The following is a 44,154-nucleotide window of genomic DNA, read 5'->3' as shown; positions in this document are numbered from 1 at the left end:
CCGGGCGGGTTACCGCGGCCTGCCTTCAAAGGGGGTCTGGGAGCCCGAGCGCAACGCGGGCGCAACGCCGGCCAAGGAAGCCGCCTCCAGCCCTTACACCGCATTGACCCAGACCACCGCTGGCGGCAGCGATCTCTTTTACCGCTATGCGAAGAAGGCCAACGGCATTCTGAACGTGAGCAACATCGTCTCAGGCAACGAGCAATTCGGCGTCAAGTTGGAAGACGAGACGCTCTCCATTGCGCTGGGCCTGCTAGCCAACGGCGCTCACAACTGGCAGCCCATCACCGATCCGAACGTCGTCAGGATCACGAATTTCGCAGCCAACATCGTGACGCAGCAGATTCCTCTTGACGATCTCTGCGATCCGTCCTGCACGTCGGCGGGAACCTGCCCGACCCAGTCCTTGAGAACCGTCAATTTCACGATCCGGGCGGTCGCCAGGGCCGATCCCAGCGTCGTCCGTACGCTGACGGTCAGCGAAAAGATTCGCGCCGACGACATCAGTGGGGAATGCCCAGCATGAAGCAAGAACCTTTCATGCATTTCGCACGGCCCCAGCGCGGTGCCGCCACGCTGGTCGTGGTCATGGTGCTTTTCCTGGTCATGGCCCTGCTGGCCGCCTATGCCAACCGCAACCTGATGTTCGAGCAGCGCATCTCCGGCAGCTATTACCGCGCCAGCATGGCTCAGGAAATGGCCGAAGCAGGCGTGGAGTGGTCCGTGGCCATGCTCAATGGCACGGGCATCGACGACAACTGCGCCGCGGTCGCCACGGGCGGTACGCGCTTTGTCGACAAATACCTCAATGTCTCGGCCGCCGATCGTGCCGTCACGAGCAAGCTCCCGACCCCTTCCAACCTCAACCTTGTCGTCGATTGCTCCTCGACCGACACGGGTCTGGTCTGCCGCTGCCCGGCACCCGCTAGCCGCACGGCCCAACCCAGCACGGCCCTCGCAGGCGCCCTGATCCCAAGCTTCGGCATCGCCTTGGGCACGGACGCCGCCACCCATTACGGCAGCTTCCTGTTGTCAGCCTATGGGTGCACCGACAGCAGCGTCGACAACTGCGTCAGTGCCAACACCGAGGCCCGCAGCCAGCGGGCGGCGGCCACGGTGCTGCAGAACACCGCCATCGCCTTCATTGCAGCGGTGCCTTCCTCGCCGGCCGCACCGTTGACGGTCAAGGGCAACCTGACGACCGCAGGCAGCGGCGGCCTGGGCCTGCACAACACCGACCCGCGCTCGGGCGGCCTGCTCGTCGTCTCCGGTGGCCTGGCGCCGACGCTGAATGACGATCGCATGGACAGCGTACCGGGTACGCCGCCGGATCAGGCGCGGGTCTTCGGCGACACCTCTCTACAGAACCTGGGTAACACCACCGAAGGCAACATCAAGTTCTTCCGCAACTTCATGGGCATGGCGCCGAGCCGATATCTCAACCACCCTGCCGCACGCGCCGTGACCTGCGCGGTCGATTGCGGCACGGCGCTCGTCGACGCCGTCAACGCCGGCAAGCGCATCCTGACTGTCAGCGGCGCCATGGCCATCAGCTCCGATGTCACCATCGGCACGGCGGCTGCACCGGTCGTGCTCGTCGTGTACGGCGACGTGGCCCTCACTGGCCCCATGCAACTGAACGGCATGCTGGTCGTCCTCGGGGACCTGACCTGGACGAACAACACCGCAGGGGCCTCGCAGGTCACGGGCATGGTGGTGGTCCAGGGTCAAATGACCGCAACGGGCCAGATGGACATCATCTACCAGCAGTCCATTGCGAACGAGCTGCGCAACCGCCTGGGCAGCTACGCCCGCGTTTCAGGTGGCTGGATCGACGGGACCTACGGAATTTGACGATGCTCAAGTCCTTGCACTCCCAAACTTCCCGCCGCGCCTCGCGCCGCCAGCGCGGCGTCACGTTGATCGAGGCCCTGGTGGCCTTGCTCGTGATGTCCTTCGGCATGCTCGCCCTCGTCGGACTGATGAGCAATCTGCGCCGGGGCGCCGACCTGGCCAAGCAACGCAGCGAGGCCATGCGCATCGCCCGCGCCGAGATGGCCACGTTGAAAACCTTCACGACGGTGACGCGGACCGCGGCGACGCCAGCCGCGACACCGGCCTATAGCGATATCAGCGCCCAGGCGGCAACGCCGCTCACGCCGGCGGACTCGAACACCACCTACAGCATTGAGCGCCTAGTCACGCAGTTGGCTGGCGCCAGGCATGTCCGCGTCAGCGTGGCCTGGACCGACCGCGCTGGCGACCCGCAGTTCGTCAACCTGGACACGGTCGTCGCCGCTGTGGATCCGCTCTTCAGTGCGGCCGTGGGCTTCACACCGCCGGCAGGGCCTGTCACGCTGCCCTCTGCCCGGCACCCCGCCATCCCGGTTGGAGCCAAGCAACTGGATGGCAAGAACAGCGCCTTCATYCCGAGCAGTTCGACCGGAGTGGCCTGGGTCTTCAATAACGTGACGGGCGTCATCACCGGCAAATGCAGCATCACGCCGGGCACGGCCGTCTCCGCGCTCACCGCCGCCGGCGTTGAATCCTGCAAGAACAACACGGTCGGCTACCTGCTCAGCGGCGTGATCCGGTTCTCCAACAGCAACCCGCCCAACCCGAGCGCCCCCGGTGGCACAGCCATCGACCTGGGGCTGGCTATCACTGGCGGCAGCTATTCATTGCCACAACTCGTCAACGGCGCGCCGGTAATGAGCGGTGGCAGCATGGTGCTGGACACGTTCACCGCCTCGGCGCCGACACCGGCGCCAGACTGCTTCGACGATGCCCCCACCACGTCGCCAAGCGCCCAGCCCTTCGTCACCTACAACTGCATCGTCTACCCCGATACCACCACCAAACTCTGGTCTGGCAAGCTTGAACTGACGGGCATCACCATCGGCACCACCGCATCCGAATACCGCGTCTGCCGCTACAGCGCCGACTACAACGGCAACGGCAGCAGGTTCACGACCGACTTGAAGGCGTTGGAGAACGAAGAGCATCCCGAGGTCTATGGCAAGGTGACGGGATCCCTGGCACGCCAGAACTTCCTGGTCATCCGCGGCGACCTTGACTGCCCGACTGCGCCAGCGGTGAATCCAAGTGCCGGCGTCTTCGCCGACTACTCGACCATCCAGCTGCAGCCTGCCCCTGGACCTTAGCCGCCGCGTTGGCGGGCCCTAGACTGCTCGCATGAATTCGCCCGCAATCACGGCGGCGCTGCTGCGAGCGCTTTCCCTGGCCGAGCAGGCCATCGGCCTGACCGACCCCAACCCCCGCGTCGGCTGCGTCATCCTGGCTCCCGACGGCCGGGAACTCGGCGCGGGCCACACCCAGCCGGCTGGCCAGGCCCATGCCGAAGTGATGGCGTTGCGCGATGCAGCCGCGCGCGGCCACGATGTGCGCGGCGCGACCGCCGTTGTCACCCTCGAGCCCTGCTCCCACCATGGCCGAACGCCTCCCTGCTGCGATGCGCTGATTGCCGCCGGCATCGCGCGCGTCGTGGCTGCGGTCAAGGACCCCAACCCACAAGTCGCCGGCCAGGGCCTCGCGCGCCTGAAGGCTGCCGGCCYGCAGGTTGAACTGGCGGACCCGGCCATCGCCGAGGCGGCCAGCGAACTCAACATCGGCTTCTTCTCGCGCATGCAGCGCGGCAGGCCCTTCGTGCGCCTGAAGTCGRCCATCTCGCTCGACGGCCACACCGCCCTGCCCGATGGCCGCAGCCAATGGATCACCGGCGAGGCCGCCCGCACCGACGGCCATGCCTGGCGCAAGCGCGCAGGCGCCGTGCTGACCGGCATCGGCACCGTGCTGGCTGACGACCCGCGCCTCGATGTGCGCCTGGTGCCGACTGCTCGTCAGCCGCTGCGCATCGTGCTGGACCCGCAAGGCCGCATGCCAGGCGGCGCCCGCATCCTGCAGCCCCCCGGTGAGGCCCGCGTCATCGGTCCCGGGCGGGCCAATCTGGCCGCGCTGCTGACCGAACTCGGCGCCCAAGGCATCAATGAACTGCATGTCGAAGCCGGTCCGACGCTTTCCGGGGCTTTCCTCGATGCCGGCCTGGTCGACGAGCTGCTGATCTACCAGGCGCCCATGCTGATCGGCGAAGGCCGCCCGCTCGCGGCGCTGAGCCCGCTGGCCGAACTCGGCGACGCGCGTCGCTGGCGCCTCATCGAAGCCACACCCATCGGCCCGGATCTGCGCCTGCGGCTGCGTCCCAAGTAACGCCCCACGCGGCACCAGCCGCTAGGGTCGCCACCTACAATCGCCGGCTATGCCCATCTCCCCCATTCCCGAGCTGGTGGCCGAGCTGGCTGCCGGCCGCATGGTCATCCTCGTCGACGAGGAAGACCGTGAGAACGAAGGCGATCTCGTGCTGGCGGCCGACCTCGTCACGCCCGAGGCCATCAACTTCATGGCCCGCTACGGCCGCGGCCTGATCTGCCTGACACTGCCCCGCGAGCATTGCGAGCGCCTGCAGCTGCCGCCGATGACGCGGCGCAACGGCACCCAGCATGGCACCGCCTTCACGGTGTCCATCGAGGCCGCCACCGGCGTCACGACCGGCATCTCCGCCGCCGACCGTGCCCGCACCGTGCAGGCGGCCGTCGCGGCGGACGCCAAGGCCAGCGACCTCGTGCAACCCGGCCACATCTTCCCGTTGCAGGCCCACGACGGCGGCGTGCTGATGCGCGCCGGCCATACCGAGGCCGGCTGCGACCTGGCGCGCATGGCCGGCCTGTCGTCCACCTCGGTGATCTGCGAGATCATGAAGGACGATGGCACCATGGCTCGCCTGCCCGACCTTGAGATTTTTGCTGCCGAGCATGGCCTGAAGATCGGCACCATCGCCGACCTCATCGAACACCGCAGCCGCCACGAGAGCCTGATCCAGCGCGTTGCCGAGCGCCGCCTGAACACGGCCCAGGGCGAGTTCGACTGCCAGGTCTTCACCGACCGCACCGGCGGCACCCACCTGGCGCTCAGCCAAGGCCAGTGGACGCCCGACACCGAAGTCCTCGTGCGCGTGCACGAACCGCTGTCGGTCATGGACCTGCTGGAAGCCGGCCCCTGCGGCCACTCCTGGGGCCTGCCCGCCGCGCTGGCCGCCGTCAAGGCCAGCCCGGGCGGCGTGGTCGTGCTGCTGAATTGCGGCGAGGACGCCGCCGGCGTGCTGGCCCGCGTGCAGGCCTGCGAGCCGGCCCCCGCCACCAAGGGCGCGATGGACCTGCGCACCTATGGCGTCGGCGCCCAGATCCTGAAGGCCCTGGGCGTACACCGCATGCGCCTGCTGGGCAGCCCGCGCCGCATGCCCAGCATGACCGGCTATGGCCTCGAAGTGACCGGCTTTACTGCGCCTCCCAACTGTTGAACCCGAAAGGCCCGCGATGCAAGATTCCGAACCAGGCCTGCCCAGCTTCGAGGGCGCTCTCGATGGCAGCGAGCTGACCATCGCCATCGTCCAGGCGCGCTTCAATGACGCCATCACCTCGACCCTGGCCAGCGCCTGCCTGGCCGAGCTGTCGGTGCTCGGCGTGCCGACCGAAGCCATCCGCCACGTCACCGTGCCGGGTGCGCTGGAAGTGCCACTGGCCCTGCAGGCCCTGGCCGAGAGCAATGACTTCGACGCGCTGATCGCCCTGGGCTGCATCATCCGCGGCGAGACCTACCACTTCGAGCTGGTGGCCAACGAGAGCGGCGCGGCCGTCACCCGCGTCGGCCTGGACCATGGCGTGCCCATCGCCAACGCCATCCTGACCGTCGAGAACGAAGCCCAGGCCTGGGCCCGCGCCGAACCCAAGGGCCGCGACGCTGCCCGCGTCGCCGTCGAAATGGCCAATCTGCTGAAAGAGATCGAGTGAACGCCTCCACCCCCAAGACCGCCACGAAGACGGCCAACAAACCTGGCGTCAAGCGCGCTCCCGCCAAGTCCGCCCGCCGCCGCTCACGCGAGGCCGCCGTGCAGGGCCTCTACCAATGGCTGCTGACTGGCGAGGACATCGGCGCCATCACCGCCCTGGGCCGTGAGCAGGAAGGCTATGCCAAGCTCGACGTGAAGCACTACGACGCGCTGCTGGCTGGCTGCGTCAACGAAGCGGCTGATCTCGACGCCATCCTATCGCGCCACGTCGACCGCAAGACCACCGAGCTCTCGCCCATTGAGCACGCGATCCTGATGATCGGCGCCTACGAGCTCAAGCACTGCGTCGACATCCCCTACCGCGTTGCTATCAACGAAGCGGTCGAGCTGGCCAAGTCCTTCGGCGGCACCGATGGGCACAAATATGTGAACGGCGTGCTGGACCGCGCGGCGGGCGACTTGCGCCCCGTCGAGGTCGCAGCCAAGCGTTGACGAAGCGCTGATGAAACTGGCCGCGCGGCTCGACCGCATCGAGCCCTTCTATGTGATGGAGCTGGCCAAGGCCGCGGCCCGGGTCGCGGCCGGGCCACTGTGCGATCCGGCGCTGGGCGGCCGGCACATGATCCGCCTCAATGTCGGCGAGCCCGATWTCGGCGCTGCGCCTGCCGTCCGTGAGGCGGTCGCCCGCGTGGCCCAGGGCCCGACGCCCTACACCGACGCCCTCGGTTTGCCCGCATTGCGCGAGGCCATCTCGCGCTGGTACGGCCAGCGCTTTGGCCTCGCCATCGCACCCGAACGCATTGCCATCACGGCCGGCGCGTCGGCCGGCCTGCAACTCGCCTGCCTCGCCCTCTTCGAGCGCGGCGACGAGGTGCTGATGCCCGACCCCTGCTACCCCTGCAACCGCCACTTCGTGACGGCTGCGGACGCCACGCCGCGGCTGCTGCCGACCGGCGCCGCGGAGCGCTTCCAGCTCGGAGCGCAGCAGGTCCGCGACGCGTGGACACCGGCGACCCGTGGCGTGCTGCTGGCCTCGCCGAGCAACCCGACCGGCACGTCCATTGCGCCCGAGGTGCTGGCCGACATCGCCGGCTTCGTGCGTGAGCGCGGTGGCGTCACGGTGGTTGACGAGATCTACCTGCCGCTCAGCTACGAGGAGCACTTCGGCCACAGCGCGCTTGCACTGGGCGAGGACATCATCTCGGTCAACAGCTTCTCCAAGTACTTCGGCATGACGGGCTGGCGCCTGGGCTGGCTGGTACTACCGCCCGCCCTCGTGCCGGCGATCGAACGGCTGGCCCAGAACCTCTACATCTGCCCATCCACGCTGTCGCAGATGGCGGCGCTGGCGGCCTTCGAGCCCGCCTCCATCGCCGAGTTCGAGCGCCGCCGTGCGGTACTGCGCGAGCGCCGCGACTACATCGTGCCCGCGCTCAACGCGCTGGGCTTGACTGTGCCGGTGCCGCCCGACGGCGCCTTCTACGCCTGGATGGACATCAGCCGCCATCACGCCGACAGCTGGACCTTCGCCCACGAACTGCTGCAAAGCGCCCAGGTCGCGTTGACACCGGGCCGCGACTTCGGCCTGACCGATCCGCAGCGTTGGATGCGCCTGTCTTTCGCCTCGTCGATGGAAGACCTCGAAGAAGCCATCGCCCGCCTGCGCCAGGTGCTGTCATGAATTTCCAATTCCCGATCCGCGTCTACTGGGAAGACACCGACGCCGGCGGCATCGTCTTCTACGCCAACTACCTGAAGTTCTTCGAGCGCGCTCGCACCGAGTGGCTGCGTGCGGCGGGCGTCGAGCAGCACCAGCTGCGCGAGGACACCGGCCTCATCTTCGTCGTCGCCGCCACCAGCCTGCGCTACGCCGCGCCGGCCAAGCTGGATGATCTGCTGACCATCACTGTCGAACCTGAGCCCGCGGGCCGCGCCAGCCTCGTGGTTCGCCAGCGCGCGCTGCGCGCTAACACGCTGCTGTGCGAAGGCGAGATCCGCATCGGCTGCGTGCGCGCCAGCGACCTGAAACCCCAACGCCTGCCCGACACCGTCGTGGCAGCGATCACCGCATGAACCAAGACCTGTCCATCGTCTCCCTGATCCTGCACGCCAGCTTCGCGGTGCAGCTCGTCATCGCGGGCCTGCTGCTCGTGTCGCTGGCGAGCTGGAGCGTCATCTTCGGCAAGCTGATCGGCCTGGGCCAGATCAAGCGCCGCAACGATGCCTTCGAGGCCGAGTTCTGGAGCGGCAAGAACCTCAACGACCTCTACCAGTCGGTAGGCAACCGTGCGGACGCCGCGCCTCTGGAGCGCATCTTCGCCTCCGGCATGCGCGAGTTCCTGAAGTTGCGTGAAAAGCGCGTGACCGATGCCGGCGCCCTGCTCGACGCAGCCCGCCGCGCGATGCGCGCGAGCTTCCATCGCGAGCTGGACGCGATGGAGCACAACCTGTCCTTCCTCGCGTCGGTCGGCTCGGTGTCGCCTTACGTGGGCCTGTTCGGCACCATCTGGGGAATCATGCACGCCTTCGTCGGCTTGTCGAATCTGACGCAGGTGACGCTGGCCACGGTCGCGCCGGGCATTGCCGAAGCGCTGGTCGCCACGGCCATCGGCTTGTTCGCCGCCATTCCCGCCGTGCTGGCCTACAACCGCTTCGCGCGCCAGATCGACCGCAGCGCAATCACGCTGGAGACCTTCATCGAGGAGTTCTCCAACATCCTGCAGCGCAATTCCACCGCCCACAGCTGATGGCCTCCATCTCCTCCCGTGGCGGCCGTCGGCGGCGCACGATGAACGAGATCAACATGGTCCCGTTCATCGACGTGATGCTGGTGCTGCTCATCATCTTCATGGTCAGCGCGCCGCTGATCACGACTGGCCTGGTGGACCTACCCAGCGTGGGCAAGAGCCGCCAGCAGCCCGAGCATGTCATCCAGATCATCGTTGGCACGGACGAGAAGCTGAAGATCAAGGTCGACCAGCTCGAGCCCGAATCGATTCCCGCGAACCGCCTGGCCGAGCGCGTCAAGAAGGCGCAGGGCAAGGATGCGACCAGCCCCGTAGTCATCTCCGCCGACAAGAACGTCAAGTACGAGGCCGTCGTGCAGGTCATGGACGCGCTGCAGCGCGCCGGCATCCAGCGCGTGGGCCTGGCTGTGAAGAGCGGCGCCTCCTCCTCCAAGTGAGATGACGAGCGCGACCTTACGCCCCCCCGAGGCTGCGGGCCTCGGCCGCGGCATGACCCTGGCGCTGATCGCCCATGGCCTGCTGATCCTCGCGCTCAGCTATGGCCTGAACTGGCACAGCGATTCATCGCCCGCCTTCGAGGCCGAGCTGTGGTCGGCGGTGCCCCAGGTGGCCGCGCCGCGCGAGGAAGCGCCGCCCGAGCCCGAACCCGAAGCGCCCAAGCCCGACACCCGCGCCCAGCAGCGAGCAGCCGAAGAGGCCGCCGCCGAGCAGCGTGAGGCCGAGATCGCCATCGCCAAGGAGAAGAAGCGCAAGGAGGAAAAGGCCCGCGACGAGGCTGCCAAGGTCGAGCGCGACAAAGCCGCCCAGGAGAAGCTGGCCAAGGACAAGCTCGCCAAAGAGAAAGCGGACAAGGAAGAGCAGGACCGCAAGAAGGCCAAGGACACCAAGGCGGCCAAGGACGCGAAAGAGGCGAAAGACACCAAGGAGGCCGATGCCCGGCGCGAAGCGCTGCGTCAGGAAAACCTGCGCCGCATCCAGGGCATGGCCGGTGGCACGCCCGGCTCCACCGGCGCCGCGGCCCAGAACTCGGCGCCGTCCGCGGGATATGCCGGCCGCATCAAGGGCAAGATCCGTCCCCTCATCATCTACCCGGACGATGGCGTCGCGAACCCGACCGCCGAGGTGCAGGTGACGCTGGGCCCCGACGGCCGCATTCTTGGCAGCAAGGTGCTCAAGGCCAGTCCCGACCCCGACTGGGATCGTGCCGTGCTGCGCGCCATCGAGAAGGCCGAGACCCTGCCGCGCGACATCGACGGCCGCGTGCCACCAGTGCTGATCCTCACCTTCCGCCCGCGCGAATAGTCCTGACGGCCCGAGGCTTCAAAGCTCCAAGGAGATCGGCCGCCCCGGCAGCACCCGGTGCAACTCGTCGGCCAATGCCTGAAGGTCCATGGGTTTGCTGAGGTAGCCATCCATACCGGCTTTCAGGCAGGCATTGCGCCGCAGATCCGTGTCGCCGGCAGTGGCGGCAATGATGGGGAAAGGCGGCAAGTTGCCGACGCGCTGCAAGGACCTCAGATGCTCGCTGGCTTCCAGCCCGTCCATGACCGGCATGTCCACGTCCATCAGCACCATGTCTGGCGGCTCGTCGCAGCAGGAGTCGAGTGCCTCGATGCCGTCGCCGGCCACCACCACTTCGTAGCCCAAAGCCTCGAGCTGGCCCCGCGCGACGATCTGGTTCACGACGTTGTCGTCCACGACGAGCACACGGCGGCTCTCCTGCACGTACAGCGGCGTGGGCGACGTCAGCCGCGACAGTGCGGTTGAAGTCCGGGTATCGACATGCGCGGTGAAGCGCTCCAGTTCCAGCGGGCTGAGCGGGAGCACCCGGATGTCGACCGAGCACTGGCGCCGAAAGCGCAGCGTGTCGGAGCCAGAGACTACGGCGAGCACCGTCCAAAGACTGGGCAAGGCCTGGGCGATCTGTTCGAGCTGGGCCAGTTCCTGGCCGCTGTTCTCCGCGACGATCATCAACATCGGTGCCGCAGCAGCGGATATCGCTGCCGCGGCCTCCTCGAGCCGCTCGAACGACACCACGTGCCAGCCCAGGTGCCGCAGCCTCGTCTCGACCGAGTCCAGCGCGCCGGGCGGAGGGCTGACCAGCCATGCCACCGAGCCGGTGGCGTTGGGTGAGTGCTCGAACACCACCTCTTCCGCGACAACTTCGCCGCTCAGTGAGATGACCAGGCCGTCAAGCCCGGCGTCGACGAACTGGACCGAGCCGGCGGTAGCCGGACAAGGCGCTTGCGCTCGCGCAACCAGCCCCTGGGCCACGTCGGTGTCCTCGGCAACCAACTGCAGGCGCTGCAGCACGCCCACGACATCGGATGGGCAATTCGCGCCAGTGCCAGCGGCGTGGATGACGATGCTGCTTCGGCCGAAGACCGGCGGCTCGACCTCCGCGGTGAACATGACGAAACCCGACTCAAAGCAGTCGCGATGCCCAGCAATATCCGGTGGATGCCGGCACGCAGGTAGGGCCCAGGATCGTGAAGCTCGAGGCGGGGCCCGTGATAGTCGAAGTAGGTGACAAGCCCCTTCTTTCTGGCGTGGGGCAGCACGTCGCGCGCGCTCTGGGTGAACAGCTCTGAAAACTCCATCGGCGGACTCTTGCTAACTGTCCGCGAGACTAGGGCAAACCCAGCTGCCAGATGGTTTCCAATTGTGGCCGCTGCTTACACACGGATGCCTTGTGTCAATGCGCGCGGCCAGCCGCCGGGTTCAGCACCATGCGATCGACGGACCAGCGCCCCGCGCCCCACAGCGCGATGGCCAGGGCCAGCATGCCCCACAGGATGTGCTGTGCCTCACCGGCGGCCGACAGGTCCTCCGCCGGCAGTGAAAGCGCCGCCATCAGGTTGACGACAAAGAGGCTCACACCGGCGAAGCGGCCCGCCAGGCCGAGCACCAGCAGCACTGGGATCACCAGCTCGCCCGCGGTGCCCATGTAGGCCGCAAGCGCCGGCGGCAGCAGCGGCACCTGGTAGTAGTCGTTGAACAAGGCCAGCGTGGACGACCAGTCGCGCAGCTTGACCAGGCCCGACATGAAGAAGACCTTGGCCACGTAGAGCCGCGCCGCCAGCAGCGCCAGCGACTGCAGATGGCTGACCAGCGTGTCCAACGGCGCGGGCAGCCGGGTGGGTTGCAGGCCCGGGTCGGTGACGGCGCGCAGCGCGTTGGAGATCAGAGCTTTCATGGTGTGGTGGTCCGGTTCGGTGTTGTGGCCCTGACTCCCTGCAGCCAGGCGTTGTGCAACGCGGCTTGCAGCCAGGCGGCGAAGTCGAAGTCGGTTTCACCGCCAGAACCTTTCACTGTGGCCGCCTCCAATGCCTCGGCAAGATTCACCGCGTCGATCAGGGCCCGCATGAAGACCGCATCGGCGGCCGACACGGGTTGCCACTTCCCGCGCCAACCGGCTCGCCAGACCACCACCGGGCCGTCGGACCGCGCCAGCACCGCCAGGCCTGGCCGCAATTGCAGCCAGAGCTTGTCGGGCGATGTGGTGCCGAGCAGGGCCAGCGAGTCGGCGTCCAACGACGCGTCCTGCGCGCGTTCGGCCCGGTGCAGTGCCCAGTCCAGGCGAGCGAGATCGGGCAAGCCCGAAGCCTCGCCGGCGCGCTCCAGCAGAAAGCCTTCGAGCGCCCCACCCCACTGCCCCAGGTCACCGCTCTCGGGCGGGTGGGCGCGCCAGAAGGTCCAGGCCAGCGACGCGAATTCGTCCTCGCCGAGTTCCTCGCGCAAGCGCACAAAGGGCACGGCCAGGGCTTGGGCCGACAGCGCCCGCAGGTTGTTGCGATAGGCCGCCATGCCGCGCTCGCCGCCGGTCAGGCCGGGCGGCGCCTCGCCGCGCCCCAGCAGCGCATCGACAAAGGCCTGCTGAGCGAGCTTCATGGGTGCAGCGCCCTCGCCCGCTGGCCTTCAGCCAGCAGCACCGCCAGATCGGGCACAGCGGTGTCCCACTCGATCAGCGTCGGCAGCGTGCCGAGCCGCTGCAGCGTGTGTTCGTAGACACGCCAGACCTCGTCACGCACGCGGCTGCCATGGTCATCGATGACGAGACCGTCCTCCTGCTCGCAGTGGCCGGCCAGATGGATCTCGCCGACGCTGCCGGGGCGGATCGCGTCAACCCAGCGCATGGCTTCACGTGCCGCGTCGTCCGGCGCCAGGCCGGCGTTGCGCGCATTGACGAACAGGTTGTTGACGTCCAGCAGCAGGCCGCAGCCGCTGCGCCGGGTCAGCTCGTTGAAGAACTCCGGCTCCGCCAGTGTGTCACCGGCCCAGCCAACGTAGGCGCTGATGTTCTCCACCAGCATGGGCCGGCCCAGGCGCTCCTGGACCTGCTGGACATGGGTCGCCATCAGCGCGAGGGATTCGTCRGTGAAGGGGATGGGCAGCAGGTCTGCCGCATGCAGGCCCGTGCCCACGCGGGCAAAGCAGGCGTGGTCGGACACCCACCGCGGCTGCACGCGCCGCGCAAGGCGAGCGAGCCGCTCCAGGTGAGCATCGTCCAGCCCCGCCGCCGAGCCCAGTGCCAGGCCCACGCCGTGCAGGCTGACGTCATAGGCCGCGCGGCCCGCCTCCAGCACGGCCAGCGTGATGCCGCCGTCGGCAAAGAAGTTCTCTGAATGGACCTCGATGAAGCCGAGCGCGGGGCGCTCGGCCAGCAAGGTCTCGTAATGCGGCTGGCGCCAGCCGATGCCCACGCAGGGCAAGGGCGGCGCCGAGGTCATGGCGGTCAAGCCCTCACTTCTTCGCGGGCGCCTTGGTCGAGCCGCCTTCCTTCTCGCACGTGCCCTTGGCGACGTACTTCCATTCGTTGGCGTCCTTGTCGGCCTTGGACTGGCCGGCGCAGGAGTGGCTGCCATTGGCGGTGGCGCAGTCGTTCTGGCCGGCCTTGGCGATGCCGTAGCACTTTTCCTTGGCGGCATCGGCGGCCTGGGCCTGGGCAACCATGCCCAGGGACAGGGCGGCGGCAAGGGCGGAGGACACGAGGGCTTGGTTCTTCATGAGACAGGTCTCCAAAAGGTTGGGGGGTAAAAGGCGGCCGATCATCCGGCGGCAAGAACGAAGTCGCAAGACGCTGCCAAGTCCTTACACTGCCGCCGCCATGACCGCTCCAACCGCCTCAGCGGACTACTGCCGCCAGATCGAAGCCCTGCGCCCGCCGCTGCTGAAGTACGCGCGCCTGCAGCTGCGCAACCCCGCCTGGGCCGAGGATGCCGTCTCTGAAACCCTGCTCGCGGCGCTGGAGAAGCCCCAGGCCTTCGCGGGCAACAGCCAGCTCAAGACCTGGCTGGTCGGCATCCTCAAGCACAAGCTCGTCGACCAGATCCGCAAGAACAGCCGCGAGCTGTCCACCACCTGCAGCAGCGAAGACGGCGAGGACCTTGACGATCTGCTGTTCGCCAGCGACGGCCACTGGCGCGAGACCCAGCACGACTGGGGCAACCCCGAGGATTCGCTGCGCCAGGTCGACTTCATGAGGGTGCTGGAGGCCTGCGTCGAGAAGCTGCCCGGCCAGCAGGGCCGCCTCTTCATGATGCGGGAGTGGCTGGAGCTGGAATCGGACGAGATCTGTAAGGAACTGGCGATCACGCCGACCAACTTGTGGGTCATGCTGCACCGGGCCCGGCTGAGGCTGCGGGACTGCCTGCAGGCCGGCTGGTTCGGCGGCGCGACCGCTGGAGGGGCGACTTGATCAAGCTGAAGATCACCTGCCGGGAGGCCACGCAGATCACGCTCAAGGCGGAAGATCGCAGCATGCCGCTGACCGAGCGCCTGTCGCTGCGCCTGCACCACCGCATCTGCACCAATTGCCGGCGCTTTTACCGCCAGGTCGAGCTGATGCGCCAGGCCAGCGCGCGCTGGCGGCACTACACCGAGGACTGATCAGGCCACCGGTGCGCCCTCGTCGGGCAGGGCCGATGCCAGCGCTTCGTCGCCCTCCAGCGCAATCGCAATCGCCAGCTTGATGGCATCGATCTGAGCCGCCAGGCCCATGCTGGGCACCGTCGGCTGGGTGCGAGCCGCCTGCTCGGGCAGGGCCGGCACATGGATGAAGCCGCTCTTCACGCCAAGGCCAACGAGCCGGTGCTGGAGTTCGAAAAACACCTGGTTGCAGACAAAGGCACCCGCCGTCAACGACAGCCCCACCGGATGGCCGGCCGCGCGCAGCCCGTTGCGAATGGCCTTGACGGGCAGCGTCGAGAAATAGGCCGGTGGCGCGTCCGCCCGCACCGGCACATCCTGCGGGCGCTCGCCGGCGTTGTCGGCGATGCGCGCGTCGATGAGATTGACGGCCAAGCGTTCGATGGAAATCTCTGCCCGGCCGCTCGCAAGGCCCAGTGCGATGACGAGCCCGGGCTTGTGCACGGACAGCGCTTCAGCCAAGACTCTGGGAGCGCCGCCAAAGGTCGTCGGCAGGCAACGCGCCTGCACCGTCGCTCCGGCAATGATCTGGCCATGCAGCGATCGGGCCACTTCCCAGGACGGATTGATGGCCTCGCCGCCAAAGGGCTCGAAACCGGTGAGCAGGATGTTCATGGCCCCAATTGTGTCGTTTCATGTCGAAGCCGGGCGAGCCCGCGGCCCGTCGGTCTGCGGCGTCAGCATGGCGTTTTTCGGGGCCAGCGCGAGCGCCGCAGCCCTCCATAATCATCGGCACACCTGCTGCCCAGCCCATGACCGACCCGTCCCAGCCCCTGCCCTGGCCCCATGGCGATGCCGACTCACCCACTGCGGCAGGCCCGGCCTCCGGTTTTCTCTGGCCCAGCCCGCCCTATGCCGCCTACCCCCAGCCGCAGGTGCAGCGTGGGTCCGAGGCCTGCGAGATCCTGGGGCTGAACAACAGCCGCAGCATGGGCCAGCTGTTGCAACTCGATGCCAGCGACCGCATCGTGCAGATCAATGTGCCGCCAGCGCGCAACAGCATGCCGCTGAAGTTCAGCCAGTTCCGTGCCGTCAAGCTGCTGCGCACGCTGGAGGTGCCGCCGCGCGATGCCGGCGACCTGAATTCCCCGCTCAGCGTCGACCAGCGCCCGCGCACCGAGTTCCGCGTCGTCTTCACTGGCGGCGATGAGCTCAAGGGCGTGACCATCGGCCATCATCACGACAGCCTGGGCCTGTTCCTTTTCCCGCCGCTGGCCGATGACGACGACTCCGTGCGCCGCGTCTTCGTGCCCCGCGAGGTGCTGGCGAATTTCCAGATCGGTGAGCGCCTGGGCGACCTGCTGCTGAAGGACAAACTCGTCACGCCCGAACAGCTCAACGCCGCCGCTGTCGAGCAGAACGACCTGCGCCAGCGCCGCGTCGGCGACATCCTCGTCAACCAGCAGATCGTCACCGCCGAGCAACTGCTGCAGGCCATCGAGCAGCAGGCCAAGATGCCGATGGTGCGCATCGGCGAGGCGCTGCTGGCGCTGGAGCTGGTCACGCCCGAGCAGCTCGAGGTAGCGCTGGTTCAGCAGCGTGATGACCGCTCCGTGCCGCTGGGCGAGCTGCTGGTGCGCAAGGGCGTCATCAGCCGCGCGCAGCTGCAGTCGGCGCTGGCGCGCAAGATGGGTTATCCGGTCGTCGATGTCGAGAACTTCGCCATCGAGCCCGACGCCGTGCGCAAGCTGCCGCACGCGGTGGCCAAGCGCCTGGAAGTGCTGCCCCTGCTGCTGCGCGACGGCCGCCTCGTCGTGGCCATGGAAGACCCGACGCGGCGTGACGCCATCGAAGAGGTCGAATTCATAACCCAGCTCAAGGTCGTGCCGACGCTGACCAAGCTCGGCACCCTGCAGTTCGCCATTCCGCTGGCTTTCGACCGCTATGGCGGCGAGGCGCTGCCGCGCGGCAGCGCCGTCGATCCCCTGCCCGACTTCCAGCCCGACTTCACGCTGGACAACTCCAACAAGCTCATCGAGAGCCTGGAGCGCGACAGCAGCGAGCGCAGCGCCAGGGAAGAGGAGTCGCCCATCGAGCAGAGCGACAACTCGCTCGTGCGCCTGATCAACTCGATGATCATCGAGGCCCACAACCAGGGCGTGTCCGACATCCACATCGAGACCTACCCGGGCAAGGAAAAGCTCAAGATCCGTTTCCGCCGCGACGGCGTGCTGCAGCCCTATCTGGAGCTGCCCCCCACCTACCGCAACGCGATGATCGCGCGCATCAAGATCATGTGCGACCTCGACATCTCCGAGCGCCGCAAACCCCAGGACGGCAAGATCAACTTCGCCAAGTACTCGCCCCAGCACCGGCTGGAGCTGCGCGTGGCGACCATCCCGACCAACAACGGCCTGGAAGACGTCGTCATGCGCCTGCTGGCCAGCAGCAGGCCCATGCCGCTGGACCGCATCGGCCTGTCGCCCGCCAACCTCGCCGCTCTGCAGACCGCCGTCGCCCGCCCATATGGCTTGGTGCTCTGCGTCGGCCCGACCGGCTCCGGCAAGACGACGACGCTGCAYTCGGCGCTCAGCCACATCAACACSGCCGAGCGCAAGATCTGGACCGCCGAGGACCCSRTMGAAATCACCCAGSCCGGSYTGCGYCAGGTSCAGGTSAACSCSAAGATCGACTGGACCTTCGCSAAGGCSCTGCGCGCCTTCCTGCGCGCCGACCCCGACGTCATCATGGTCGGTGAGATCCGTGACCAGGAAACCGCCGAGATCGCCGTCGAGGCCTCGCTGACCGGCCACTTGGTGCTCTCCACGCTGCACACCAACAGCGCGCCCGAGACCATCACGCGGCTGCTGGACATGGGCATGGACCCCTTCAACTTCGCCGACTCGCTCTTGGCCGTGCTGGCTCAGCGRCTGGTGCGGCGCAGCTGCACCGCCTGCCGCACCAGCGAGCCCATGCTTGAGGCCGAGCTGCAGGAACTGCTGGACGACTATCTGCACGTCTTCCCGGCCGAGGGACGGCCCAGCAAGCTCGCGCTGATGTCGGAATGGATCAAGTCCTACGGCCAGGGCGGCCGGCTGATGAAGCACCACAGCCCCGGCTGCACGGCCTGTGGCGGCAGTGGTTACAAGGGGCGCGCCGGCCTGCATGAGCTGCTGACTGTGTCCAAAGACATACGGCGCATGATCCAGACCGGGGCCCGCGCCGAGGAACTACATCACGGCGGCCTCGCCGAAGGCATGCGCTCGCTGCGCCAGGACGGCATCATCAAGGTCTTGCAGGGCATCACGACCCTCGCCGAGGTTCACGCGACCAGCAACGCATGAGCTTTCTCAACACAGCCACAGAGGCACGGAGACACAGAGCAATGAAAGTTTGGGCTGTTTCTCCGTGCCTCCGTGCCTCTGTGGCTGTGTTCCATTCCTGACTCCCATGGCCGAAACAACCGATACCGCAGCAGCAGCACCCCGCCCCAAACTGCGTCTCGGTGACGTCCTCGTCGAGCAGCAGCTGATCTCGGCCGAGCAGCTCGGCCAGGCGCTGGAGCTGCAGCGCGCCACCGGCAAGAAGCTGGGCCGCATCCTCATCGAGGCCAACCTCATCACCGAGGAGGCCCTGGCCCATGTGCTGGCCCGCCAGCTGCGCGCGCCCTTCGTCAACCTCAAGACCTTCCCGCTCAAGACCGACCTGGTGCGCCTGCTGCCCGAGACGCCGGCGCGGCGCTTTCGCGCGCTGGTGCTGGAGGAGCGTGGCGACACCCTGCTGGTCGCCATGGCCGACCCGCTGGACCTGTTCGGCTTCGACGAGCTGGCCAAGATCCTGAAGCGCCGCCTGGCCATGGCCGTGGTGGCCGAAAGCCAGTTGCCCGCCGTCTTCGACAAGCATTACCGCCGCAGCGACGAGATCTCCGGCCTGGCCAAGGCGCTGGAGAAGGACATCGGCGACGCCGTGGACTTCGGCGCCCTGCAGGCCAGCGTCGGCCAGGAAGGCGCACCGGTCGTGCGCCTGCTGCAGTCGGTGTTCGAGGACGCGACGCGCGCCGGTGCCTCCGACGTGCACATCGAGCCCCAGGAAGGCGAGCTGTTGATCCGTAACCGCGTCGACGGCCTGATGCAGACGCTCACGCAAGCCGACAAGCGCATCGCACCTGCGCTGGCGCAGCGCCTGAAGCTGATGGCGGGCCTGGACATCTCCGAAAAGCGCCTGCCGCAGGACGGCCGCTTCACGCTGCGCCTCTCCGACCGCACGCTGGACGTGCGCCTGTCCACCATGCCCAGCCAGTACGGCGAATCCGTCGTCATGCGCCTGCTCGGCCAGGGCTCGGCCCTGCGCCGGCTGGATGCCATTGGCATGCCCGACGACATGCTCAAGCGTTTTCGCGAGCTGCTCGGGCGCGACTCCGGCATGTTGCTCGTCACCGGCCCGACCGGTTCCGGCAAGACCTCGACGCTGTATGCCGCGCTCGCCGAGCTGGACTCGGAGAAGCTCAAGATCATCACGGCCGAAGATCCCATCGAATACCGTCTGCCGGGGCTGACCCAGGTGCAGGTCAACGACAAGATCGAGCTCGATTTCGCCAAGGTGCTGCGCGCCGCGCTGCGCCAGGACCCCGACGTGATCCTGGTGGGCGAAATGCGCGATGCCGAGACGGCCGAGATCGGCCTGCGCGCCGCCATCACCGGCCATTTGCTGCTGTCCACGCTGCACACCAAGGACACCGTCTCCACGCCTTTTCGCCTGCTCGACATGGGCGCGCCGCCCTTCATGGTGGCCACCTCCCTGCAGGCCGTGCTGGCCCAGCGCCTGCTGCGCGGCGTCTGCAAGCACTGCGCCGAACCGCACCTGGCCACGCCGCAGGAGCAGGCCTGGATCAACGAGGTGCTGGCCATGAATGGCGAGGCGCCGGGCCTCGTGAAGAGCGTGGCGGGCCGCGGCTGTGCGGAGTGCAACGGCACCGGCTACCAGGGCCGGCGCGGCATCTACGAGATGCTGGAGATGGACCCCGACATGGCTCTGGCCATCCAGAACAGCGACGCCGGCGCCTTCCTGACGGCCGCCCGCAAGTCGCTGCGCGGCAAGACCCTGGCCGACCGCAGCCTGGCGATGGTGCGCGAAAGCAAGACCTCACTGGCCGAGGCGGTGCGCATCAGCGTAGATGCTGAATGACAGAGTTGAAGCCCCTCGCCCAGCCTCGCGCCGCTGAACGCGGGCGAGTCCAGTCGGTCCCCCGCGGGGACGGCGATGCTTGCGGCGTTGAGCCGCAAGCACATCGCCCGCGATCCGGCTCGGGGCGGCCCAGCGCTCGGCTCGCGGCTCGAACGCACAGAAGGCAACCCGCATGAACTTCGCGTTCAAGGGCCGCAACGGCCGCGGTGAGCTGGTTGAAGGCATCGTCGATGCCATCAACAGCGACGCCGTGGCTGCCCAGCTGATGGCCGGCGGCGTCGTGCCCGTCAGCATCGAAGCCACCACCGAGGCCGTCAGCGTGGCGGGCGGCGGCAACTGGCTCGAGGCCCTGCTCGCCAAGCCCATCACGCAGGAGGACGCCCTGGTGCTGACGCGTCAGATGTACACCCTGCAAAAGGCCGGCGTGCCCATCCTGCGCGCGCTGGCCGGGCTGGAGGCCTCCACCAGCCATCCCGGCATCATCGCCCTGCTGCAGGACGTGCGCGCCAGCCTGGATCAGGGTCGTGAGCTGGGCACCGCATTCGCGCGCCACCCGGCCGTGTTCAGCAGCTTCTACGTCGCCATGACCCGCGTCGGCGAGCTGACGGGCAAGCTGACCGAGGTCTTCCAGCGCCTGGCCGAGCACCTGGAGTTCGAGCTGGACATCCGCGCCCGCATCAAGCAGGCGCTGCGCTACCCCATCATGGTGATCGTCGCGATGGCCATCGCACTGATCGTCATCAACGTCTTCGTTTTACCGAAGTTCGCCGACGTCTTCTCCCACTTCAAGACCGAGCTGCCGCTGATGACACGCATCCTGCTCGGCTTCTCGGGCTGGACGGTGAAGTGGTGGCCCCTGGTCGTGGCTGCTGGCATCGGCGCGGCCTTGGCCTGGCGAAACTGGATCGCCACACCCGGCGGCCGCTACACCTGGGACCGCTTCAAGCTGCGCCTGCCCATCGCCGGCAACATCGTGCTCAAGGCCACGCTGGCCCGCTTCGCGCGCAGCTTTGCGCTGGCCAGCAGCTCGGGCGTGCCCATCAGCCAGGCGCTGACCGTGGTCGCGCAGACCGTGGACAACGCCTACATCGGCGCCCGCATCGAGCAGATGCGCGACGGCGTCGAGCGCGGCGAAAGCATCTCTCGTTGCGCGACGGGCACCGGCGTCTTCACGCCCATCGTGCTGCAAATGATTGCGGTGGGCGAGGAGACGGGCGAGCTGGATACCCTGATGACCGAGATCGCGCAGATGTATGAGCGCGAGACCGATTTCGCCATCAAGGGCCTGTCCGCCGCCATTGAGCCCATCCTGCTGAGCATCATCGGCGGCATGGTGCTGGTGCTGGCCCTGGGTGTCTTCCTGCCACTGTGGAACCTGGGCCAGGCGGCCATGGGGCGTTGAAGCGACGGCCAGGGCGTGAAGCCTGCAACGGTTTGCAGGCCGGTGTGGACCCGTCATAAAACTCGTGCGCAATTCACTTCTCATCGCTGAGCCGCTGCCCGATAGTCCTGTCACCCCCCGGACCACAGCGCCCAGAGCGCAGGAAGGCACCCCATGAACAAGTCTGTGCAAGCTGGTTTCACCCTGATCGAACTGGTGATGGTCATCGTCATCCTCGGCGTGCTGTCGGCCGTCGCCCTGCCCAAGTTCGTCGCCGTTGATGACGACGCCAAGCAGGCGGCCGTCAACGGTTTTGCCGGCGCGCTGAGCTCGGCCTCGGCCATCAACTACGCCGGCCGCAAGGCCAACGGCAACAACGGCGTGGCCGTGACCAAGTGCTCCGACGTCATCGCAATGCTGCAAAGCCCGCTGCCCACCGGTTTCTCGGTCACGACGGACAGCACCGCTGCCGCCAACATTACCGTGAGCACTTGCGAGCTGACCGGTCACATCGACAAGAAGGCCACCTTCACCGTCACCGGCATCCTTTGATCCCATGACCCACGCCCCGCGCGCCGACGCGGGCTTCACGCTGATCGAGCTCATCCTCGTCATCGTGATCACAGCCGCCCTGGCGGTGTTCGCCCTCCCCAAGGTGGTGGACACGACGCTGTGGCGGCTGCGTTCTTTTGGCGATGACCTTCAGGGCCGCCACCAGGCCATGCTCAGGCTGGCCCTGCAGCAGCGCCGCCCCATCATCGAGACCATCAGCAGCACCGGCGTGAGCTGGGCCTACGGCAATGGCAGTGGCACCGCCATCGCGACGCTACCCTGCCCTGCGACCGAAAGCCCTTGCTTGTCCTCCAGCGGCACAGTGACCTTCAACAGCGGCAACAGCGGCGCGACGACGACCCACACGGGTGGCGCGCTGACCGTCACGGTCGCCTCCAGCAATTACAGCCAGGCCTACCGCATCGAGGCGGATACGGGCCTGATCTACGCGACTCCTTGAGGCTTGACCCATGAGGCGCTCGGCTAGCATCCCCCGCATGCCGGCCATGCCCCGTCGGCCGCGCCAGTGCGGCCTGAGCCTGATCGAACTCCTGCTCTTCATCGTCGTTGTCAGCATCGCGCTGGCCGCGCTGCTGAAGGTTTTCGTCACGGCCACGACGGCGAGCGCGGAACCCATGATCCGCCGCCAGCAGCTGGCCATCGCCGAGTCGCTGCTGCGCGAGGTGGAGCTGATGAACTTCACCTGGTGCGACCCCGACGATGCCAACGTCGCCACGGCCACGTCGGCCACGGTGTCGCCAACCGGGTGCGCAACGCTCGTCGAAGGCAGCGGCACCGAGCCCGGCGAGACCCGCTACGGCACCACCTCCTTCGACAACGTCAACGACTACGCCGGCTTCTCGATGAGCGGCATCCGCGACGTGACCAACACGGCCATCGCCGGCCTCGGCGGCTACAGCGCCTCGGTCGCCGTGACCTCGGCCGCCCTGGACAACGTCGTGGCCGGCGAGGCGCTGAAGATCACCGTCACCGTCACTGCGCCCGACAGCAGCACGCTGACCTTGCAAGGCTGGCGCACCCGCTATGCCCCCAACGATGCGAACTGAAGGCGTTCGCTCACGCCAGCAAGGCTTCACGCTGATCGAGGCGGTGATGACCATCGTCCTCACCGGCATCGTCATCACCATCGTCTCGGTCTTCATCGTGCCGGCGACGGATGCCTACTTCGCCAGCAACGACCGCGCCCAGCTCGGCGAACAGGCCGACACCGCGCTGCGCCGCATCGCCCGCGACCTGGCCGGTGCTCTGCCCAACAGTGTGCGCGTGAAGGGCAACAGCCTGGAGCTCATCCCCGTCAGCGGAGCGGCGCGTTACGCCACCGCCGGTGCCGGTGCCTTGCAGTTCGGCGTCGCGCCCGTCCCCAACTTTGCCATCGTTGGGCCGCCGCTCGCGATCAGCCATGCCAGCCAGAAGCTGGCCTGGTACAACCTCGGCGCCGACACGCCGGACGCCGACGCCTACGCCGGTGACAACGTGCGCATCTCCGGCAACGCCGCGGGCAATGCCGTCAACGTCGGCGTCGCGGGCGCAGCGCTGCCCAATGCGCTGCAGTCGCCGCCATATCGCGTCTATGCCATCGAGTCACCCGTCAGCTACACCTGCAATATCGCCGCCGGCACGCTCACCCGCTACAGCGGCTATGCCGCGACAGCCAGCCAGGCCGACCCGCCGGCAGGCACCGCCGCCGTGCTGGCCCGCAACGTCACCGCCTGCAGCTTCAGCTACAGCACGGGCGCGGCGACGGCCCGCTACGCCCTCGCCTCGCTGCAGATTTCGCTARCCCGCAACGGCGAGACCGTGTCTCTCTATCACGCCGTCCACGTGGACAACCTGCCATGAGAACGCTGCGCGGCTTCACGATGATGTCCATGCTCTTCATCCTCGTGGTGCTGGCCGCGCTGGGCGTGGCGCTGGCCTCGCTGAGCCAGCGCCAGCAGCTCGGCTCGGCCGGCGAACTGGCCGCGGCCAAGGCTTACCAGGCCGCCCTGGCTGGTCTGGATTGGGGCAGCTACCAGGTCCTGCGCGGTGCCGCCCAGCCCATCTGCTTCGCCACCAAGAGCATCGCTCTGCCCGACCAACTGTCCGACTTCACCGTCACCATCACCTGCGCGCGCAATCCGGCCGCCGGCACGGTGACCGACGGCGAGCAGCAACTGGCCTTCTACGTCGTGCAGGCCACCGCCTGCAACATCGCGAGCGGCGGCGCCTGCCCCAACGGCAGCACCACCGAGCCCACCTACGCCGAGCGCCAGCTCAGCCGTACCTTGTCGTACAAGACATGCACGCCGCCCGCTGTCTCCTGCTGATCGCCCTGGCCCTGCTGTGCGGCCTCGCGCAGGCCGCGTCCAGCTACACCTTCCGCAGCGACAGCTATGCCTGGGAGACGGCCGCCAATGCCCTCGCGTGGGACCGCAGTTGCACCAGTTACCCGGGCGACGACGACAAGGCCACCATCACCTTCACCGGCGGCTTCAAGTTCACCTTCGCAGGCACGGCCTACACGTCGGTGCGCGTGCTGACCAATGGTGGACTGCAGTTCGGGACCGACACCGGGTTCTTTCGCACCTACACCAACACCGCCCTGCCGGCCGGCGCGGCCGACACGCAGAGTGGCTGCGTTGCCTCGGCCACGACCAACGTCATCCTGGCCTACTGGACCGACCTCGACCCCAGCCGCGCCGGCAGCGGCGGCGTGACCTGGGAACAGAAGGGCACGGCGCCCAACCGCTACGTCGTCGTGTCCTGGAACGGTGTCTATCAGTACAACACCAGCACCCCCTACACCTTCCAGATCATCCTGTTCGAGAACGGTGAGTTCAAGTACCAGTACGGCAACGCCAATGCGAGCGGCTCCAACGCCACCATTGGCGTGCAGGTCAGCAGCAGCGACACCACCCAGTACTCCTACAACAGCGGCTACAACGCCAACGGCAGCGCCATCCGCTGGTTCGTGCCCAACGGCACGCCGACGCGCCGCGCCGAGTACCGCTTCGACGAATGGAACTACAGCGGTCGCGTCGGCGAGGTGGCGGACAGCAGCGGCAACAGCAACAACGGCGTGCGCATCGGCAACGCAGTCACCTCGGCCACGGCCAAGGTCTGCCGCTCGCTCAGCATCCCGGCCGACACGACGAGCGCCAGCCACGCAGTGGACACGCTGCTCGACGTCAACTCCGGCGTCGGCGACAAGGGCGCCGTGACCTTCTGGTACGACGCCAGCACGGCCTGGAACAACTCGGCGGCGATGCTGCTGGACGCGACGACGTCCACGAGCAAGCCCTTCTTCCTGGTGCGCCAGAGCGACGGCTCCCTGCGCCTGACCGTCACCGACAGCAACGGGCTCGTGGTATCGACCGCCACGCCGGCGCAGTCCGTCGCCGCGAGCACGTGGAAGCACATCGGCATCACCTGGAACCTGGCTACCGGCACCAACCAGAGCACGCTGCGCATCTATCTCAACGGCGTTCAGGTCGGCGCCACGACGGCGACGACGAGCGGCACTCTGGACAACAGCATCGGCACCCTCTTTGTCGGCGACAACCGCAGCAGCACCGCGCCCACCAATGGCACGCTGAGGTCGGCCAACGGCCTCATCGACGAAATGCGGGTCTACAACTACGAGATCAGCGCGCTGGAGCTGACGGCCGACATGGCGCCGGCCTCGCGCACTTGTCCGCTGCCGCTGGACCACTACGAGGTGTGGCTGCCATCCACCAGCCTGACCTGCCTGCCGACGACGGTGACCGTCAAGGCCTGCGCCACCAACGCCGCCAGTTGCAGCGTCGAGACGACGGTCAACGGCACGGCCACGCTGACGACCAGCGCCGGCACGCTAGGCAGCAGCGCCCTCAACTTCAGCAACGGCGTCGCGACGACGACGCTCAGCCTCCCCGGCGGCGCCGACAACACGAACGTGACGCTGACGCTGAGCTCCGAGAGCACCGCCGCCGCCAATGCCCGTGAATGCTGCCCCGATGGCGCCAGCTGCTATGTGTCCAACAGCTGCTCGACGACCTTCAAGCGCTCCGGCTTCCTGGTCTCCACCACCACCACCGGTGCTGCGATCACCCTGCCCATGCAGACGGCTGGCACGGCATCGGCCTCCTATTGGCTGCGTGCCGTCAAGTCCGGCACCAACAACCAAGCCTGCGAGGCTGCCTTGACTGGTTCCCGCAACGTCAACTGGGGCTATCAATGCCTCAATCCGGCGAGCTGCGGTGGCAGCAACCTGATGAGCGTCAATGGCACCGCCGTTGCCGGCAACGCCAGCGGCGTGTCCACCGCCACGGCCGCTGTGCCGATGACTTTCGACACCAACGGCAACGCTCCCTTCACGCTGACCTTCAACGATGTCGGCCAGACGTCGCTGTTCTTCAACTACGCGGTCAACCCCGCAGCCGGTGTTGACATCAACGGCACAGGCAACGCCTTCGTCACCAAGCCGGCGCGCTTTCTGATCTCCAACGTCGCCAGCGGCGCCAAGCCCAATCCCGCCGCGGCCAATGATGCCGGCGGCTCTTTCGTGGCTGCAGGCGCCAGCTTCGGCGCCCGTGTCACCGCCGTCACCTCAGGGGGAGTTGCCACGCCCAATTTCGGCAAGGAGTCGACGCCCGAAGGCGTGTTGCTGACACCGACCCTGGTGCTGCCTTCGCCGGGCGCCTCCGGCACGCTGACCAACGGCACCGTGGCCGGCAGCCTGTTCATCAACGGCGTCGCCAACGTCGGCAATCTCAGCTACGCCGAGGTCGGCATCATCACGCTGACGCCTGCCCTGGCCAGTAGCGGCTACCTCGGTGTGGCCGCACCGACCGGCGCCGTGACCGGCACGCCCACCGGCAATATCGGCCGCTTCATCCCGGCCGGCCTCACCGTTACGCAGGGCCTGCCTACGCATCGCAGCGATCTGGCATGCGCGCCGGCCTCCACTTTCACTTACCTGGACGAGAACTTCAGCCTCGCGTTCACGCTGACGGCCGTCAATGCCGCCGGCAACAAGACCAGCAACTACACCAGCAATGCCAGCGGCAACTTCACCAAGCTCCCCCTCGGCACGCATGGCAGGTTCAATCTTGCCGGCATCGCCGGTGCAACGAAGTTTGCCGGCCGCGTCGGCGCCTCTGCCAGCGCTGGAACCTGGACGAACGGCACGGCCTCGGTGACCCTCACCGCCAAAGTCGCGCGTGGCGCGACAGTCGACGGTCCCTTCAACAGCGCTCAGTTCGGAATCGCGCCGGTCGATGATGATGGCGTGGCCATGGCCGCCTTCGACCTCGACACCGACGCGGTAGCCGGCAACGATCGAACGCAGGTCAATTCCTCCGGCCCTTCCGGGCAAATCCCCCTGCTGTACGGCCGCCTGCGCCTACAAAATGCGCTCAGCGCCGCCAACCGCACGCTGAAACTACCGTTGACCGCCCAATCCTGGAACGGCACGGCCTTTGTTACCAACGCCTTGGATTCCTGCACCCGCATCACCGCCGCCAACCTCAGCTTCGGTAACTTCCGCAAGACCCTCACCGACGCGGACGCGGTCATGTACCCCAACGTCCCCAACACCGCCGTTGTCGTCAATCCGCTGCAGCCGACTTACATCACTTTGGCAGCCCCCGGCGGCGGCCGCCTGGGCAGCATGGACGTGGCCGTGGCCTTGGGGTCCACGGCCACCGACGCGTCCTGCCTGAAGACGGCCGGCGGCTGGGCCACCGCCGCGAAGCCCGCCACGGCCGGCGCCAACCTCGCATCGCTGCGCGGCGCCTGGTGCGGCGCTGCCGCCACCAGCGACCCCAGCGCCCGCGCCACCTGGGGCCTGTACCGCGGCAGCGACGGCGTCGTCTACCAGCGGGAGAACTATTGATGCGCTGGCCCTGGTCCACCCGCCGCAACGGCCAGCGCCTGCTGCTGCGCCGCGTTGGCGAACAGCATGCCTTTGTGCTGACCGACGGCCCACCCGGTCATGACCAGGACCAGCCGGCCCGGCTGCTGCGCTGGGGCCTGATGAGCGAGGCAAAACCCGTCACCTCGGGCGACGCCATCGCGCTGCTGGACCCGGCCGACTACCAGATCCTCAAGGTCGACACCCCCCATGTGCCGCCGGAGGAGCTGAAGGCCGCGGCGCGCTGGCAGATCAAGGAGATGGTCGACGTCGACGTTGCCGAACTGACGCTGGATGTCATGCACGTCGGTGGCGACGTTGAGCGCGCGCAGCGCCAGCTCTTCGTCGTCGCGGCCCGCAACAGCGCCATCAAGGCGCTGACCAACGGCGCGGCGGCCATCAGCGGCAACATCACCATCGTCGATGTCTGGGAGACGGCCCTGCGCAATCTGCTCGCCGCCCAGGCCCGTGCCGATGACCTCGCCTCCCGCGCCTGCGCCGCCGTCCATATCGACGAACGCCACTGCCTGCTGGTCGTCAGCGCTGGCGATGAGCTTTTCTACACGCGGCGCCTCGAAGGCGACGCCGGCCTGCTGGCGCGCGCGCGCGGCGAGCAGGCCGACGCCGGCGCCGCCGAACTGCCGCTGGGTTTCGAATACCAGCCCGGCGGCACCTTCGACGCCAGCACCACACAGGAGTCGCCCCTGGTCGTCGAGCTGCAACGCTCCATCGACGTCTGGGAGCGCAGCTGGCCCGAGCTGCCACTGGCGCGGCTGTACGTCATCACGGCCGAGCACGGCGCGGAGGTCGCGACGCTGATCCAGCGCGAGCTCGGCCAGCGCACCGTGGCTCTGAATCCGCTAGCCGCCTTCGCGCCCGACGCGCCGGCCCCCGAGGGCGACGCAGCCCAGGCCCTGGGCGCCTGCCTGCCGCTGCTGGGCGCCGCCTTGCGCACCGAGACTCGAAAGCTCTGATGGCCCAGCAAATCAACCTGCTCACGCCGATCCTGCTAGCACCCAAGCGCTATTTCTCGGCGCTGACGCTGGTGCAGGCCACGGGCCTGCTGTGCCTCGCGGGCCTGGCTGCGGCGCTGTGGCTGCAGCAGCGTGACCGCAGCGCCGAAGCCCAGCATCAGGCCGTCCTTGCGCAATACGCGACGGAGCGCCAGCAGTTGACCGTGGCCCGCGCCAACCTGCCCGCGCCGCTGGATGCCGCCACGGTGCAGCAGCAACTGCTGCCACTGGCGGCCGGCAACGCTGATCGCCGTGCGCTGCTGCAGGTGCTGGGCGCCGACGCAGCCGGGCAGCGCCATTCCGACCTGCTCGCACTGATCGCGCGCACCCTGCCCGAACCGGCCTGGCTCAGCGAGTTGCGCTACACGCCGGGCCGGGTCGAACTCGTCGGCGGCACGCTGGACACCGCCATGCTGAGGCCCTGGCTGGCCAGGCTCGCGGTCCATCCGCTGTTGGCCGGTCAACAGCTGTCGGCCCTGCGCGTCGAGCGCCTGGGAGCACCTGGCACCGAGACGGGCGGCAACCCGCTGCTGTCGCGTGACAGCCCGCTCGTCAGCACCGGCCTGCCGGTCTGGGCCTTTCGCGTGGTCAGCGCGCCAGCCCATGCGGCCAGCGCCGCAACCGGAGGCGCACGATGAAGGCGCAGACGACCATCGATCTCGCGCTGCTGCGGCGCCGCCTGGCGCCCTTGCTGCAGCGCTGGGAACGCCAGGCCAAGCGCATTGACGCCCTCAGCCTGCGTGAGCGCGCCATCCTGTTCCTCAGCATCGTGGCGGTACTGGCCCTGCTGTTCGACTCCTTCGTGCTCGCGCCGCAGTCCGCCCGCGCCAAGCTGCGCAGCAACGCTCAGGCGCAGCAGGCCGCCGAGATCAGCAAGCTGCGCGAGCAGTTCATCAGCGCCAGCGGCAGCGGCGGCACGCCGGCCGAACAATTGCAAATCCAGCTCGAAAGCGCCCGCAACGAGCGCCAGCGCCTGGACAGCGAATTGCGCCAGGCCAGCACCGTCAACCCCGCCGAAGGGCTGTCGGCCCTGCTGCAGCGTGTGCTGGCCCAGCAGCCGGGCCTGGTACTGGAACGACTGACGCTGCTGGACGACACGCCCGTCAGCCTGCCGTCTGCATCGGCATCGGCAGCAGGCAACGCGCTGCCACCGAGCATGCCAGGCATGAGCTGGCAGGGTGTCGAGCTGCAGCTGCAAGGCAGCTACCGCGACACCCAGCACTATGTGCAGGCCCTGGAACGCGAACTGCCGGCGTTGCGTTGGGGCGAGATGCGCCTGAGCAGCGGCGGCCCCAACGAGGTGCCGCGCCTGCTGGCCCGGATCTATCTGCTGAAGGTGCAGCCATGAGAGCGGCATTCATCGCCCTGCTGTTCGCTGCGCCGCTGGCCCAGGCCGCCGACGAACCCACCCGCGACCCCACGGCCTGGCCACCCGCGCTGCGCAGCGCCATGGCGGCCTCGGCCGCACCGGCTGCCTCTGGCGTTGCGCCGGCCGACAACGCCATCCGCCAGGTCGTCTTCGCGGGAGGCCGCGCGTATGTCGTACAGCGCGGCCGCCGCTATGGCGTGGGCGAACAAATTGAAGGCGCACGCATCGAGCGCATCACCGAACAGGCCGTTTGGCTGCGCGAGGCCGGCCAGGTCCGGCGCGAGCCGCTGTATGGCGGCGTCGAGAAGCGCCCGCCTCCGGAGGCGGCCCGGGCTGCATCCGGCGTGAAGAAATCCAAGGAGAAGCCATGAAGGCCCCCGTCCATCGACTCCTGCTGGCCAGCTCAGCCGCTGCGCTGCTGGCAGCAGGACTGTCAGGTTGCGCCGACAAGCCGCTGCGCGTGGCCCAGCCCAGCCAGGCCCTGCGCGAGGAGCTGCAGGCCCAGCGAGCCGCCCCCGCCGCCTCTGGCGTGCCCGCACCGGTCGTGGTGGCGACGCCCGTACCGCCGCCCGCCCCCGCGCTGCCGCCCGAGCCACGCTTCGACCTCATCGTCAATGGCGCGCCGGCCCGTGACGTCTTCCTGTCCCTGGTCAGCGACACGCGCTACAGCATGCTCGTGCATCCCAGCGTGTCGGGCCAGTTGTCGGTCACCCTCAAGGGCGTCACGGTGCGCGAATCGCTGGACGCCATCCGCGATGTCTACGGCTTCGACTATTCCATCGACGGCCGCCGCATCACCGTCTTTCCGCCCACGCTGCAGACCCGCGTCTTCACGATCAACGCGCTGGCCCACCAGCGCAGCGGCCGCAGCGAGGTTCGCGTCAGCTCCGGCGCCGCGCCGGCCAGCAGCCAGAACGGCGCCGCCGGTGCAAGCGGCAACACTGGCAGCGCCACCGGCGGCAGCACGACCACGGTCCAGCAGCAGGAGAGCAGCCAGCTCAGCACCAAGGTGTCGAGCGATTTCTGGGGCGAGACCAACAACGCGCTGAAGGCCCTGGTCGGCAGCGGCGAGGGCCGCGCCGTCATCACCAGCCCGCAGACCGGCACGGTCGCCGTGCGAGCCATGCCGGAGGAGCTGCGTCACGTCGAGGCCTGGCTGAAGGCGACGCGCATCGCCGTCGAGCGCCAGGTCATGCTGGAGGCCAAGATCGTCGAGGTCGAGCTGCGCGAGGGCTACCAGAGCGGCATCGACTGGTCGCGCATCGGCGAGCGCAGCGCCATCGGCCAGACCAGCGTCAACCCCTCCATCCCCAGCGGCGTCAGCAGCATCATCAATCCGCTGGTCAGCAACACGCGCGGGCTGCCCACCCTGTCCAGCGGCACGCAAAGCCCGGCCTGGCCCGACCTCATCCCCCTGCCCTCATCCGGCGGCGGCACGCTAGGGCTGGCGCTGGCGCGCGGCGGCTTCCAGGCGCTGCTGGCCTTCGTCGAAAGCCATGGCGACACGCAGATCCTGTCCAGCCCGCGCATCGCGACTCTGAACAACCAGAAGGCCGTGCTCAAGGTCGGCACCGACGACTACTTCATCACCGGCATCAGCGGCAGCAACAGCGGCACCAATACCGGCACCAACGGCACGAACGGCACCACCAACCAGATCCCGACGCTGACGCTGACGCCTTTCTTCAGCGGCATCGCGCTGGACGTGACGCCGCAGATCGACGCGGCCGACATGATCACCCTGCACATCCACCCCTCGGTCTCCAACGTGACCGAGAAGATCAAGCAGGTCGATCTCGGCTCGGTCGGCAACTTCCGCCTGCCGCTGGCCAGCGCCAGCGTCAACGAGAGCGACACCGTGGTGCGCATCCCCGACGGCCACATCGTCGCCATCGGCGGCCTGATGCAGATGGAAGCCACGCGCCGCGGCTCGGGCGTGCCGGGTGCCGACAGCAACCCGCTGACGTCCATGCTGTTCGGCAACCGTGCCAACAATGGCCGCAAGCGCGAGCTCGTCGTCCTCATCAAGCCCAGCATCATCCGCAGCGCGGAGGACTGGGAGCAGCACAACCGCCTGGTCAGCGAGTCCCTGGACGACACCGAAGGCCGCACGCGGCGCGTGATCCGGGTGGATGGCGCGGCGGCGGCGCCGCAAAAGTAAGCGGTGGCGGGAAAAGTGGCCGGGTCCGCATCCGTGCCCACTCGCACAGCGTGGACGGTCGCGGCCGTCGCGGCCGTCGCACTAGCGCTGGCCGCAGGCAGCTGGCTACTGAACCGATCGGCCGAGGCGCCCACCTCACTGCCGCCCACCCAGCCAGCCCCGCCCTCGGCAACGCTTCTAGGAACGTTGCTACAGCCGATCGTTGACGCGAAGGCCGATGCCGCTACCCAGCCGGCGAGCGCGGCCATGCCGGCTGCGCTTCCCCCGTCCCTGCGCACGCCGGCCTCATCGACACCCGATGAACTGCGCACGGTGCAGCGTGCGCTGGAAGAGGGCGCGACGCCAGCGCAGGCGCGCAGGGCAGCCGACGTGCTCGAGCGATGCGAGCATGCGACCCAGACGATCGAATTCGCGTACAGCGTACGCGACCAGGGCGGCCCGCTGCGGCAAGTGTTCGAGAAGACTCCTGGCTTCAACATGGACCAATGGATCAAGGAGAAGCAGGACTTGCAGCGACGCTGCCAGTTCTTCGACACGGCCACCCTGGCGCGCAGGGGCGAGTTTCTGAAGCGAGCCTACGAGGGAGAGCTCCCTGGCATGGCGCTGGCGTACCTGCTGTGGCTCAACGCCCATGCCAACCAGGCCGTCGCCGCACCGGAACTGCTCGGCAAGCTGCAGCGCGAGGTGCGGCAGACCGCCGAGGACGGCGACCTGGAGGCGTTGTCGACCTACGTCCATTCATTCGGCGCGCTGGGCGAGACGGCGATGCAGCGGCAGGCCTACAAGGAAGCGTGGCTGCGCATCCTGACTGAAATGTCCGGCCCGGCGGCGACCAAGGAAAGCCGCGATTCGATGGAGAACGTCGAGAAGATGATGCGCCAAGGGCGCTGGGCGCCGCCGGCGCTGAGCGCCGACGAACAGCGCGAGACCGATGCGCTGACGGAGCGTGTGGTTGATGCCTGGCGCAAGCRCCACTAGGAGGCTCGGGCCGGAGCGCCCTCAGCGCGAGCTGGCCGGCAGCGCGCCCGGCAAATGCGTTGCCTCCCAACCGAGCAGCTTGCGTATCTCCCCTGGCACCGGCAGCGGCTGAACGCCCTCCGGCACACGAGCGAGTTCAAAGCGGCGCAGCTCCGGGCTGCGGAAGACCGCCCCTTCGTAGGCCAGCAGCGCCTTGCCGGTGGCTTCCACACCTGGCGCTGACTGGCGAAGGGCGTCGAGGCTGGCGAAGTGGGCCTGGCAAGCCGCTTCCGGCAGCGGCGCCCAGCTGATCAGCGGTTGGCTACTGCCCGCGCGCAGATAGACGTTGCCGTCGACGCGGCTCATCATGGTCTGCGTGACCTTGCCGCAGGTGACCGCCGCCTGTTCGACGCGCAGCAGCGGACCCTTCACGGTGGCATCGGCCACCAGCAGATTGCCCTCGAAGACATGGCCGACGCGCTCGTTCACGCCCGGCCCGGTCTGCGGGTGCCAGCCGAAGTGATCGGCCTCGGCACTGCGCTCATTGCGGTCGATCAATGCGGGTGAGTTGACGAAGGTGTTGTGCAGAACCCGCGCATCCGAACTGTTCAGGATGCGGATGCCCTGCTGGTTGTTCACGAACACATTGCCGGCCACAGTCACGCCCTTGCTGATCTCGAAGAACAGCCCCGCCATCGTGCCCTCGACGTAGTTGTTGACGAAGACGCCGTCGACATTGCCCACGTCGTACCAGACGCCGTTGGAGTGTGGCTGCTCGACGATGAGGTTGTCGCGCACGACGACGCGGTAGGACTGGTTGAAGATCTTCACGGCCGACGGGTAGTAGCCGGTCAGCTTCTCCACGTTGTTGCGCCGGATGAGGTTGCGCTCCAGCAGCACGTCCGACGAGCCGATGACATAGATGCCCTCGGTGCCGGTGTCGCTGATGAGGGAGTTGCGGATGACGAGCCCGTCGCCGCGGAAGTAGCCGGCCACGCGCGAGCAATGGCTGATGGTGACGTTCTCCAGCAGCGTGCCCATGACCTCCTTGCCGTGCTCGCTTTCAGGTGACGGGCCGACGGGATCGTCGGTCGGTTCTTCCGACACCAGCGTCGACGGCTTCTTGCCCTCGATGTCGATGGCCCGGTAGGCGTATTGCGTGAAGGTGATGCCGCGCAGAGTCGGGCCCTTGCGGTCCGACGGCTTGCCGTGGACTTCGCGCGAGGGGCGGTGCAGGGCGATGTCGTGCGCCGTGATCTCGACGAGGCGACCGGTCGGGTCGGCGCCGATGTAGACATGACCCTTGGCGTAGTCGACGTAGTAGGCCTTGGCACTGACCTCGCCTTCCCAGCCCGCGGACTGCAGCGGCTCGCCGTCGATGAAGACCATGTCGTTGTTGAAGCGGTGCAGCGGCGTCTTCATGCCCTCACGCTCCCGTTGCCACCAGCCCAGCGGCTGGGCCGGGAACAGCGTGGCCCATTTCGTGCGCCAGACGTTGTTGCCCAGGCTCTGCCACTCGATCGCCACGCGCGTGCCCTTGAGCACAGGCACTTCATCCAGATAAGGCTGGATGGTGATGCCTTGGTTGAGCTGAAGACCGCCGGTGCGGTAGGTGCCGCCGCGCATGACGATGGCGTCGCCGGTGACGACGCGCGTCACTGCAGTTTCGATGGACGTTGCCTCGTTGATCGACGCACCGGAAGCCTCGGCCTTGCCGTCAGGCGCCACGAAATAGACGTGCGGCGCCTTGGGCACCGCGTAGCGTTGCGGCACCGGACCATAAGGGCCGCCCGAGGGCTGGGCCATGGCGGTGGTGGCCAGGATCTGTGCGGCCAGCAAGCCGAGAGCGCCGATCCAGCGGCGGGATGGGAGCAAGGACATCGTGCGGTCTCCATGCGCCTTAAGGTAGCGCTACCAAATGCAATGGCGCGCACGCTATCACTGTTTGCGCCGCGCCGAGGCGCCTGGAGATCCGCCGCGTGACTTCAGCGCGGCTTGGGGCCCACCAGGCCCAGCGCCAGCGCAATGCCGACCAGCACGATGGCGCCGCCGGCCACCATCTGGGACGTGATGGCTTCCTGCAGGAAGAGCGCCCCCCACAGGATGGCAAAGAGCGGGATCAGAAAGGTCACCGATACCGCGTTCGTCGGCCCGACTCGGCTCATCAGCCGGAAATAGAGGATGTAGGCCAGCGCCGTGCACAGGCCGGCAAGCGCCAGCGCCGAGCCCCAGGCGACGTTGCTCGGCATGGCGGCCGGCCACAGCCAGGCGGCTGGCAGCGCCAGCAGCACGGCGGCGGCGAACTGGCTGCCAGTGGCCACGGCGAGAGGAGAAACGCCGGCCAGATAGCGTTTGGTTGCGTTCGCCGCGATGCCGTAGCAGAGGGTGGCCGTCGCGCAGGCCAGCACGGCCCAGAAGCCCGAATGGTCCTCGCCGGGCTTGAAGCCGGCCTTGTCCCAGGCCAGGAAGGCCACGCCCGCAAAGCCGATGACGAGGCCGAGCACGCGCCATGGTGTCAGCCCCTGGCGCAACCAGACGAAGGCGACGACGGCCGTCCACAACGGCGTCGTCGCGTTGACGATGCTGGACAGGCCGGCCGTGATGGACAGGGCCGCGAAGGAGAACAACGCAAACGGGATGGCGCTGTTGAGCGCGCCGACGAGCAGCAAGCCCTTCCAGTGCTTGCGCAGGTCAGCCAGATTGCCGCGCGCTGCCAGCAGCGGGATCAGCATGGCGCTGGCCAGGCCGACGCGCACGGCCGCCAGCGCGATTGGCCCGAACTCATGGGCCCCGAGGCGCATGAACAGGAAGGAGGCGCCCCAGAGCGCGGCGAGCAGTACCAGCTCGCCGATGTCGAAAGCCTTCATGCGGTAACACCCTCCAGGCTCAACAGGGCCTGCTTGCGCTCCAGCCCGCCGGCATAGCCGGTCAACGAGCCATCGGCGCCGACGACGCGATGGCAGGGCACGAGGACGGAGATCGGGTTGCGCCCGACTGCGGCGCCCAGCGCTCGCGCCGCGCTGGCGCGCCCCAGGCGCTCGGCCAATGCGCCATAGGTCGAGGGCTGCCCCGGCGCGATGGCCAGCAGCGCCTGCCAGACCTCGCGCTGAAAGGCCGTGCCGGCCGGGTCCAGCGGCGGCAGGTCGAAGGACTTGCCACTGAAATAGGCCGTCAGCGCCGCTTCGGTGGCCGACAGGACGGCGTCGCTGCCGTCGTCCTCGGGTACGTCCAGCGTGCCGGGATGGTGCTTCTGCCCGTCAAACCACAGGCCCGACAGGCCCGCGGCGCTGCGTGCGGCCGTCAGCGGGCCGAGTGGGGTTTCGATCCTGCGTTGCAAAACGTGATGGTTCATCGAGTAACTCCGATCTTTCTGATTGGCCGCGCGACTGCCGCGGAACTGGCTTTGCCAGGCCGCTGGCAGTGCCCCCTTGAGGGGGCGCGCGAAGCGCGTACGGGGTGGGTCAAGCCCTTCTCCACAGATGAAGGACGGCGTAGCTGCGGTAGGGGCGATAGTGCTCCGCGGCTTCGAGATAGGCCTTGGGCGACAGCAACGGGCCTTCGCGGCTCAGGGCCTTGCGCAAGACAACGTCGCCGGGGGGGAAGGCGTCGGGCCAGCTCCAGCCCCGCATCAACATGTAGCCGGCTGTCCAGGGGCCGATGCCGGGGATGGCCGTCAGCTCGGCGGCAGCGGCTTCTGGTGAACCCTCGTGGCGGGCAAAGGCCAGCGTCGGCCAGGCCTGGGCCAGGGCGATGAGGCTGTCGGCACGCCGGCCAATGATGCCGAGTGACGCGATGTCGTCGCGCGTCGCCTCGGCAATGCGCTCGGGTGCGGGGAACAAGCGTTGGCAACCTTCCGGCGCGTCAGGCAAGGCTTCGCCGAAACGCTCGACGAAACGGCCGGCGAGTGTGCGAGCGGCCGCCACGGTGACCTGCTGGCCCAGCACGGCGCGTACCGCCAGCTCGAAGCGGTCCAGGCAACCCGGCAGCCGCTGGCCTGCGACGGCCGCCTCGCCCAACGCAGCGGCGATGGCCTCGGGTTCGGCGTCCAGGTCCAGCCAGCGGCGCAGCAGCGGCAATAGCGAGCCGACGGCAGGCCAGAGCGTGGGGGACAGTTCGACGCCGACCTCTCCCGCCTTGGCGAAGCTCACGCGCAGCCAGCCGGCATGGCGCCGGCCGGCGTGAGTCAGCGCCAGGGAGCGTGTGACGCCGCCCTCCTCCACCCGCTCAACCCCCGTGATCGCACGCGGCGCAAGAAACGCCAGCACGCCAGCCACGTCATAGGGCTGGCGGTAGCTCAGCCGCAGCCGCGACACGGGGGCCGCACCGCCACCCTCGCGCCGCAGGGCTGTGGGCTGCAGGCGGTAGTGCTCGACGAAGGCGGCGTTGAAGCGCCGCAGGCTCGCATAGCCGGCCGCGAAGGCGATCTCGCTGACGGGCAGCGTGCTGTCGGTCAGCAGGGCCTTGGCGAGCAGCAGACGGCGCGTCTGCAAGTATTGCAAGGGCGACACGCCGTGCTCGGCCTGAAAGATGCGGCGCAGATGCCGGCTCGTGATGCCGAGATGGGCTGCCAGGTCTTCGACGCTGGCCTCGGCGTCATCGCAGGCATCCAGCCAGGCAGCGGCCTGCTGGGCGAGCGTTCGCGAGGCGTCCATCGTCGTCCACGGCAGGGCGCGCGGTGCCAGCTCGGGCCGGCATTTCATGCAGGGGCGAAAGGCGGCGGCTTCGGCCTGGGCCGCCGTCGAGAAAAAGCGGCAGTTCTCGCGCCGCGGCAGGCGCACCCGGCATACAGGGCGGCAGTAGATGCCGGTGGACGTGACGCCCACGTAGAGCCGCCCGTCGAAGCGCGCGTCGTGCGACTGCAGGACGGCGTAGGCGGCGTCAGGTGGGAGGGTCTCGGACAACATGCAGCCAGTCTAGGACGGGCCCCTGCCAGATCCTGGCAGTTTTCGGACATGCCCCCAGAACTTACTGGAGGTAGCGGCGGCGGATGCGGGCGACGGTGCCGTCTTCTTCAAGCTGGCGGTAGGCCGCGACCCAGCGCCGTGCCTCCGCGGCATCGAGCCCGAGCGACGCGGCCATGTAGAGCGTGGCTTCGCCGAGCGTCGTCTGCAACACGAAGAGCATGCGGGCTTGGCCATACTCGTCCATTGCGGCCTCCAGCATGGGCGTGCCGGCGTAGACGGCATCCAGCGCCTGCTCGCGCAGGAGGCGCAACAGGTCGCGGTAGTCTTTCGCTTCGACGATGGTCTTGAAGCGCTCGGCCCGCAGATTGGCCGCAATGGGTGAGCCGCGCAGCACGCCGATGCGCAGCTCACGCAACTGGTCGAGCTCCAGGCGCGACTCGGTCGCGAGGGTGTAGAGGCCGTAGCGCACCGTCATCAGCGGCACCAGCCACTGGAAGCGGGCCTCGCGGTCCGGCGTCCGCGCCAGCGGAAAGATGCCGTAGTGCCGCCCCTGCTCGACCGTGCGCACCGCGCGCGCCCAGGGGACGTAGCTGACGAGGGCCGGCCTGCCCAGGCGCTGGGCCATGGCAACGGCCAACTCGTGGGCGAAGCCGCGTGGGCCACCGCTCGCCTCCCACGCAAAGGGTGGCAGATTCCCGGCCACCCACTCCAATGGCGGCGCGGCCTGGGCCGTGCCCAGCAGTACAGCCGGGGCGAACAGCAGGCAGCGGCGGGACAACAGCATGCCCCGACTCTAAGCCGGGTGAAGGCCGTTCTACATCGCCTTGAACAGATGAACGTAGGCGCGGCTGACAGGCAGCTCGCGAGCCTGGCCGCGAATGCGCACGAAGAGCCGGCTCTGCTCGTCGCGGCGCGTGCCGGCGAGGTGGTCGAGGTTGATGATGGTGGAGCGGTGCACCTGCCAGAAGCGGTCGGGGTCCAACTGGCCACCGAGCTCGAAGATGGGCGTGCGGATCAGGTGTTCGGCAGTGGCCGTCTGCACGACGGTGTACTTGTCGTCTGCGTGGAAGAACAGCACTTCATCGACGGGAATCTGGTGCATCAGCTCCCCTTGGGCGGCGCGGATATAGCGCAGCCGTGCCGATGCTGCGGCGGGCAACAGGCGCTTGAGCGTCTCGGCCAACGCATCGTCGCCAGCCGGCGGTGGCGCCTCCTGGCGCAGACGCGTCACACACGCGGCCAGGCGCTCGGCTTTCAGCGGCTTGAGCAGGTAGTCGACGGCGCGGGCCTCGAAGGCTTCGACAGCGTACTGGTCGTAGGCCGTCACGAAGACAACGCGCGTTGCACCCTCGATGCCCTGGGCCACCTCCAGGCCGGTCAGGCCGGGCATCTGGATGTCCAGAAAGGCCAGGTCGGGCTCGAGGTCGGCGATGGCTTCGGCGGCCTCGACGCCGTTGGCGGCGATCCTGACGATCTGCAGCTCGGGCCAGGCCTGGGCGAGCTGGGCCTTCAGGTATTGGGCCAGGTGGGGTTCGTCGTCGGCGATGAGGGCTGTCGTCATGGTGTTCAGGCAGAAAAGGGAATGCAGATGCGGGCGCGGGTGCCGCCGCCTTCGCGGGGTTGAAGTTCGAGCGTGGCGCGCAGGCCCCAGCGGGCTTTGAGCCGCTCGCGGATGTTGTCGAGGGCGACGCCGTTGCCACCTCGCCGTTTCGGGGCGTCCAGCCCCTGGCCATCGTCGTCGACATCGATGACCAGCGTGTCGGCCTCACGCCGCGCGCTGACGACGATCTCGCCGCCGGCGATCTTGGGCTCCAGGCCGTGGTGGATGGCGTTCTCCACCAGCGGCTGCACGAGCAGCGGCGGCAATTCGATGCCGTTCAACTCAGCGGGCAGCTCCAACCGCACGCGCAGCCGCTCGCCCATGCGCAACTGCATCAGCGCGAGGTAGGCGTCGAGCATCGCGAACTCCTGGGCCAGTGTCGTCGTGTCGCCGCGCAACTGGCCCAGGCTGGCGCGCAGGTAATCGGTGAAGCGCTCCAGCATCTGCTTGGCCCGCGCCGGGTCGAAGTCGATCAGGCTTTGCACATTGGCCAGCGTGTTGAACAGGAAATGCGGCTCGATCTGGCCCTGCAGCAGCTTGAGCTGGGCCTCGGTCACCCGGGCCTGCAGCATCTCCTGGCGCCACCGCGCGCGGTAGCGAAAGCTCGCCACGACGGAAATGAACACCGAGATCAGCAGGAACTGGCGCCAGAAACCGAAGCTGGCCAGCAGCTGCAACGTGTTGCCGTTGCCCATCCAGATGCGGTCGACCAGCCACATGCCAACGACCACGCCAAGCAGCGCGCAGCTGATGGACAACACAGAGAAGAACAGTCCCGAGCGCCAGTCGCGCCAACCCATGACGGTGTCCAGCCAGCGCTGCGGCGCCAGCCGCTCGAAGGCGCGAAAGATGCTGAAAAAGCCGATCGACACACACAGGCTGACGAGCATGTTGCCTGGCATCAGGGCCTGCCACCAGAAGAGCGAACCGAGATTGCCCTGTTGCAGGCCGGCCATGACGGAAAAAACGGTGCCGAAACCAAGCGTCCAGATCAGGTAGATCAGCAGCCGAAAGCGCATCCGGTCCGGGCGATGCTTCATCAGCACGCGCTGGTGGCGCAGGGCCTGGGCGAATTCCTCGGTGAATGTCATGGGGCGCGAGTGTAGGAAGCCGCGGCGGCATGCCCCTTGCATGAGTGACGAATCGACAGCCGATGCGACGGATGGTCGGCCACGGGCCGTGCCTACAATCCGGCGCGTTTTCAAAACCCAGTATTCGAGGGCATTTCATGCAGGTTCACGCATCCATCTTCAAGGCCTATGACATCCGTGGCGTCGTCGGCCAGACCTTGAACGAGGAGCTCGCAGAGCACCTGGGTCGTGCCTTCGGCACCGAGGCCAAGGCCCTGGGCGAAAAGGCCGTCGCTGTCGGCCGTGACGGCCGCCTGTCGGGCCCCGGCCTGGTCGCAGCACTCTTGCGTGGCCTGCGCTCTACGGGCCTGGACGTCGTCGACATCGGCGCCGTGACCACGCCCATGCTCTATTACGTCGCTGCCACGCGCGGTGCGCACGGCTGCAGCTCCGGCATCATGGTCACGGGCAGCCACAACCCCAAGGACTACAACGGCTTCAAGATGGTGCTCAAGGGCGCCGCCGTCTATGGCGAGCAGATCCAGGGCCTGCGCCAGCGCATCGAAGCCGAGGACTACGCCAAGGGCAAGGGCCGCGGCGCCAAGATGGACATCGTGCCCGAGTACACCCACCGCGTCGTCAACGACTGCAAGCTGGCCCGGCCGATGAAGATCGTCGTCGACAGCGGCAACGGCATCCCCGGCGCCTCGGCCCCGGCCATCCTGCGCGCTCTGGGCTGCGAAGTCATCGACATCTTCTCCAAGGTCGATGGCGACTTCCCCAACCACCATCCGGACCCGAGCCGTCCCGAGAACCTGGAAGACCTGAAGCGCGTCGTCCACGCGACCGGCGCCGAGCTGGGCCTGGCCTTCGACGGCGACGGCGACCGCCTCGGCATCGTCACCAAAGACGGCGAGATGATCATGCCGGACCGCCAGATCATGCTGATCGCGGCCGACATCCTGAAGCGCCAGAAGGGCGCCGAGATCATCTTCGACGTCAAGTGCACGCAGCGCCTGGCACCGTGGATCAAGAAGCACGGCGGCAAGCCGCTGATGTGGATGACCGGCCACTCGCTGGCCAAGGCCAAGCTGAAGGAGACCGGCGCGCCGCTGGCCGGCGAGCTGTCGGGCCACATCTTCTTCGCCGAGCGCTGGTACGGCTTCGACGACGCGATGTACACGGCCGGCCGCATGCTGGAGATCCTGTCGCGGGCCAAGGACCCGAGCGCCGTGCTGCAGGCCCTGCCCAACAGCTTCAACACGCCCGAGATCAACGTGCCCTGCGCCGAAGGCGAGCACCACGAGGTCGTCAAGACGCTGAAGGCCCAGACGACGCTGGCCGACTTCCCCGGTGCGAACGAGTTGATCACCATCGACGGCCTGCGCATCGAGTACGCCGACGGCTTCGGCCTGMTSCGCSCGTCCAACACSACSCCSGTGCTGGTGCTGCGCTTCGAAGGCCATACGCCCGAGGCGCTGGAACGCATCCAGCACGACGTGCTGGAGCAACTCAAGCGCGTGAAGCCGGACGCCCAGTTCGCAGCGGGCCACTGATTCCGAAGCGGCCACAGAGCCGCCCAAGACCAATCACAGGGAGAACGACATGCCATTGATCGGAGGCCTGCACATCCTGATCGCGCTGTTCTGCGCGGTCCATGTCGTGCGCAGCGGCCAGCAGCTGTACTGGCTCTTCATCCTGTTCGCCTTCCCATTGCTGGGGAGCGCGGTCTATTTCTTCGCCATCTACCTGCCCAACTCGCGGCTGGACCAAGGCGCACGCAAGGCGGTGTCCGCGGCCGCGCGGGCCCTCGATCCCGGTCGTGAAGTGCGGGAGGCACGCATCGTCTACGACGTGTCGCCCTCGGCCCAGAACCAGATGCGGCTGGCCGAGGCGCTGCTGAATGCCGGCGAGGCCAAGGAGGCCGCCGAGCTGTACGAGGGCGCACTGAAGGGGCCGTTTGCCAGCGACCCCGACCTGCGCTTCGGCGCCGTGCGCGCCCACGTGGAGTGCCAGCGCTTCGACCCGGCGCTGAGCCATCTGCAAGTACTCAAGGCCGAACGGCCCGATTACCGTCCCGACCAGGTCCTGCTGCTGCTTGCACGCTGCTTCGCCGGCACGGGCCGGCAGGCCGAGGCCCGCGAGAACTTCGAAGCAGCAGTGCGCCGGTTCGGCAGCTTCGAGGCCAATGCCGAGTATTCGATCTGGGCCCTGGCCACCGGCGACGCCGCCACGGCTGCCCGCCTGCAGACCGAGATCGATCGCCAGGTCCAGCTCTGGAATCCTGTCAGCCGCGAACTGAATGACCCGGTCATGCGTCGGCTCAAGGCCGCGCACGAGCTGGCACGCAAAGGTGGTTGATGCCTGAGGGCCTCGCGCTGGCCCTGTATGCAACCGCGCTGCGGCTGCTGACGCCCTTTTATCTGCTGCGGCTGTGGCGACGCGGCGCCAAGGAGGCGCTCTACCGGCACGCCCTCGGCGAACGCCTTGGTTTCTACGCAGGCTCGGCCGAACCTGGCCGGCTGTGGATCCATGCCGTGTCACTGGGCGAGACGCGCGCGGCCAGCGCCCTCATCACGGCCCTGCGCGGGCGCGAGCCCGGCCTGCGCCTGCTGCTGACCCATTCCACGGCAACCGGCCGCGAAGCCGGCCAAGCCCTGCTGCGCGAGGGTGATGCCCAGGCCTGGCTGCCCTACGACACACCCGGCGCCGTGCGCCGCTTCCTGCGCCATTGGCAGCCCAAGGTCGGCGTGTTGATGGAAACCGAGGTCTGGCCGACATTGCAGCGTGAAGCCGAAAGGGCCCGGGTGCCCATGGTGCTGGCCAACGCGCGCCTGTCGGAGAAAAGCCTGCGCCAGGGCCGGCGCCTGGCGGCACTGATGCGGCCGGCGGCACGCCGCATGACGCTGGCCCTGGCCCAGACCGAGGCCGACGCCGAACGCATCCGCGCGATGGGCATGGCCCGTGTCGAGGTGGCCGGCAACCTGAAGTACGACATCGCGATGGACCCGGCCCTGATCGCCCGCGGCCAGGCTTGGGCCGCCCTCCTGGACCGACCCGTGCTGATGCTGGCCGTCAGCCGCGAAGGCGAGGAGCAGGCGCTTCTTGCCGAGTGGCTCAGGCTGCCCTCCCCTCGACCGCTGCTGGCCATCGTGCCCCGCCATCCCCAGCGTTTCGACGAGATCGCAGCGCTCATTCAGGCTGCCGGCCTGACGCTGGCGCGCCGCAGCCAGTGGGGCGATGAGCCGCCGCCCGAGGCCCTCACCGTCGACGTCTGGCTGGGCGACTCCATGCGCGAGATGCCGCTGTACTACGGCCTGGCCAGCGTCGCGCTGCTCGGCGGCAGTTTCGCGCCACTGGGCGGCCAGAACCTCATCGAGGCCGCGGCCTGCGGCTGCCCGGTGCTGGCGGGGCCGCACACTTTCAATTTCGCCGAGGCGACCGAGCTGGCCGTGTTGTCCGGTGCGGCGCTGCGTTGTGCGGATCTGCCTGACGCCACCGCCCAAGGCCTCCTGCTTTGCGGCGATGTCGTGTCTCGCGAGGCCATGGCGGCGCGGGCACGAACCTTCGCCCGGGCCCACCAGGGCGCGGC

45 protein-coding genes are annotated in these 44,154 nt (G+C 68.1%); 32 read left to right on the top strand and 13 right to left on the bottom strand.

All coding sequences use genetic code 11. The features are described from left to right. The 12 genes from ACXJKJ_RS23135 to tolA all read left to right on the top strand — a co-directional run. The coding region (locus ACXJKJ_RS23135) for a hypothetical protein (RefSeq protein WP_457392797.1) at positions 1 to 526 on the top strand (526 nt) is incomplete at its 5' end. Then, positions 523 to 1,854 (top strand): PilX N-terminal domain-containing pilus assembly protein, encoded by a 1,332-nt coding sequence (locus ACXJKJ_RS23130; RefSeq protein ID WP_457392794.1) that lies wholly within the window; start codon positions 523 to 525, stop codon positions 1,852 to 1,854. The genes ACXJKJ_RS23135 and ACXJKJ_RS23130, both read left to right, overlap by 4 nt. Positions 1,855 to 1,856: 2 nt before the next feature. After that, complete coding sequence (locus ACXJKJ_RS23125) at positions 1,857 to 3,164, top strand: type IV pilus modification PilV family protein (RefSeq protein ID WP_457392791.1); 1,308 nt, start codon at positions 1,857 to 1,859, stop codon at positions 3,162 to 3,164. Positions 3,165 to 3,195: 31 nt separating this feature from the next. After that, positions 3,196 to 4,227, top strand: coding sequence for a bifunctional diaminohydroxyphosphoribosylaminopyrimidine deaminase/5-amino-6-(5-phosphoribosylamino)uracil reductase RibD (gene ribD / locus ACXJKJ_RS23120; RefSeq protein WP_457392788.1), 1,032 nt, complete (start codon positions 3,196 to 3,198; stop codon positions 4,225 to 4,227). 49 nt (positions 4,228 to 4,276) lie between these two features. Beyond that, positions 4,277 to 5,374 carry a bifunctional 3,4-dihydroxy-2-butanone-4-phosphate synthase/GTP cyclohydrolase II gene (gene ribBA, locus ACXJKJ_RS23115; protein ID WP_056202317.1) on the top strand — a complete coding sequence of 366 codons (1,098 nt, stop codon included), beginning with the start codon at positions 4,277 to 4,279 and terminating at the stop codon, positions 5,372 to 5,374. Between the two features lie 16 nt (positions 5,375 to 5,390). Further along, positions 5,391 to 5,864, top strand: a complete 474-nt coding sequence (ribH, locus tag ACXJKJ_RS23110) for a 6,7-dimethyl-8-ribityllumazine synthase (protein ID WP_457392786.1) — start codon at positions 5,391 to 5,393, stop codon at positions 5,862 to 5,864. Continuing rightward, positions 5,861 to 6,355, top strand: coding sequence for a transcription antitermination factor NusB (gene nusB, locus ACXJKJ_RS23105; protein ID WP_056202311.1), 495 nt, complete (start codon positions 5,861 to 5,863; stop codon positions 6,353 to 6,355). The genes ribH and nusB overlap by 4 nt, the downstream gene beginning before the upstream one ends. Positions 6,356 to 6,365: 10 nt before the next feature. Further along, complete coding sequence (locus ACXJKJ_RS23100; RefSeq protein WP_457392784.1) at positions 6,366 to 7,544, top strand: pyridoxal phosphate-dependent aminotransferase; 1,179 nt, start codon at positions 6,366 to 6,368, stop codon at positions 7,542 to 7,544. Then, positions 7,541 to 7,936, top strand: a complete 396-nt coding sequence (ybgC, locus tag ACXJKJ_RS23095; protein ID WP_457352683.1) for a tol-pal system-associated acyl-CoA thioesterase — start codon at positions 7,541 to 7,543, stop codon at positions 7,934 to 7,936. Before ACXJKJ_RS23100 ends, ybgC begins: the two co-directional genes overlap by 4 nt. Further along, positions 7,933 to 8,610, top strand: a complete 678-nt coding sequence (tolQ, locus tag ACXJKJ_RS23090; RefSeq protein ID WP_056202298.1) for a protein TolQ — start codon at positions 7,933 to 7,935, stop codon at positions 8,608 to 8,610. The genes ybgC and tolQ overlap by 4 nt, the downstream gene beginning before the upstream one ends. Next, a complete protein-coding gene (tolR, locus tag ACXJKJ_RS23085) occupies positions 8,610 to 9,047 on the top strand; it encodes a protein TolR (RefSeq protein WP_457352685.1) in 438 nt (145 codons plus the stop codon). Before tolQ ends, tolR begins: the two co-directional genes overlap by 1 nt. A gap of 1 nt (position 9,048) precedes the next feature. Next, positions 9,049 to 9,912 (top strand): cell envelope integrity protein TolA, encoded by an 864-nt coding sequence (gene tolA / locus ACXJKJ_RS23080; RefSeq protein WP_457352687.1) that lies wholly within the window; start codon positions 9,049 to 9,051, stop codon positions 9,910 to 9,912. Between the two features lie 18 nt (positions 9,913 to 9,930). Here tolA and ACXJKJ_RS23075 read toward each other — a convergent pair whose 3' ends face one another. The 5 genes from ACXJKJ_RS23075 to ACXJKJ_RS23055 all read right to left on the bottom strand — a co-directional run bounded on the left by ACXJKJ_RS23075 (position 9,931) and on the right by ACXJKJ_RS23055 (position 13,617). After that, positions 9,931 to 10,923 (bottom strand): response regulator, encoded by a 993-nt coding sequence (locus tag ACXJKJ_RS23075; protein WP_457392782.1) that lies wholly within the window; start codon positions 10,921 to 10,923, stop codon positions 9,931 to 9,933. A gap of 382 nt (positions 10,924 to 11,305) precedes the next feature. Further along, positions 11,306 to 11,806: a DoxX family protein gene (locus ACXJKJ_RS23070; protein ID WP_457392780.1), complete on the bottom strand. Its 501-nt coding sequence runs from the start codon at positions 11,804 to 11,806 to the stop codon at positions 11,306 to 11,308. Further along, on the bottom strand, positions 11,803 to 12,501 hold the full coding sequence (locus tag ACXJKJ_RS23065; protein ID WP_457392778.1) for an HvfC/BufC family peptide modification chaperone: 699 nt from the start codon (positions 12,499 to 12,501) through the stop codon (positions 11,803 to 11,805). The genes ACXJKJ_RS23070 and ACXJKJ_RS23065 overlap by 4 nt, the downstream gene beginning before the upstream one ends. Continuing rightward, the gene (gene bufB / locus ACXJKJ_RS23060; RefSeq protein WP_457392799.1) at positions 12,498 to 13,340 is read right to left on the bottom strand and encodes an MNIO family bufferin maturase; all 843 of its coding nucleotides are present in this window, start codon (positions 13,338 to 13,340) and stop codon (positions 12,498 to 12,500) included. Before bufB ends, ACXJKJ_RS23065 begins: the two co-directional genes overlap by 4 nt. Before the next feature lie 13 nt (positions 13,341 to 13,353). Then, complete coding sequence (locus ACXJKJ_RS23055; protein WP_056202282.1) at positions 13,354 to 13,617, bottom strand: BufA1 family periplasmic bufferin-type metallophore; 264 nt, start codon at positions 13,615 to 13,617, stop codon at positions 13,354 to 13,356. 100 nt (positions 13,618 to 13,717) lie between these two features. Between ACXJKJ_RS23055 and ACXJKJ_RS23050 the strand changes: the two genes are divergently transcribed. Both ACXJKJ_RS23050 and ACXJKJ_RS23045 read left to right on the top strand, forming a co-directional pair. Beyond that, positions 13,718 to 14,308, top strand: coding sequence for a sigma-70 family RNA polymerase sigma factor (locus ACXJKJ_RS23050; RefSeq protein WP_057301160.1), 591 nt, complete (start codon positions 13,718 to 13,720; stop codon positions 14,306 to 14,308). Next, on the top strand, positions 14,305 to 14,499 hold the full coding sequence (locus ACXJKJ_RS23045; RefSeq protein ID WP_082532926.1) for an anti-sigma factor family protein: 195 nt from the start codon (positions 14,305 to 14,307) through the stop codon (positions 14,497 to 14,499). The genes ACXJKJ_RS23050 and ACXJKJ_RS23045 overlap by 4 nt, the downstream gene beginning before the upstream one ends. On the opposite strand, the gene pcp is transcribed toward ACXJKJ_RS23045, so the two are convergent. After that, positions 14,500 to 15,153 carry a pyroglutamyl-peptidase I gene (gene pcp / locus ACXJKJ_RS23040; protein ID WP_056202277.1) on the bottom strand — a complete coding sequence of 218 codons (654 nt, stop codon included), beginning with the start codon at positions 15,151 to 15,153 and terminating at the stop codon, positions 14,500 to 14,502. 137 nt (positions 15,154 to 15,290) lie between these two features. Between pcp and ACXJKJ_RS23035 the strand changes: the two genes are divergently transcribed. The 15 genes from ACXJKJ_RS23035 (at position 15,291) to ACXJKJ_RS22965 (ending at position 33,009) form a co-directional block, all read left to right on the top strand. Beyond that, positions 15,291 to 17,822 carry an ATPase, T2SS/T4P/T4SS family gene (locus ACXJKJ_RS23035; RefSeq protein WP_457392776.1) on the top strand — a complete coding sequence of 844 codons (2,532 nt, stop codon included), beginning with the start codon at positions 15,291 to 15,293 and terminating at the stop codon, positions 17,820 to 17,822. Between the two features lie 106 nt (positions 17,823 to 17,928). Further along, positions 17,929 to 19,662, top strand: a complete 1,734-nt coding sequence (locus ACXJKJ_RS23030) for a GspE/PulE family protein (RefSeq protein WP_457392773.1) — start codon at positions 17,929 to 17,931, stop codon at positions 19,660 to 19,662. A gap of 172 nt (positions 19,663 to 19,834) precedes the next feature. Beyond that, positions 19,835 to 21,064, top strand: coding sequence for a type II secretion system F family protein (locus tag ACXJKJ_RS23025; RefSeq protein WP_457352699.1), 1,230 nt, complete (start codon positions 19,835 to 19,837; stop codon positions 21,062 to 21,064). Positions 21,065 to 21,217: 153 nt separating this feature from the next. After that, complete coding sequence (locus ACXJKJ_RS23020) at positions 21,218 to 21,595, top strand: type II secretion system protein (protein ID WP_082532924.1); 378 nt, start codon at positions 21,218 to 21,220, stop codon at positions 21,593 to 21,595. Positions 21,596 to 21,599: 4 nt separating this feature from the next. Further along, on the top strand, positions 21,600 to 22,055 hold the full coding sequence (locus ACXJKJ_RS23015) for a type II secretion system protein (RefSeq protein ID WP_056202265.1): 456 nt from the start codon (positions 21,600 to 21,602) through the stop codon (positions 22,053 to 22,055). A gap of 37 nt (positions 22,056 to 22,092) precedes the next feature. After that, entirely contained in the window at positions 22,093 to 22,662 is a 570-nt protein-coding gene (locus ACXJKJ_RS23010) for a type IV pilus modification PilV family protein (RefSeq protein WP_457322779.1), read from the top strand. Next, positions 22,652 to 23,455, top strand: a complete 804-nt coding sequence (locus ACXJKJ_RS23005; RefSeq protein ID WP_457392771.1) for a type II secretion system protein — start codon at positions 22,652 to 22,654, stop codon at positions 23,453 to 23,455. Before ACXJKJ_RS23010 ends, ACXJKJ_RS23005 begins: the two co-directional genes overlap by 11 nt. Further along, positions 23,452 to 23,922: an agglutinin biogenesis protein MshP gene (locus ACXJKJ_RS23000; RefSeq protein ID WP_457392768.1), complete on the top strand. Its 471-nt coding sequence runs from the start codon at positions 23,452 to 23,454 to the stop codon at positions 23,920 to 23,922. Before ACXJKJ_RS23005 ends, ACXJKJ_RS23000 begins: the two co-directional genes overlap by 4 nt. Further along, positions 23,895 to 27,470 carry a DUF6701 domain-containing protein gene (locus tag ACXJKJ_RS22995; protein WP_457392765.1) on the top strand — a complete coding sequence of 1,192 codons (3,576 nt, stop codon included), beginning with the start codon at positions 23,895 to 23,897 and terminating at the stop codon, positions 27,468 to 27,470. The genes ACXJKJ_RS23000 and ACXJKJ_RS22995 overlap by 28 nt, the downstream gene beginning before the upstream one ends. Then, positions 27,470 to 28,462 (top strand): hypothetical protein, encoded by a 993-nt coding sequence (locus ACXJKJ_RS22990; protein WP_457392763.1) that lies wholly within the window; start codon positions 27,470 to 27,472, stop codon positions 28,460 to 28,462. The genes ACXJKJ_RS22995 and ACXJKJ_RS22990 overlap by 1 nt, the downstream gene beginning before the upstream one ends. Continuing rightward, entirely contained in the window at positions 28,462 to 29,139 is a 678-nt protein-coding gene (locus tag ACXJKJ_RS22985; protein ID WP_457392760.1) for a hypothetical protein, read from the top strand. Before ACXJKJ_RS22990 ends, ACXJKJ_RS22985 begins: the two co-directional genes overlap by 1 nt. Beyond that, a complete protein-coding gene (locus ACXJKJ_RS22980) occupies positions 29,136 to 29,849 on the top strand; it encodes a hypothetical protein (protein ID WP_056202246.1) in 714 nt (237 codons plus the stop codon). Before ACXJKJ_RS22985 ends, ACXJKJ_RS22980 begins: the two co-directional genes overlap by 4 nt. Next, on the top strand, positions 29,846 to 30,241 hold the full coding sequence (locus ACXJKJ_RS22975; RefSeq protein ID WP_056202243.1) for a hypothetical protein: 396 nt from the start codon (positions 29,846 to 29,848) through the stop codon (positions 30,239 to 30,241). The genes ACXJKJ_RS22980 and ACXJKJ_RS22975 overlap by 4 nt, the downstream gene beginning before the upstream one ends. Further along, positions 30,238 to 32,031 (top strand): secretin N-terminal domain-containing protein, encoded by a 1,794-nt coding sequence (locus tag ACXJKJ_RS22970; protein WP_457392756.1) that lies wholly within the window; start codon positions 30,238 to 30,240, stop codon positions 32,029 to 32,031. Before ACXJKJ_RS22975 ends, ACXJKJ_RS22970 begins: the two co-directional genes overlap by 4 nt. Positions 32,032 to 32,034: 3 nt before the next feature. Next, complete coding sequence (locus ACXJKJ_RS22965; protein ID WP_457392754.1) at positions 32,035 to 33,009, top strand: hypothetical protein; 975 nt, start codon at positions 32,035 to 32,037, stop codon at positions 33,007 to 33,009. Positions 33,010 to 33,030: 21 nt separating this feature from the next. On the opposite strand, the gene ACXJKJ_RS22960 is transcribed toward ACXJKJ_RS22965, so the two are convergent. From ACXJKJ_RS22960 to ACXJKJ_RS22930, 7 genes are all read right to left on the bottom strand, one after another. After that, entirely contained in the window at positions 33,031 to 34,869 is a 1,839-nt protein-coding gene (locus tag ACXJKJ_RS22960) for a right-handed parallel beta-helix repeat-containing protein (protein WP_457392751.1), read from the bottom strand. A gap of 104 nt (positions 34,870 to 34,973) precedes the next feature. Then, on the bottom strand, positions 34,974 to 35,855 hold the full coding sequence (locus ACXJKJ_RS22955) for a DMT family transporter (RefSeq protein WP_056202226.1): 882 nt from the start codon (positions 35,853 to 35,855) through the stop codon (positions 34,974 to 34,976). Further along, complete coding sequence (locus ACXJKJ_RS22950; protein WP_457392748.1) at positions 35,852 to 36,340, bottom strand: methylated-DNA--[protein]-cysteine S-methyltransferase; 489 nt, start codon at positions 36,338 to 36,340, stop codon at positions 35,852 to 35,854. Before ACXJKJ_RS22950 ends, ACXJKJ_RS22955 begins: the two co-directional genes overlap by 4 nt. A gap of 109 nt (positions 36,341 to 36,449) precedes the next feature. Beyond that, complete coding sequence (locus ACXJKJ_RS22945) at positions 36,450 to 37,892, bottom strand: Ada metal-binding domain-containing protein (protein ID WP_457392746.1); 1,443 nt, start codon at positions 37,890 to 37,892, stop codon at positions 36,450 to 36,452. A gap of 61 nt (positions 37,893 to 37,953) precedes the next feature. Further along, positions 37,954 to 38,676, bottom strand: coding sequence for a substrate-binding periplasmic protein (locus tag ACXJKJ_RS22940; RefSeq protein ID WP_457325035.1), 723 nt, complete (start codon positions 38,674 to 38,676; stop codon positions 37,954 to 37,956). A 30-nt stretch (positions 38,677 to 38,706) separates the two neighbouring features. After that, positions 38,707 to 39,453: a LytR/AlgR family response regulator transcription factor gene (locus ACXJKJ_RS22935; protein WP_457392743.1), complete on the bottom strand. Its 747-nt coding sequence runs from the start codon at positions 39,451 to 39,453 to the stop codon at positions 38,707 to 38,709. 5 nt (positions 39,454 to 39,458) lie between these two features. Continuing rightward, positions 39,459 to 40,583, bottom strand: coding sequence for a sensor histidine kinase (locus ACXJKJ_RS22930; RefSeq protein ID WP_457392740.1), 1,125 nt, complete (start codon positions 40,581 to 40,583; stop codon positions 39,459 to 39,461). A 137-nt stretch (positions 40,584 to 40,720) separates the two neighbouring features. Between ACXJKJ_RS22930 and ACXJKJ_RS22925 the strand changes: the two genes are divergently transcribed. The 3 genes from ACXJKJ_RS22925 to ACXJKJ_RS22915 form a co-directional block, all read left to right on the top strand. Continuing rightward, complete coding sequence (locus ACXJKJ_RS22925; RefSeq protein ID WP_457392737.1) at positions 40,721 to 42,118, top strand: phosphomannomutase/phosphoglucomutase; 1,398 nt, start codon at positions 40,721 to 40,723, stop codon at positions 42,116 to 42,118. Positions 42,119 to 42,167: 49 nt separating this feature from the next. Then, positions 42,168 to 42,923: a tetratricopeptide repeat protein gene (locus ACXJKJ_RS22920; RefSeq protein WP_457324004.1), complete on the top strand. Its 756-nt coding sequence runs from the start codon at positions 42,168 to 42,170 to the stop codon at positions 42,921 to 42,923. Next, the coding region (locus ACXJKJ_RS22915; RefSeq protein ID WP_457392734.1) for a 3-deoxy-D-manno-octulosonic acid transferase at positions 42,923 to 44,154 on the top strand (1,232 nt) is incomplete at its 3' end. The genes ACXJKJ_RS22920 and ACXJKJ_RS22915, both read left to right, overlap by 1 nt.

The sequence above is a fragment of the Roseateles sp. P5_E1 genome, assembly GCF_054049335.1.
This window is presented reverse-complemented; position numbering and strand designations above follow the sequence as displayed.

Excerpts from the sequence above, each read along its gene's own strand:
- ACXJKJ_RS22985 (WP_457392760.1), top strand. The coding sequence starts at position 28,462 with ATGGCCCAGCAAATCAACCTGCTCACGCCGATCCTGCTAGCACCCAAG.
- tolR (WP_457352685.1), top strand. The coding sequence starts at position 8,610 with ATGGCCTCCATCTCCTCCCGTGGCGGCCGTCGGCGGCGCACGATGAAC.
- ACXJKJ_RS22980 (WP_056202246.1), top strand. The coding sequence starts at position 29,136 with ATGAAGGCGCAGACGACCATCGATCTCGCGCTGCTGCGGCGCCGCCTG.
- ACXJKJ_RS22960 (WP_457392751.1), bottom strand. The coding sequence starts at position 34,869 with ATGTCCTTGCTCCCATCCCGCCGCTGGATCGGCGCTCTCGGCTTGCTG.
- ACXJKJ_RS23030 (WP_457392773.1), top strand. The coding sequence starts at position 17,929 with ATGGCCGAAACAACCGATACCGCAGCAGCAGCACCCCGCCCCAAACTG.
- tolQ (WP_056202298.1), top strand. The coding sequence starts at position 7,933 with ATGAACCAAGACCTGTCCATCGTCTCCCTGATCCTGCACGCCAGCTTC.
- ribH (WP_457392786.1), top strand. The coding sequence starts at position 5,391 with ATGCAAGATTCCGAACCAGGCCTGCCCAGCTTCGAGGGCGCTCTCGAT.
- ACXJKJ_RS22955 (WP_056202226.1), bottom strand. The coding sequence starts at position 35,855 with ATGAAGGCTTTCGACATCGGCGAGCTGGTACTGCTCGCCGCGCTCTGG.
- ACXJKJ_RS23050 (WP_057301160.1), top strand. The coding sequence starts at position 13,718 with ATGACCGCTCCAACCGCCTCAGCGGACTACTGCCGCCAGATCGAAGCC.
- ACXJKJ_RS22975 (WP_056202243.1), top strand. The coding sequence starts at position 29,846 with ATGAGAGCGGCATTCATCGCCCTGCTGTTCGCTGCGCCGCTGGCCCAG.
- ACXJKJ_RS22970 (WP_457392756.1), top strand. The coding sequence starts at position 30,238 with ATGAAGGCCCCCGTCCATCGACTCCTGCTGGCCAGCTCAGCCGCTGCG.
- ACXJKJ_RS23020 (WP_082532924.1), top strand. The coding sequence starts at position 21,218 with ATGAACAAGTCTGTGCAAGCTGGTTTCACCCTGATCGAACTGGTGATG.
- ACXJKJ_RS23025 (WP_457352699.1), top strand. The coding sequence starts at position 19,835 with ATGAACTTCGCGTTCAAGGGCCGCAACGGCCGCGGTGAGCTGGTTGAA.
- ACXJKJ_RS23065 (WP_457392778.1), bottom strand. The coding sequence starts at position 12,501 with ATGAAGCTCGCTCAGCAGGCCTTTGTCGATGCGCTGCTGGGGCGCGGC.
- tolA (WP_457352687.1), top strand. The coding sequence starts at position 9,049 with ATGACGAGCGCGACCTTACGCCCCCCCGAGGCTGCGGGCCTCGGCCGC.
- ACXJKJ_RS23055 (WP_056202282.1), bottom strand. The coding sequence starts at position 13,617 with ATGAAGAACCAAGCCCTCGTGTCCTCCGCCCTTGCCGCCGCCCTGTCC.
- ACXJKJ_RS22940 (WP_457325035.1), bottom strand. The coding sequence starts at position 38,676 with ATGCTGTTGTCCCGCCGCTGCCTGCTGTTCGCCCCGGCTGTACTGCTG.
- ACXJKJ_RS23010 (WP_457322779.1), top strand. The coding sequence starts at position 22,093 with ATGCCGGCCATGCCCCGTCGGCCGCGCCAGTGCGGCCTGAGCCTGATC.
- ACXJKJ_RS23015 (WP_056202265.1), top strand. The coding sequence starts at position 21,600 with ATGACCCACGCCCCGCGCGCCGACGCGGGCTTCACGCTGATCGAGCTC.
- ACXJKJ_RS22920 (WP_457324004.1), top strand. The coding sequence starts at position 42,168 with ATGCCATTGATCGGAGGCCTGCACATCCTGATCGCGCTGTTCTGCGCG.
- ACXJKJ_RS22950 (WP_457392748.1), bottom strand. The coding sequence starts at position 36,340 with ATGAACCATCACGTTTTGCAACGCAGGATCGAAACCCCACTCGGCCCG.
- ACXJKJ_RS22930 (WP_457392740.1), bottom strand. The coding sequence starts at position 40,583 with ATGACATTCACCGAGGAATTCGCCCAGGCCCTGCGCCACCAGCGCGTG.
- ACXJKJ_RS22945 (WP_457392746.1), bottom strand. The coding sequence starts at position 37,892 with ATGTTGTCCGAGACCCTCCCACCTGACGCCGCCTACGCCGTCCTGCAG.
- ACXJKJ_RS23000 (WP_457392768.1), top strand. The coding sequence starts at position 23,452 with ATGAGAACGCTGCGCGGCTTCACGATGATGTCCATGCTCTTCATCCTC.
- pcp (WP_056202277.1), bottom strand. The coding sequence starts at position 15,153 with ATGAACATCCTGCTCACCGGTTTCGAGCCCTTTGGCGGCGAGGCCATC.
- ybgC (WP_457352683.1), top strand. The coding sequence starts at position 7,541 with ATGAATTTCCAATTCCCGATCCGCGTCTACTGGGAAGACACCGACGCC.
- ACXJKJ_RS22935 (WP_457392743.1), bottom strand. The coding sequence starts at position 39,453 with ATGACGACAGCCCTCATCGCCGACGACGAACCCCACCTGGCCCAATAC.
- ACXJKJ_RS23130 (WP_457392794.1), top strand. The coding sequence starts at position 523 with ATGAAGCAAGAACCTTTCATGCATTTCGCACGGCCCCAGCGCGGTGCC.
- ribBA (WP_056202317.1), top strand. The coding sequence starts at position 4,277 with ATGCCCATCTCCCCCATTCCCGAGCTGGTGGCCGAGCTGGCTGCCGGC.
- ACXJKJ_RS23070 (WP_457392780.1), bottom strand. The coding sequence starts at position 11,806 with ATGAAAGCTCTGATCTCCAACGCGCTGCGCGCCGTCACCGACCCGGGC.
- ACXJKJ_RS22995 (WP_457392765.1), top strand. The coding sequence starts at position 23,895 with ATGCACGCCGCCCGCTGTCTCCTGCTGATCGCCCTGGCCCTGCTGTGC.
- ACXJKJ_RS22990 (WP_457392763.1), top strand. The coding sequence starts at position 27,470 with ATGCGCTGGCCCTGGTCCACCCGCCGCAACGGCCAGCGCCTGCTGCTG.